Source organism: Nonomuraea sp. NPDC050022 (genome assembly GCF_044460705.1).
Taxonomy (GTDB): Bacteria; Actinomycetota; Actinomycetes; order Streptosporangiales; family Streptosporangiaceae; genus Nonomuraea.
Map to the genome: position 1 here is coordinate 455,017 of NZ_JBITKE010000002.1, position 56,254 is coordinate 511,270.

Genomic DNA, 56,254 nt, shown 5'->3' on the forward strand with positions numbered 1-56,254 from the left:
CGAAGGGGGAACATTCGCGCTGAGCCTACGCGACCAATCCTTGGGCACACAGATCCTGTACGAAATGGGATTCGACGTGTTCAGGACGGTCAGCCGAGGATCGATATTGGTCGTCGATGAGCTCGATTCGAGCCTTCACCCGTATTTGACGGCACAGCTCATCAAGCTCTTCAGCGATCCGGCGCTCAACACCCGTGGGGCGCAACTCATCTTCAGCAGCCACGATGCGACCCTCCTCGGCCGGATCCAGGGTGAAGAAGTGCTACGCCGTGACGCCATCTGGTTCACGGAGAAGAATGATCATGGTGTCACCGAGCTTTTCCCTCTGACCGACTTCAAGCCCCGACTCGACGAAAACCGGGAGCGACGCTACCTGGCCGGTCGCTACGGCGCCGTGCCGATTGTCAGCGACAACCTGTTCGCCGCCGCTCTGGCGACCCGTGGAGAGGCGGACGATGTCTCCTCGGAATCTTAGAGGCGAGAGAAACAGAAAGAAGATTAATACGGAAACTCGCCTCGACCGCACGAGGAGTGGAACGCGGCAGGAACGATCGTCTTTCTTGATTCTTTGTGAAGGCAAAACCGAGAGAGACTACTTCATCGGCATGCGGTCGCGTCGCGGGCCACAGATCGACGTCGACATGCCAGAGGTCGACCACCTATCCATAGTGCGCGAGGCACGCACTCGCAAGTCCGATGAATACAGCGCAGTTTGGTGCGTTCTGGACACGGAACTCGATCAATCACTAGCTGATGATCTTGCCAGAGAAGCCACCCGAGCCCCCGTCGAGCTTTGCCTGTCCACTCCTTGTTTCGAAGTATGGCTGATCATGCATCACGTCGACTGCACACGACCGTTCCAATCCGCCGAAGAAGCCAAGAAGAAGCTCAAGTCCCTCATCCCTTCATGGAGCGAAGGTACGACACGGTTCTCGGACTTTTCACATGGCCTGGAAGACGCATGCCATCGGGCACGCAAGATCGACCCAACCGGACGCGAAGTCTCCAAAAATCCCTCGACGAACGCTTGGCGACTCGTTATCGAGCTAAAAGCCGGACTCGATTAGCTCGCTATGAACCGCGAGACGCCATGCGCGTCCAGGCAAGTTCGTACGGGCGGCTGGGTCTCCACGAAAAATCGCGGACCGGGTCCTCGGATGCGGCATTGGCGAGGTCGAGTTGCCGCTCCCTGCGGTCGCCGGTGATCAGGTCCACGTCCAGATGGTCCTGCTTCTGTCGGACCCGACCACACCAGACACACCGTCGAGGCTGATCACGGCGAGGTCGGCCATCGCGTGGATGGTGTGGCCGGAGAAGCAGTGGAACATCCGAAGATCATTCATGCGCGAGACCGTATCCCGCCCGTGACACTTTCCACAGATTCCCGGCAGCTCGGGGGTCGCCTGGGGTTCAACCACCGTAGAAGGACCTGCAGGCTGCCGATGCCGCGAGTGGGTGGTGTGGCGCGGGAGTGCCGGTACACCGCCCAGGTGTTCAGGTCCCGCTAGTTATGGATCGGAGGGCGTCGGTGACGTGCCCGCGGGCGAGCCTGACGCCGCGCGGATGGTTCCAGCCGATCGCCGCGGTGGGGACACCGTCCACCTCGGCCAGAGCGGCGAATCGGCCGCTGCCCGGCTCTCCGTCGAGTGGGCGCAGGCGGGCGCCGGGTGGGATGTGGCCGTGGATCTGGAGCTTGACGTCGTACTGGTCGGTCCAGAAGTACGGGATCGGGCTGTACGGCGCGCCGTCTCCCATGATGTCGGCGGCCACGGCCATGGCTTGCTGGGTGGCGTTGGTGCGGTTCTCCAGGCGGATGCTCGTTCCCAGGAGTTCGTGGTGCCAGCGGGCCACGTCGCCGACGGCGTACACGCCCGGTGCGGCCCGGCAGTGGGAGTCGCACTCGACGCCGTCGGTGAGCGACAGGCCGCTACCGGCCAGCCAGCCGGTGGCCGGAACGGACCCGACGGCGATCACCACCACGTCGGCGGGGACACTCTCTCCGCTGGTCAACTCGACCGCACCGACCCGCCCGGCCGGACCGACTCGCTCGGCCGGGCCATCCCCGGAAGCCGCTCCCGTCAGGCCGGACACGCCCACCCCGGTGCATACCCGGACTCCGTGGCTTTCGTGGAGTGCCCCCACCAGGCTGCCGAGCTCGTCGCCCAGCTGGCGGACCATCACGGTCGGCAGGGGGTCGACGAGCGTGACCTCAGCCTCCAGGGTGCGAGCGGTGGCGGCGATCTCGCAGCCGAGTACGCCCGCACCGATGACCGCGACCCGCCGCGCCCCGCGCAACTGTTCGCGCAGGGCCAGGGCGTCGTCGAGAGTGCGCAACGTATGCACGCCGGCAAGGTCCCGAGTGGGCAACGTGTGCACCCCGGCAAGGTCCTGAGCGGGCGACGTGGGCGCCCCGGCAAGGTCCCCCAGGAACGGCGGCCGGCGCGGGCTCAGGCCGGTGGCGATGACGAGCGTGTCGTAGGACAGCGTCCGCCCGTCGTCGAGATCCACCGTACGGGCGGCGGTGTCGAGCCGTTCGGCGCGGCGGCCGAGGATGAACTCGGCGCCGAGGGCGTCGAGCCGGGCGGGGTCGCGCAGGAAGACGCGTTCGGCGGGCCAGGCTCCGGCCAGCACCTCCTTCGACAGCGGTGGCCGGTCGTAGGGCAAATGCGGCTCCTGACCGACCAGCCGGATCTGCCCGGCGTACCCCTTGGCCCGCAACACCTCCGCCACGGTGAGCCCCCCGGCCGAGGCGCCGACGATGAGCACGCCGCTCACGGCTCCTCCGTCAAAGCGATGGCCGTGGCCGGGCACAGCAGCGCGGCCTCGCGGACGGCCGCGTGGAGTTCGGGCGGCGGCGCGGGGTCGAGCAGGACCACTACGCCGTCGTCGGGGTGCTGGTCGAACACTTCAGGGGCGCTGAGCACGCACATGCCCGCGGCGCAGCAGCGTTCCGGGTCCACATCGATGCGCATCACACCACGTCCCAGGTGACCGGGAGCCGGTGCACGCCGTAGATCATCATGTCGGTGCGCAGCGGCACCTCCTCGGCCGGCACGTCCAGGCGCAGCGTCGGGAACCGCTCGAACAGCGCGGGCAGGCCGACCTGCAGCTCGACGCGGGCCAACTGCTGGCCCAGGCACTGGTGGACGCCATGGCCGAAGGCCACGTGCCCGGTGGCCGGGCTGCCCAGGTCGAGTACGTCGGGGTCGGCGAACTGGTGCGGGTCGTGGTTGGCCGCCGGGATCGACACGGTGACGGTCTGACCGGCCTTGATCAGCTGCCCGCCGAGCTCGACGTCCTCCAATGCGGCCCGGTGCAGGCCGGGGACGATGCTCAGGCGACGCAGCAGTTCCTCGACGGCCTTGCCGGCGTCGGCGCGCAGGAGCGCGAGCTGGTCGGGGTGGCTCATCAGGGCGAAGGCGCTCAGGGCGAGCATGTTCGCGGTGGTGTCGAACCCGGCGCCCATGAGGATGCCGCCGATGACGGACAGCTCGTCGTCGGTCAGGTCGCTGTCGTTGGCCAGGCCGCTGAACAGGTCGTCGGTGGGCTGGGCGCGCTTGGCCGCCGCCAGGTCGCGCATGAACCCCTGCACCGCGGCGAAGGCGGCGACCTTGTCCTCCGGAGAGATGCCCATGCCCCCGAGCACGGCCATGTGGTGCTGGAAATCGGCCCGGTCGGCGGTCGGCACGCCCAGCAGTTCGCAGATCATCAGGGCCGGGAGCGGCAGCGCGAACGCCTCCACCAGGTCCACCGGCGGGCCGTGCCGCTCCATCGCGTCCAGGTGTTCGGCGGTGATCTGCTCGATCCGTCCCGTGAGCTGGCGCATCCGGCGGACGGTGAACTGGCCGGTGAGCAGCTGGCGGTAGCGGGTGTGCTCGGGCGGGTCCATGGAGGGGAAGGCGCCGGGCGGTGCGGGCCGGGGCTTCGCGCTGAGAGTCGCCCCGGGGAACGGGCTGTGGGTGAGCTCGGCCCGGTGGCTGAATCGCTTGTCGGCCAGGACCGAGCGGACCAGGTCGTGCCTGGTCACCAGCCAGCCGATATGGCCGTCGGGGTAGGCCATCGGGGCAACGGGGTGTTCGGCGCGCAGGTGCCCGAGCTCTTCGGGCGGGTCGAAGGGACAGCCTGGGCGACGCGTCATCGGGATCGGGCTCGGGTACGCGGGTGCGGACATCTCATTCCTCTCTGGTCTGGAGGTGACGCGGCTCCACTTAACACCACTAAGAGTAAAAATACAACTAGTGTAAAAACAGTCGTGATGTAAGCTCATCCCCGTGGAGGAGACACGGCGCGAGCGCAAGAAGCGCCAGACCAAGCAGCTGCTCGTCAGCACCGCGTACCGGCTGTTCAGTGAGCAGGGCTACGAGCGGACCACCGTCGCGCAGATCACCTCCGAAGCGGATGTGGCGACGAAGACGTTCTTCAACTACTTCCCGAGCAAGGAGGACGTGCTGTTCTCCGACGCCGAGCACTATTACGAGGTGGCGCTGGAGGTCCTCGCCGAGCGGGCGCCGGATGAAGGGGTCCCGGAGCTGCTGCTGCGGACCTACGACCAGGTCATCGCCCGCTATCTCGCCGACGATCCGCTGACCGGCGACCGCGAGCGGATGGAGATCTACGGCAACCTGATCATGACCGTCCCGGCCGTACAGGCGAAGGCCCTGCATGTGCTGTTCGACCTGCAGAGCAAGATCGCGGGCGCGTTCGTGAAGGCCTTCCCGGACGAGCTGGACCCGATCAGCGCGGCGGCCGCGCTCGGCTCCCTGCTGGGCGCCGTCCAGGCGGCGACGCGCGCCTGCGGGGAACTGCACGGCCATTCGGAGGAGGAGTACTTGAAGGCGGGCCGACGGGCCGTCGAGATCGCCATGCGCGGGCTGGGCGCATTGTGAAGTGACAGCCCTGCCGTACCTGGATCGCTTCGGCCCGCCCGAGCGCACCCACCGGAATCAGGCGTCCACGGCCTCCTCCCACACGGGATGATCCCGGGCGCCGGGCCGGCACCAGATCAACGCCCGCGATGACGCCTGCTGCGCGCTGCCCACCGTCTCCCACAAGGCCAGTTAACCGGCGCCTGCACCGGCGCCTTCAGACGTCACGGACGTCGCCGGAGCAGCGAAGATCGGCGACGAGGTGCTAGCAATATGATATCATCCAGATATCAGGCAGCACTGAGGCTCGTTGACTGCTGGACTCATCATGAGCGCGAACACGGGCAAGGACATGTCCGCACGTCGAATTGGTCGATGGCGGCGGTCGCAGGCGCCAATCGCACGGCGGCCGAGCGCGAGATCTTCGGCCCGCGCGGCGAACGGCCCTCGCCGACCGGATCCGTCGAGCGGGGTCGATCCGGCCGCCACCTCTTCCGGCTGGTCCTGCGCCACGGCGATCGCGAACGCCCTACCGATACGACCGGTGGTGATCACGACCGATGGTTGACGGCGTGGATGTGACGAGATCGCCAACGGGTTCCCGATCGTGGGCGGTGCCGTGGCCGGTGTGGCTGGTGGCCGGGCTGATGGTCGCCGGGTTGCTCAGCCTGTCGGGGGCGTACGGCTTTCATGGTGATGAGATGTACTTCGCGGTGGCGGGGCGGCATCCGGCGTTCGGGTACGTGGATCAGCCGCCGCTGACGCCGTTGCTGTCGGCGGCGGCGGTCGCGATCCTGGGGGCCTCGCCGACGGCGGTGCGGATCCTGCCGGCGCTGGAGATGGCCTCGGTCGTGATGATCGTGGGGTTCATCGTCCGCGATCTGGGTGGCTCGCGCCGGGCGCAGGTACTGGCCGCGGTGACGGCCGGCATCTCGGGGTATCTCGGCGCGGGGCACCTGGACACCACCACCGAGCCGGACCTGCTGGTCTGGGCGGTGGTGATGTGGTTACTGGTGCGACTGCTCGCCGGCCGGGATCGGCGGCTGTGGGTGGCGGTGGGGCTGAGCGCGGGCATCGGGCTGGAGAACAAGGACACGCTGCTGTTCCTCGCCGTGGGGCTCGTCATCGGGGTGCTGCTGTGCCGGCGCTGGGAAGTCGTCCGCTCACCGTGGGCATGGGCCGCGGCCGTGATCGCGGTCGTGATGTGGGCACCGAACCTGGCATGGCAGGCCGTGAACGGCTGGCCGCAGCTGACGATGGCCTCGCGGATCGCCGGGTACGCGGCGACGAACCGCGCCCAGGCCCTGCCGTTCCTGTGGCTGTTCACCGGCCCCTTGCTGTTCCCGGTCTGCGTCATGGGCCTGGTCTGGGTGCTGGGGTCGCGGGCGGCCGCGCCTTGGCGACCGCTCGGGGTCGCCGCCCTCGTGGCCATGACCTTGGTCCTGCTCAGCGGCGGCAAGGCGTACTACGCGATCGGCAGCGCCGCGCTGTTCATGGCGGCCGGCGGGATCGTCCTGGACAAGTGGATCACCCGGGGCCATCGACGGCTCAAGATCGCGGGGTTCGGCGCGGCGGGCGTCGCCTCCGGTGGGCTGATCGCGCTACTGACCCTGCCGGTCCTGCCGGTCGCTGCTTACGCCAAGACCACCCTGCCGGCCACAGTGCCCGACGTGGCCAACCAGATCGGCTGGCCACAGTTCGTGGCGAGCGTGGAACAGGTCGTGGCCGGGCTGTCCCCGGCGCAACGCGCCCACGCGGTGATCCTTGCCAACAGCTACAGCGAGGCCAGCCCCCTCATCCTCCTCGGCAAGGGCCTGCCGCCGGTCCACTCCGGCCACAATTCCTACTGGACCTGGGGACCTCCGCCCGCCGAGCGCACCGTCGTCGTCCACGTCGGGGACTGGCGACCGGCTAACTGGACTCAGTACTTCACCGGCTGCCGGGACGTGGCCCGTATCGACAATCGGCTCGGGATCGACAACGGCGAACAGGGCAAGCCGGTCACAGTGTGCACCGGCATCCGCGCCCCGTGGACAACGATATGGCCCGCCCTCCGCACCATCAGCTGACCCGGCAAGCCCGCCTTGACCAGCAGCACCGCAGCACCCTCAGGCGAAGAGCAGGGTCAGGCCCCCGATCGTGTAGCAGAGCATCAGGATGAACAGCGGGATCTGTCCCGCCACCGCCCTGTCGGGCCGCAGCAGGCGGACGGAGCGGTCATGCGCGGCGACCACCCCCACCACGTGCCCGATCACGATGGCCAGCACCTGGACCGTGGCGATCGTGGCCGGGCTGACCACGTTCTGGTCCACCGAGGCGTCGAGGCCGAGTGACAGGATGATGGCGCGCTGGCCCTCTATGACCAGCAGCGAGAAATAGTGCGCGATCAAGTAACCGATCGCGATCGGCACCAGCGAATGGGCGAAGCGGGGCGCCAGTCCCCTGGTCCCGCCGATCAGTCCGGCCAGCCCGAGACAGGCGCCGTACAGCACCGCCACCCCGGCGATGGCCGCCAGCAGGCCGAGCGTGCCGAGCCCCGCCCTACCCAGGGAGCCGGACTGCAGGGCGTTCACCCAGACGGGCGACGAGGAGAAGCCGTCGTAGCCGGTGCCGCCGAGCAGTACGCAGACGGTGGCCACCAGGCCGGGAGCCGGTTCGAGGGCGTCGAGGCCGTCGAACGGATTCCGCAGCACCGGCTTGCCGTCGGCCCGCCTGCCGAAGGGTGACAGATGGCCGATCAGGGTCGAGTACCCCTCGAACGGGTCGCCCCTGGACAGCCACACGTGGCCGTACACCAGGGTCCCGGCCAGCTGCGCCGTGCCGTACAGGCCGCAGAAGACCAGCAGCGTCGCGGGCGCGGCGGGCTCGGGCGCGACCAGCTCCATCCAGGTGTACGCCAGCAGGCCGACGGCGGCGGGCCAGTAGCCGAGCCGCGGCGGCAGTGGCGCGCGCGGCCGGTCGGGCAGCAGCCGGAACGGGTTCAGCACCCGCCACACCGGCCCGAACAGCAGCGAAGCGGGCACGAGCCCGACCCAGAAGAGCACATACACCAGGTACGGGCCGGCGTTGCCGTCCGCGGGGCCGACCACGAGCCAGACCAGCGTGTACGCGACGGCCAGGAGGGTGAGCACCCGCAACGGCCGGGCAGGCGGCCGCAACGGGAGCACCCACCCCGCCCGATCGCCACGGAAGCGGGAGTCCGCCCAGAGCAGCCCGAGCGCCAGGAAGGACACCACGAGCGCGGCGAATGCCCCGGCATAGGCGTAGAAAAGCGGAATCGGCAGATCGCTGCGACTACCCACCCCATGCGCCAGCACGCCAGTCACCTATCTGCCCACCGTCTCGACCGCGCGCCCGGCTACTTGGGCGCCCGCCGTCTCGACCGCGCCCGTCATCGAACGGCCACCTGGGTGAGTACGAGCTTGCTCCGGTGTGCCTCCACCTGGAACACGCCGGTCAGGTCCGCCGTGAACCGCAGCGTCACCGGCTCGCCGGGTCGCAGCTCGGCCTTGAGGTCGTAGCCGTGCACATGTACCTCGTCCGCGACGTCACTGGTCACCGTGATGCTGACCGGCTGCCCTTTGGCCATCTCCAGCCACCCCGACGGCGGGCTCACCTTGCCCCCGGCGATGACGATCGCCGCGTTCGACCGCGCGCTGGGCTCTCCAGTGGAGACCTCGTGGCTGTTGCCGGGATTGTGGTGGGTCTGTGACAGCGGCCCGCACCCCGCAACCAGCACACACGCCAGAGCCAACAGCAGCGCAGGCGCCAGGGCGACGACGGCTCGCCTCACGCCGGCACCCCGGCCTCAGCCGACGCCGTCTCCGCCGTACCGCCGCGCCGCCTGGGCGCCAGGACGACCACCGCGCAGAGCACCCAGAACCCGGTGAGCAGCCCACGAACCCAACCAGGCCCCAGCGGAATCATCGGGATCAGATAAACCACCCGGTCGAACGCGTCCAGGGCAGCCAGCAGCCCCAGCACGATCGTGAACCAGCCGAACACCGGCCGCCCCCGCCGCACCGCCGCGCCCAGGCAAAGCCACCAGCCCGCCATGAGCAGCAGCGCGAGCGCCGCCACCAGCGTCCCGCCCGTGGCGGCGGCCACCACGTCGAACGCCAGCGCCAGGAACCCGCACAGGCTCCCGGCCACGACCAGCCGGTGCCGGTACTCGCTGCGCGCGGCCATCGCCGGGGGCACCCCGTTGGCCGCCGGGTCGCCCTTGCGCCGCCGTACGGCCTGGCCGGTCCGCCGCCAGAACAGGGCCGCGATCAGCGCGAGCACGGCCGAGCCGCCCAACGCGAGCTGGGCCTCCACCTTGCCGAGGCCGGCGGCGCCGAACCAGTCGCAGCCCGCGGGCAGCCGCGCCTGCGCGGCGCTGAAGTCGGCGCACAGGTAGAGCTTGATGAGCTTCACCGGCTCGGCCAGCCAGCGGCTGGAGCCACCGGACAACGCGGGCGCCTCGGCCGCGCAGACCGGCAGCACCGCGGGCGAGGACCGGCCCACGTCGGCCTGCCAGCAGTTGCCGGTCCCCTGGCCGTCCCACCAGACGTCCAGAGCGTTGGGGCGCCGCTCGCCGGTGGGGCTCACGCCGAAGACGTTGCCCTCGTAACGGTTGTAGTTGGAGGTGTCGGCCTGCTTGGCGAGGTCGTTCTCGCCCCTGATGAACGCGGGGACGCCGAAGAGCCCGAAGGCCGCGCGGTTGTGGCCCCAGATCTGGTTGTTCTTGAAGACGTTGTAGTTGCCGCCCGCGACCAGCACGCCGGTGCCCGGCGGGGCGCCCGTCTGGGAGCAGACCACGCCCTGCTCATAGCCGCGCTGGGCGGGCGGCTTGGCGCAGGTGCCGTTGCGCGTGTACTCGTAGTAGTCCTTGTTGTTGTCGTGGATCTTGTTGTTCTCGAACTTGGCGTGGTTCTGCGGCAGGCCGGGGTGGCTGGGCCAGAGGCTGTCCATCGTGGCGCCGACCATGTTGTCGTAGAACTCGTTGTCGTGGACCCACATGGAGTCGCCCGCGGTGCCGGAGTATCCGAGCGCGTTGTCGTGGCTCTTGCAGCGGCGGATCTCGATGGCGTAGCGCGGGACCTCGTGGCCGCGGCCGTTGTTGAGGTTGGAGGCACTGCCGGGATAAAGGCCGCCGTCGCCGTTGCCGTACGCCTCGCAGTCGGTGTAGAGGCCGTGGTCGCTGGCGAAGGTCAGGAAGCCGTACTCGTCGTTCCAGCGGGTGAGCACCTGGTCGATGACGAAGCCGTCGGTCTCCAGGATGTACAGGGAGTTGAAGGTGGTGCGCTGGGCGGTGAAATTCCTGAAGTAGACGCCGTCGGTACGGTCGGCGCGGATGGCGTTCAGCTTGCGGTATTGAGCGTCGACGATCACGTCGAGAGGGGACGCGCCGGTGCCCTCGATCTGGAGGTCCTTCTTGCCGAGGATGGCGACGAGGTTCTGGTTGTGCGGGCAGCGCTGCTGCTGTTCGAAGGAGAGGATCTGGTAGCCCCAGGTGGACCAGCGGGCCGGGAGGTGGGCGCAGTCGCCGGTGGGGGCGGCCTGGCTGGGCTCTTCCTGGTAGAGGCCGGGGAGTACGGCGATGGTCATGCCCGGCCGGTCGACCTTGTCGACGGCCTCCTGCAAATCCCTCACCCCCTTTTCCCGACATTTCGCGAAGAGGTGGAGGTTGCGTTGTTTCAGGACCTCCGGGAAGGTGGCGATTCTTCGGGCGAAGTCGTCCGCGTCTGTTTTACAGACCAGCAGATCGGGCTCCGCCCCGCGTAAGCCGGGTCGTAAGACGGGTAAGGTGCCCGAACCGTCGGGCAGCGTGACCGGGCGCTCTTCGTGGGCCAGCGCCGGGGCGGCGAGCATGAGCAGCAGGGACGAGCTCAGGGCGACAACGGTGGCGAACCTGCGCATGGGGGGCATGGCCGCGAGGCTAGAACAGGACTCATGTTCTGCCTAGAGCCAAGATCAAAACGGCCGGGAGAATCTCCCGGCCGTCCGAATCTCCATCCTGAGAGCTGATCTCAGCCCTGGGGCCCGATCCCCGCTATGACCGCGTCGACGATCCGCTCGGGCAAGTCTGCGGGCAGGTCGCCGGCGGGCGCCCACTTGGTGTGGTGCATCATGGTCCCGGACAGCATGGCCATGGCGAGATCGACGTCGAGGTCCGGCCTCAGCTCACCAGAGGCGACGCCACGCTCCAGCGTGCCGCGCATGGCCAGCTTGCGCGGCTCGACGGCGCGCTTCATGAAGCGCTCCATCAGCCGCGGGTAGCGATCCGCCTCGCTCATCGCGATGTTCATCACGCACCGGCCCCGGGCCTCGCCCGCTTCCTTGCGGATCACTTCCAGCAGGACGATCAGGTCGTCGCGCACCGACTCTTGGAGTAGCGGCGGCAGCGGTGCCCTGAGCGTGGCGAGCGCGTCGACCACCAGGTCTTCCTTGTTGGACCAGCGCCGGTAGATGGTCGTCTTGCCGACGCCCGCCCTCGACGCGATCGCCTCGATGGACAGCTCCGACACGCCCATGCCCTCGGCGATCAGATCGAGGGTCGCCTCGATGATCGCCTTCTCGGCCTTTTCGCTGCGCGGACGGCCCGCCGGACGGGCCGTCGTGGATTCCTGGATCGTCATCGCGGCCTCACACTACCGCTGGTTCTTTCTTTTCCACCTGCTGGACCGGGCGCGCCTTGCCCGGCATCCACTTCAGCACCACCAGCACACCCAGCAGCGCGATGACCGCGGAGACCAGGGCCGTGGTGTGCATCCCGTGGAGGAAGGCGTTGAAGGCGGGCTGGATGAGGGCCTGCCCGTGCTGGCCGAGGGCGTGCGCGGCACCGACCGTCGCCATGATCGACTCGCCGGCTGCGTGCTGGGCGTCGGCCGGGAGGCCGAGGCCGGACAGGGCGGGCGCGATCTCGCCCCGGTAGCTGGAGGACAGCACCGAGCCGAGCACGGCCACGCCGAGCGCGCCGGAGATCTGGCGGACGGTGTTGCTCATGGCCGAGCCGACACCGGCCTTCTCCCTGGGCAGCGCCTCCATGATGGCGGTGGTCGCCGGGGGCATGATGTTGGCCATCGCGGCACCCTGCACGAAGAAGATGATCTCGATGATCACGATCGGCGTGCTCTGGTCGAGGAACGCGTAGCTGGTGAGCGCCGCGGTGACCACCAGCATGCTGACCACGGAGGAGAGCTTGGCACCGAAGCGCTGGTTAACCCGCTGGCTGAGCGGCGCGAAGATGAGCTGCGCCGCGGCGAACGGGATCATCAGCGCGCCCGCCTGCACCGGGGTGAAGCCCAGCACGATCTGCATGTAGAAGGTCAGGAAGAACATCCCGCCCATCATCGCGAAGAAGACGATGCCCATCATGCCGATGGCGGAGGAGAACCGGACGTTGCCGAAGTTGCGCACGTCGAAGGCGGGGTGGTCGGTACGCCGCTCCCACCAGACGAACGCCGCCAGCACCGCCACACCGATCAGCGTCGGGGTGAGCACCTCGGCGGAGGCCACGGTGGCCAGCTCGCCGCCGCGAATGATGCCGTAGACGATGGCGACCAGGCCGATGATGGACAGCACCACGCCGATCGGGTCGAGCTTCGACGGCTTGGGGTCACGCGACTCCGGCACGATCGTGCCGATGAGGATCATGCTGATGATCACGATTGGCACGTTGACCAGGAAGACCGAGCCCCACCAGAAGTGCTCGATCAGCACCCCGCCGGTGATCGGGCCGATCGCCACCGCCAAGCCGACGCCACCGGCCCAGACGCCAATGGCCTTGCCGCGCTCGCTCGGCGGGAAGACGTTGGAGATGATGGCCAGGGTCGCGGGCATGATGGCCGCGCCGCCGATGCCCATCGCCGCCCGAGCCAGGATCAGCTGCATCGGATCTTGTGCGTAGGCACTGGCCAGCGAGGCCAGGCCGAACATCAACATGCCGATGAACAGCATCCGCTTGCGTCCGGTGCGGTCACCGATCACCCCGAAGGTGAACAGCAATCCGGCGAACACCAGCGTGTAGGAGTTGATCGCCCACTCCAGCTCGCTCTGGGTCGCGCCCAGACCGACGGTGGGGTCCGCGATGGTCTTCATCGCCACGTTGAGGATCGTGTTGTCGAGCACGACCGCCAGCAGGCTGAACACCAGCACGCCGAGGATGGGCCAGCGGCGTGGATGTCCTGTGTTCGCATCCATGGAAGCACCTTAATTTCGATACGCTTGAGTTTCGCAACGCTACCGTATCGCAAAGATATTCCGATACGCAACGGACTCGTTTCGTAAGGGTTAACTCGTGGCGACGACTGGCTCGGCCGGCTCCGTGACCACGGTCGGTGGCGCCTCGACCGACTGGGGCCGCCGCCGCCAGAACGGCAGCGCGACCAGCACCATCGCCACCCCGATGAGCCCGGCCACCACGAACGCCCAGGCGGGGCCGTGCGCGTCGATGATCGCCCCGGCGACCGGCGCGGAGAGCGCGCCCCCGATCAGCAGGGCGGTGCCGTGGAAGCCCATCGCCTCTCCCCTGGCGCCCGCGGGCACCCAGCGGCTGACGGTGTCGACCGTGGAGGACAGCGAGGGGGCGCAGAGCACACCGGCGGGCAGCAGGGCCAGCATGAGCCACCACCAGTCGCCACCGGCCAGCGAGGCCAGAACGGTCAGCAGGCCCATGCCCGCAATGAGGGCCAGGGGCGAGACGCCGCGCGACAGCCCACCGTACACGAAGCCGCCCGCGAGTGAGTAAAGGCACCAGATGGCGACCGCGAGCCCGATCCACGGGGTCTGCCCGGCATGCTCCATGGTGCCGACCAGGGCGAGCTCGGTCGCGGTGAGCACGAACGTGGCCGCGGCCACCGTGCCCAGCAGCGCGACGAAGGCGGGCGTGAGCCACTGCCGCCGGGGCACCTTCATCGCGGGCGCCTTCAACTCCTCGGCCGACCGGGTCGGCGGGTTGAGCGCGATCAGCGCCACGCCCGAGCCGGTCAGCCCGACCGCGATGGCCGCCAGCGTCGGCCCGCTGCCGAGAGTGGTCATCCCGGCCACGGCCAGCGCCGGGCCGACCATGTAGGCGAGCTCGACCAGCATCGAGTCGAGCGAGAAGCCGGCCCTGCGATGCTCGACCGGCACCATGGCCGCCAGGCACTGCCTGATCACGCTGAACACCGGCTGCCCCAGCAGCCCTGCCACCGCCGCCGCCACGACCAGCCCGGCGTACGGCAGCGCCCACGCGCCCGCCCAGAACGCCGCCTGCGCGGCGGTGGTGACGGTGAGGATCGGCCGCAGACCGTATTTGTCGACGAACCTGCCCGTCAGCGGCGACCCGACGGCCATGCCGACCGTGCTGGCCATGGTGACCAGCCCCGCCTGCCCGAAGCCGAGCCCCAGGCCGTTGACGACATAGAGCGTCAACGCCATGCCCGTCGCGGTGGTGGGGATGCGGGCGATCAGGCCCACCAGGAGTAACGTCCGCACGCCGGGCAGCCGGAACAGCCGCTTGTAAGGGTCGAGAGCCATGTTGATTGCTTACCTCCAGGTCCATTGTGGCAAGGGGCACCGACAATTCCGCCACTGGTTATCGCCGTACGCGGTCAGCCTCGTGCCATCATCGGAAGGGTCCGGGTACGCCACAGGGGCGCCTCGAGACTTCACCGGAGGGTTTGTCATGTCCTCTTCCACCACTCTGTACGGCGGCGCCACGGGCCGCCGCGTCACCGTCCGAGACCTGATCGCGGCCAAGGAGCGCGGAGAGAGGTGGCCCATGGTCACCTCCTACGACGCGATGACGGCCCGCGTGTTCGACCAGGCGGGCATCCCCGTCCTGCTGGTCGGCGACTCGGCGGCCATGGTCGTCTACGGCTACGACTCCACCCTGCCCGTCACGGTCGACGACCTGCTGCCGCTGACGGCCGCCGTCGTCCGCGGCTCCACGCGCGCCCTCGTGGTCGCCGACCTGCCGTTCGGCTCGTACCAGGGCTCGGCCCAGCAGGCGCTGGAGACGGCGGCGCGCTTCATGAAGGAGGCCGGCGCGCACGCGATCAAGCTGGAAGGCGGCCGGCGCGTCCTGCCGCAGGTCGAGCTGCTGGTCTCGGCGGGCATCCCGGTCATGGGGCACCTCGGCCTGACCCCGCAGTCGGTCAACGTCCTCGGCGGGTACCGCGTCCAGGGGCGCGGCCAGTCGGGCGATGAGCTCATGTCGGACGCCAAGGACCTCGAACGGGCGGGCGCCTTCTCGGTGGTGCTCGAATGCGTGCCCACCGAGCTGGCCGAACGGGTCACCGCCTCGATCGCCATCCCGACGATCGGCATCGGCGCGGGACCGGCCACGGACGCGCAGGTGCTGGTGTGGCAGGACCTCATGGGGCTCACGCCGCGCCCGGCCAAGTTCGTCAAGCAGTACTCGGGGCTGGCCACGGAGATGGACCGCGCCGTGCGCGCCTTCGCGGCCGACGTGACCTCGGGCGCCTTCCCTGAGGCCGGCCACTCGTACGAATGACGCGAGTGACCGGCCACGGCCAGACCCCTGGACACATCCCGACAAATGGGAAAAAGTTTATTGACAGCTTATAGTCCGGCCGGTTGGGGTGCGCGTCATGCCTTTCGTGGGACGAGAGCACGAACTCCGCCAACTGGCCGACGCACTGAGCCGTCCCCCGCTCGTCCTCCTGATCGAGGGCGAGGCGGGGGTCGGCAAGACCCGGCTGCTGCATGAGCTCACCGGCCAGCCGATGCTCATCGGGAGCTGCCACCCCATGCGGTTCCCGTACGGGCCGGTCGTGGAGGCGTTGCGGGAGGTACGCCCGCTGCGCGACCTCAACCCGATCACCGGGGCGTTACGCCCGTTCCTCCCGGAGTGCGGCCATCTGCTGCCGCCCACCCCGCCCCCGATCCAGGACGCGATGGTGGAACGGCATCGGCTGTTCAGGGCGGTGCTGTCGCTGCTGGGTTCGCTGCGGCCGATCACGCTGGTGGTCGAGGACGTGCACTGGGTCGATCCGGGGACCAGGGAACTGCTGGCGTTCCTGGCCCGCTGCCTGCCCGACGGGGTCAACCTGGTGGTCACGTACCGCACGGAGGACCTGAGCCATCCCGTGACCGAACTGCTCGCGCATCTGCCACCGCGGATCGACCACGCCGAGATCGCCCTCGCCCCGCTCTCCACCGCCGAGACAGCCCTCCTGGTCAAGCATCTGCTGCCGGGCGCGGCCGACCTGTGGCCGCTCACCGGCGGCGTACCCCGCGCCATCGAGGAGCTGACCCGCATGCTGGCCGACGGCCAGGAGCCGGGCACGCCGCCCGCGCTGCGCGACGCCGTGCTGGTGAAGCTGGCCGCGCTGCCGCGCGCGGCGCGCCACATCGTGCAGGCGGCCTCCCAGGTCGAGCATCCGGTGTGCGAGGACGTGCTGACGGGCGTCGCGGGCGTGCCGCCGGAGCAGGGCGAGCGCGGCCTCACCGAGGCGGTACGGTGCGGCCTGCTGCGCGAGTGGGCACCCGGCAGGTACGGCCTGCGCCAGCCGCTGGTCAGGCAGGCCGTCTCGGAGACGATCACCCCGGCGGCGAGCCGGCGGCTCCGGCGCAGGCTGGCCGGCCCGGCCGTACCTCAGGGCACGCTGTCGCCGCGTGAGGAGGAGGTGGCCAGGCTGGCCGCGGACGGTCTGACCAACAAGGAGATCGCCGAGAGCCTGTTCCTGTCGCCGCGCACGGTGGAGGTGCACATCGCCAACGCGCTGCGCAAGCTCGGCCTCACCTCACGCAGGCAGCTCAACGTCGGCACTACGTAGTCGCGCAATACGTGTCCTCCACGTATGGCCGCGAGCGCGCTTCTGACTCATGTTTTCTGTGATCCCCATCCAATCCCCCAGGAAGGGTTCACACCTGTCATGCGACCACGCACCCTGATGCTCGCATCGCTCGTCGGCGCGCTGGCTCTGTCCGCGGCGCCGCTCCCCGTCTCGGCCGCCGCGCCGGAGACCAGCACGTACATTGTCCAGCTCAACCCCAACGTCCGCGCCGGCACGCAGGCCGCCGCCCAGGACCAGGTCAGCAGGTATGGCGGGCACCTGATCGGCGTCTATGAGGACGCCTTCAAGGGTTACACCGCCACTCTGACCGCGGAAGCCGCCGAGAAGCTGCGGCAGACCCCGAACGTGCTCACCGTCGAGAAGGACGCCGTCGTCACGGCGTTCGCGCAGACCGTCCCGACGGGCGTCCGGCGGATCTTCGCCCCCTCCAACCCGAACCTGGACATCGACGGCGTCGACGACGTCCAGATCAACACGGACGTGGCCGTCGTGGACACCGGGGTGGACTACACCCATCCCGACCTGAACGTGGTGGCCCGGACCAACTGCGTGACCGGCGTCTGCGTGAACAACACGGGCACCGACGACAACGGCCACGGTTCGCACGTCGCGGGCATCATCGGCGCGCGCGACAACACCATCGGCTCCGTCGGCGTGGCCCCGGCCGCCCGCATCCACGCGGTGAAGGTGCTCAACGCGGCCGGCTCAGGCACCCTGTCGGCCATCGCCGCCGGGCTCAACTGGGTCGTGGCCCGCGCCTCCACCATCGAGGTCATCAACCTGAGCCTCGGCTGCAATGGATGCACGAGCAGCGCGATCAGCACCGCGATCACGAACGCCACCAACGCCGGCATCGTGGTCGTCGTGGCGGCGGGCAACAACCACGCGAACGCCTCGTCGTTCTTCCCGGCCAACCACCCCGACGTGGTCACTGTCTCGGCGCTGACCGACAACGACGGGCTGGCGGGCGGCCTCGGCGGCAGCACGCTGTCGTGCCGCAGCGAGACCGACCAGGACGACACCTCGGCGTTCTACTCCAACTTCGGCGCCACGATCGAGATCACCGCACCCGGCACCTGCATCTACTCGACGTGGATGAACGGCGGCTACAACACGATCAGCGGCACCTCGATGGCCAGTCCGCACGTCGCGGGCGCGGCCGGCATCCTCACCTCGGGCGCCCGCAAGCCCACCACCCGGGCAGGGGCGCTGGCCGTGCGGAGCAAGCTGATCTCCACCGGCAACTCCAACTGGACCGACGACTCGGGCGACGGCGTCAAGGAGCCGCTGCTCGACGTACACGACGCGACGCAGTACTGACCCCTCCACCTCACTGACCGCTCCCCCTCACTGACCGCTCCCCCTCCAGGTGCCCGGCACGCCGGGCGCCTGGAACGGCGGTGTCAGGCCGGCGTGGCGCCTGAACGGCGGGTCAGGCGAGCGTGGCGGGGTCGGTGTTAGCGCCGCACACCACGACCGCGACCCGCTCGCCGTCGGCGGGCACGTACGCCCCGGACAGCAGCGCGGCGTACGCGGCCGCTCCCGCGTGTTCGGTGGCCAGCCGGTGCTCCTGCCAGAGGGCATGGCGGGCGGCCACGATCGCGTCGTCGGACACGAGCACGCTCTGGACGTCCGCCCGGGAGAGGACATCGTAGGCCACGCCGCCGACCTGGCTCGCGCCCAGCGCGTCCGCTCCTACACCGCTGACCTGCACCGGCACCGGATGGCCCGCCCGCAGCGCCTCGTGCAGGGTCGGGCACAGCACCGGCTCGACGGCGACGATCCGCGGCCCGCTCCCGACACCGACCGTGATGCCCGCGGCGAAACCGCCGCCTCCCACGGCCACCACCACCGTGTCCACCCCGCCCGTCTGCGCCATCAACTCCAGACCCGTGGTCCCCTGCCCCGCCACGACCTCCGGCTGGTCATAGGCGTGCACCGTGAGCGCCCCGGTCTCCGCCGCCCGCTTGGCCGCCGCCTCCGCGGCCTCCGAGTAGATGGCCCCGATCTGGTTGATCTCCGCGCCCAGCCGCCGCAGCCCGGCCACCTTCACCGGGCTGGTCACCTCCGGTACGAAGATCTCCGCCCGGACGCCCAGCGCCCTGGCGGCGTAGGCGACGGCGAGCCCGTGGTTGCCGCCGCTGGCCGCGATCACCCCGCTCGGCGGCAGCTCACCGGCCGACAGGATGCGGTTGAACGCCCCCCGCACCTTGAACGACCCCGAGTGCTGCAGCTGCTCCAGCTTGAAGAACAGCCCGGGAGAGATCTCGAGCACCGGCGTACGCAGCACATATCCGCCGATCCGCGCGGCCGCGCTCGTCACGTCCTCGTACGTCACCGTCATCGAGATCTCCCTCCGAAGCATTTAGGCATTTTCCTAAGTCCCTAAGCGCTATGTCAACGCCTGCGAGATGTCCGCCCACAGATCCTCGGGGTGCTCGATGCCCACGGCGATGCGTACGGTGCCCTCGCTGACCCCGTGCCTGGCCAGCTCCTCGGCGCTGAGCCCGAGGTGCGACGTGGTCGCCGGGTGCATGACGAGCGTCTCGACACCGCCCAGCGAGGGGGCCAGCAGCGCCAGCTTGATCGAGGCCATGAACTTCTCCCCCGCGGCCCGGCCGCCGACGAGATCGAAGGAGAACACGCCGCCGAAGTCGGGCAGGAGCTTGGCCGCCAGCTCGTACGACGGGTGCGACGGCAGTCCCGGCCAGTGCACGGCGGCGACCGCCGGATGCTCGGCGAGCCGGGTGGCGAGCAGGCGGGTGTTGGCGCAGTGGCGTTCCATGCGCAGCGCCAGCGTCTGGATCCCGCGCAGCGTCAGCCAAGCGGCGAACGGGTCCGCCGAGGCGCCCAGCTTCGTCGCGAAGCGCCACACCTTCTCGTACAACTCCTCGTCGGCGAACACCGCGATGCCGCCCACCACGTCCGTGTGCCCGGACAGGTACTTGGTCGTGGAGTGGACGACGATGTCGGCGCCGTGTTCGATGGGACGGCACAGTATGGGCGTGGCGAAGGTGTTGTCCACGACGGACACGATGCCGAGCTCGCGCGCGACGGCGAACATCCCAGGCAGGTCGGCGACCTGGGCGATCGGGTTGGCGATGGTCTCCAGGTAGACGAGCCTGGTCTCGGGGCGCACGGCGGCGCGCAGGGCGGCGGGGTCGTCCTCGGGCACGTAGGTGACCTCGACGCCGAACCTGGCGACCAGGTCGTTGATCATCCCGGCCGTCCCGCCGTACAGGGCCTTCTGGGCGATCAGGTGGTCGCCCGGCTTGAGCAGGCCCAGCAGCACGGTGTTGATCGCGCCCATGCCGGAGCCGGTGGCCATGGCGGCGACTCCCCCTTCCAGGCCGGAGACGGCCAGCTCCAGGGCTCGGACGGTGGGGTTGCTGTAGCGCCCGTACACGAACGGGCCGTCGGGGCGGCCCATAGCGTCGGCCATGATCGCCGGATCGTCGAAGACGAAGCCGGAGGTCTGGTAGATGGGCATCGTGATCGGACGGCTGCCCTCGATGGGTGGCTGGGGCAGATGCACGGCTCGGGTCTCGGGGTGCAGTTCGCTCATACAGCGAGAATGTCCCAAGATGTGGCCTTTTGTCAGATCCAATGATAGAGAATTGGTCCATGAATGGGGCCAATCTCGATGACCTCGTCGACCTGCTGGGCCGCTGGGCGTCCGGGCGCGGGCCTCTCTACCTGCTGCTCACCGGCCGCCTGCGGGCGCTCATCGACGACGGCGTACTGCCGCCCGGCGAGCAGTTGCCGCCCGACCGGGCGCTGGCCAGGCGCCTGGCGGTCGGCCGGGGCACCGTCGTGGCCGCCTACGACCTGCTCCAGCAGGAGGGGCGTGTGGTGCGCCGCCAGGGCAGCGGCACCCGCGTCGCGGCCTGCGACCTGCCCTCGACCCGCGCCACGGACAGCGTCGTCGCCAACCCGCTGCTCCTGCACATCCTCCATCCCCCGGACGGCGTACAGCTGCTGACCTGCGCCGCCCCCGACGACCCGCCGCCCGAGCTGATCGAGGCGTACCAGGAGGCGGCCGCCCGCCTCGCCGGCGTGCGCGACCTGGGTTACCAGCCCGCCGGGAACCCCGCCCTGCGCGAGGCCGTCGCCGCCTACTACCGCGAGCGCGGCGTGCCCACCACCGCCGGGGAGATCCTCATCACGAACGGCGCGCAGCAGGCGCTGACGCTGCTCGCGGGCCTGCTGATCTCGCCGGGGGACATCGTGCTGACCGGGTCGCCGACGTATCCGGGCGCGCTGGAGGTGTTCAGGCACGCCGCCGCGGCCGTCCGGCCGGTGACGCTGTCCCCGGTCCCCGCCGAGGCGATGCGCGAACGGCCCGCCCTGGTGTACGCCGTGCCGACCGCCAGCAACCCCGCCGGTTCCATCATGGAATCGGCCGACCGCAGGCGCCTGGCCGCCCTCGCCGCCGAGTACGACGTGCCGGTGATCGACGACGAGGTCTGCGCGGAGCTCTGCTTCTCCGGTGAGATCCCGCCGCCGCTGGCCGCGTACGGGTCCGGCGAGCAGGTGATCACGATCGCCTCGCTGAGCAAGCTGGTCTGGGGCGGGCTGCGGGTGGGCTGGATCCGGGCGTCCGCGCCGCTGGTCTCGCGGCTGGCCCGGCTGCGGGCCGTACACGATCTGGGGGGCGAGATCCTCGGCCAGCTCGCCGCCGCCACGCTGCTGGGACGACTGGACGAGATCAGGCGGGCGCGCGTACGGACGTTGCGGGCGCGCCACGAGCACCTCTGCGCCGAACTGCGCGAACACCTGCCCTCGTGGGAGTTCGAGCCCGCGCGCGGCGGCCAGACGATCTGGGTACGGCTGCCGCGCGGCGAGGCCGACTCGTTCGCGCAGGTGGCGCTCAGGCACGGGGTGGCGGTGCCGCCGGGGCGCTCGTTCGACCCGCTCGGCGGGCATGCCGAGTACACGCGGCTGCACTTCCTGTTCCCCGAGGAGGAGCTGTCGCGGGCGGTCGCCGGGCTGGCGCGGGCCTGGCGCTCGTACGACGGCGCCCACGAGCCCGCCGCCCGCCACACGCTCATCGTCTGATCCGCTGTCCGCTAAGTCCGCCGACAGCTGACATCGGCGTCGCCGGATCACCGCGTGCGAGAAAGTGGAAGCATGAACGTGACGTTCGTGCTCGTGCACAGCCCGTCAGTGGGGCCTTCGACCTGGACGCCGGTGGCCGAGGCCCTGGGGCGCAGGGGTTATGCCGCCGTGGTGCCCGACCTGACCGGGGTGGCGCGGAGCGGCTCGCCGTACTGGCCGAAGGTGGTCGAGGCGGTGCGCGCGGCCGCGCCCGAGACGCCGCTCGTGCTGGTCCCGCACAGCAACGCGGGGCTCTTCCTGCCGGTGATCAAGGAGGGGCTGGGCGAGCGGGTGGTGTCGTGCGTGTTCGCCGACGCGCACATCCCGCCCCGTGACGGGCTGGTGCGGGCGGCGCAGGAGGCGTTCCTGCCGTTCCTGCGCGATCTGGCCGACGACGACGGCGTGCTGCCGCGCTGGTCCGACTGGTGGAGCGACGACGACGTGGCCGCCATGCTGCCCGACCCGCGCGTCCGCGCCACGGTGGTCGAGGAGCAGCCGCGCCTGCCGCTCGGCTACTACACCGAGCCCATTCCCGTCCCCGCCGGGTGGGACGCGGTCAGGTGCGCCTGCCTCTGGTACGGCCCGCCCTACGACAAAGTGGCCGAGGAGGCGCACGAGCGGGGCTGGCCGGTGCTGCGCACGCCCGGCGAGCACCTGCAGCAGGTCGTCGATCCCGAGGGGGTGACCGACGCGCTGCTCAAGCTCTCGCGGAAGTCGTGAATTCTTCACGGGCGCCGCACCGCACCTCCCGAAATAGTCGTACATATGACAGCGATTCATGTGGAAGACGTCAGGAAGCGCTACGGGGACTTCACGGCGGTCAACGGCATCTCGTTCGAGGTGGCCGAGGGGGAGATCTTCGCCCTCCTGGGCCACAACGGCGCGGGCAAGACCACGGTGATCGAGCTGCTGGCCGGGTTCCAGCAGCCGGACGGGGGCGCCTGCCGGGTGCTCGGCCTCGACCCCGCAAGGGACCGGGCGGCCGTCAGACGGCGCACCGGCATCATGCTGCAGGACGCCGGGTTCTTCCCGGATCTGACCGTCGCGCAGACCGTCGACATCTGGCGTGACCTCATCGTCACGCCGAGGCCCCGCGAGGAGGCGCTGGAGCTGGCGGGCCTGCTGCCGAAGGCGGGCACCCGGGTGCGCCAGCTCTCCGGCGGCGAGAAGCGGCGGCTCGACCTGGCGCTGGCCCTGCTGGGCCGGCCCGAGGTCCTGTTCCTGGACGAGCCGACCACCGGCATGGATCCCGAGGCGCGCCGCAACACCTGGGAGGTCATCCGCGACCTGGCCGGGCAGGGCACCACGGTCCTGCTGACCACTCACTACCTGGACGAGGCGCAGCGGCTGGCCGCCTCGATGGCCATCATGGACGGGGGCGAGATCGTCGCGTCCGGCGGGATGGCGGAGACGCTCGCCGCGCGGAGCGGGCGGGTGGCGTTCCGGCTGCCGCCGGGGACCGCACCGGACGACCTGCCGCTCCCGGTCACCCTGGAGGGCGAGACGGCCGTGTGCCGGGCGGCCGACCCCGACCTGGCCGCGCAGACGCTGCTGAGCTGGGCAGCCGAACGCGGCCTGCGCCTGGCGGGCCTGGAGGTCCGCACCGCCACCCTCGAAGACCTCTTCCTCGACCTGTCCAGGAGCGCCCGATGAGCTACGCCGCGACCTACCGGCTCGGCACCAGACTGTTCTGGCAGGACCGGGCCATGCTGTTCGCCTCGGTGATCACGCCCGTGGGGCTGAGCGTCGGCCTGCCGGTGCTCATGCGGCATGTGACGGCCGACGGGGTGGCCAACGCCACTCAGCTCTCCCATGGCATGACCTCGATCCTGCTGTCGCTCACCGCGTTCATGAACGTCGCCGTGGCGCTGACCACGCGCCGCGACCAGCTCGTGCTCAAGCGGCTGCGTGCCACCGGGCTGACCGACGGGCAGATCCTCTCCGGCCAGATCGCCAGCACCGCCACGCAGACCGTGGTCGTGACCGCCCTGTGCGCCGTGGCGGTGCGCCTGCTCGCCGACGTGCCGGTCCCCGCGAACCCGCTGGTGTACGCCGGGGCGGTCGTCGTGGGTGCGGTCGTCATGGCCACGCTCGGCGTCGCCTACACCGCCGTGATCCCGCGCACCGAGCTGGCCGCCCCCATCACGATGCCCATCTTCCTGGTGTCCGGGATCGCCTCCGGCGCGATGGGCCCGATCCGCGAGGTCCTGCCCGCCTGGGTGGGGTCCGTACTCGACCTGCTGCCCACCTCCGCCGTCGTGCACGCCCTCAGGACCGGCGAGGTGGCGCTGCCCGCGCTGAACCTGGCCGTCTGGGCGGTCATCGGCGTCGTGGCGATCCGGCTCTGGTTCCGGTGGGAGCCCCGGCGGTCATAATAAGTCCGGACATGAACTCCTCCTCCGCGCAGCGGCTCGCCCGTGTCCTGATCACGGCCGTATCTGTCGCGTACTCGTTCATCGGGCTGCTCTACTTCGCCAGCGGCCCGCGCAACGGATTCGTGGCGAGCGCGGCCGTGATCGGCGTCGTCATGACCCATTACCTGAACATGCGGGCCGGGCTGCGCGGCGAGCGGCCGCCGCTCTTCCCGCTGACGCTGGTGCTGCAGGTGCTCGCCACGTACGTGCCCGACTACCTGCTGCCCTCGGGCTGGTCGGCCGTGACGGCGCCGATGCTGGCCGGAAGCCTGCTGGTCTTCCTGCCGCTGCGCTGGAGCGGTCCGCTGGTGGGCGCGATGACGCTGTGGGACGGCGGCTCGATCTTCGCCTGGTCCGCCAACCCGGTTTTAGCCCTCTTCTACGGTCTCTCCGTATCCACCACCGGCGCGATGATCTACGCCATGGTCCGGTTCGTCCGCGTGACCGTAGACCTCTCACACGCCAGGGCGGAGCTCGCCGAGGCCGCCGTACTCAAGGAACGGCTGCGCATCTCCCGTGACTTGCACGACGGGCTCGGCCGCAGCCTGACGGCGATCGCCCTCAAGGGCGACCTGGCCGCCCGCCTGATGGACCGCGACCCCACCGCGGCGCGCGGCGAGGTGGGTGAGCTGGTGCAGGTGGCGAGGGAGGCGGCGCAGGATGTACGGCAGGTGGCGCGGGGATACCGGGAGCTGTCACTGGTGAGCGAGGTGGATCGGGCGGTGGCGCTGCTGGAGTCGTCGGGGGTCGGCTGCCAGGTGCATCTGGTGGACGCCGCGCTGCCGGAGCGGTCGGAGGCGGCGCTGGCGTGGGGCGTGCGGGAGGCGGTCACCAACGTGCTGCGCCACAGCCGCGCCACCACCTGCACGATCAGCACATCCCTGACAGAGGATCGGCTGCGGCTCGAAGTGGTCAACGACGGCGCCGATCACGATGGCCACGAGTCCGGCGGGGGGTTGACCGGGCTGGCGGAGCGGGCCGCCCAGGCGGGCGGGACGGCCGGTGCCGCCGCGACGGGCAGCGGCGGATTCCGCCTGACCGTGGAGGTGCCCGCGTGATCCGAGTACTGCTGGCCGAGGACATGCACATGATCAGGGCGGCCCTCACGGCCCTACTCCGCCTGGAACCCGACATCGAGGTGGCCGCGGAGGTGACCCGGGGCGACGAGATCGTACCCGCCGCCCTGAAGACCCGGCCCGACGTGGCGATCGTGGACATCGACCTGCCGGTGATCGACGGCATCACCGCCGCCGCCGAGCTCCGCGAACGGCTTCCGTCGTGCCGTATCCTGGTGCTCACGGCGATGGGCCAGCCCGGCCAGGTGCGCCGCGCGCTCGGGGCGGGCATCGAGGCGTTCCTGGTCAAGGACGCGCCCGGCCACCGCCTGGCCGACGCCATCAGGCGCACCGCCGCCGGGCTCCGCGTACTCGACGCCGAACTGGTGGCATCGGCGATGGAGTACGGCGAGAGCCCCCTCACCCCACGGGAGACCACCGTGCTGCGGGAGGCCGCCCGTGGCGCGTCGGCGGAGGAGATCGCCGCCCGCCTCCACCTGTCGGCGGGCACGGTGCGCAACCACCTGACGGGAGCGATCACGAAGACGGGCGCCCGCAACAAGATCGACGCCATCCGCATCGCCGAGGACGCGGGCTGGCTTCCTTAAAGGCTTAAAGGTCGTCACACGTCGGTGACGCGGACTCCGGCGTGGGCCTTGTAGCGGCGGTTGATGGAGATCAGGTTCGCCGTCAGGGCCTCGACCTGGAAGGCGTTACGGAGCCGCCCGCCGTAGACGCCGCGCACGCCGGGAATGACCGACGCGAGCGCCTGCACCATGTCGGTCGCCTCGCGGTCGTCACCGAGCACCAGCACGTCCAGATCGACCTTCTCCACGGCCGGATCCATCAGCACCACCGCCGACACGTGGTGGAAGGCCGCCACCACCCGGCTGTCCGGCAGCACCGCGGCGGCCTGCTGGGCGGCGCTCCCCTCCTCGACGGGCAGCGCGTAGGCGCCCTGCTTGTCGAAGCCCAGCGGATTGACGCAGTCGACCACGATCTTCCCGGCCAGCTCAGTGCGCAGCGACTCCAGCAGCGCCTTGTGCCCGTCGTACGGCACCGCCACGATCACCAGGTCGGCCTCGGTGGCGACCACCGCGTTCTCAGCCCCTCGGGCACCGGACCCGATCGAATTGGCCGCCTCCTGGGCACGAGCCTCGCTCCGCGAACCGATCAGCACCGGGTGCCCGGCCAACGCGAACCGCCGCGCCAGCCCCTTCCCCTGGTCTCCGGTCCCACCCAGAATCCCAATCGAAATGCCGTTCACAGTCATTCCGCATTCCTATCAGCCCGCATCACCTCCGAGCACGCCGGGCCCCAAGGGCGCAAGGCATGGTCCCTCATGAGGGCGCGCTTCGCGCGTGGTGATTTCGGGGCTGTTCTTCCCAGGGACCTGCCGGCCCCTTCGACCCCGGCTTCGCCGACCACGGCGCCGACGGCTCCGGCGAACCGCTGGCCATCGTGCTGCGACCGGGCAACGCCGGCTCCAACACCGCCGCCGACCACATCGAAGCCACCCGGCTGGCCCTGGCCCAGCTGCCCCAGCACCGCCGCCGCCAGATGCTGATCCGCACCGACTCCGGCGGCGGCACCCACGAGTTCCTGACCTGGCTCACCAAGCCCGGCCGCCGGCTGTCGTACTCGATCGGGTTCACCCTCACCGAGCAGATTCGGCAGGCCGTGCTGCGCCTGCCCAAGAGCGCCTGGACGCCCGCCTACAACGCCGACCGGGAGGTCCGGCCCGGCGCCTGGGTCGCCGAGCTGACCGGCGTGCTAGACCTGACCGGCCGGCCCAAAGGCATGCGCGTCATCGCCCGCAAGGAGCGCCCGCACCCCGGCGCCCAGCTGCGCTTCACCGACGTCGACGGCTGCCGCGTCACCTGCTTCGTCACCAACACCACACGCGGGCAGCTCGCCGACCTGGAACTACGTCACCGCCGCCGAGCCCGCGCCGAAGACCGCATCCGCTGCGCCAAGGACACCGGCCTGGCCAACCTGCCCCTGCACCACTTCGCCCGCAACCAGATCTGGTGCGAACTCGTCGCCCTGGCCTGCGAACTGCTCACCTGGATGCAGATGCTCGCCCTGCCCGGCACCGCCGCCCGCGGCTACGAACCCAAACGCCTGCGCCTGCGGCTGTTCGCGGTGACCGGACGGCTGGTGCGCGGCGGCCGCCGGCTGCGCCTGCGCATCGCGGGGCGATGGCCCTGGGCCCGTGACATCCTCACCGCGCTGGACCGCCTACAAGCGCTGCCCGCACCACCCTGACCAGCCACCCACCGCCCCTACGACCAGGAAAGGACACCCGCGGGCCCGTGGAACCCCGCCCACCCGGCGCGACAGCCGGGCCGATGCGCTGACCACCGCCCGGATTCAACCCTCAGCCGGACCGCTCAGCCGACCAAACCTTGGTCATGAAAGATCGAGGCTAACGAATGGCGATTACGCTAGTGATCATGAATCGCCTGAACTTCGATTTCGAGTACGCCAACGGCATCACCCATGCCCGGCTGATCGCCGAGTTCGGGCAGGACGTTATCGAACGCCACTGGGCTGGCCTCTACGAGCTCGACTATCCTGACGACCCGCAATACAACCCCTTGCTCCGCTACGGCGTTAACAACAACAACCGGGAGGAAGTTGCGGTCTATCTCGGTCTGGCCTGGGCGTTCACAGCCGGACAACATCGGTTCGCTGTCCCGACCTGGGCACGCGACGAGGCGATCCGTTACCTGGGGCGGCACGACTACGACTTCATAACCTGGGAATACGAGATCGATGCCGAGCGGGCGGACTGGCCGACCCGCGACCATGGATTCGTCGTCCCCCGCGTCATGCTGCCCACTCGACCGGCTCCCACCGACTGGCAACGTGCACATCGACACGAGGCCGGACTTTTCGCTGCCCGCGACCTGCGTGAACTGACGGCCCTTACCACCAGCACGCTGATGGACGTCGACGGCAACGTGAACCTTTTCGGCCTCGCTGACGCTGACCGCAAGAAGGGGCTGCTTGAGTCACTGCGCGGACAGTCGCAACCCGAACTGGCGACCCTGCTCGCCCCAGGTGACGTCTTCGTCGACATCACCATCGGCTGCGACCTGGGAACCTACGACTCCCTCCTCGTCGTTGCCACCGGCGACCATCGGCATACCTGGCAAGCGATCATCGACGAGTACCGACGTCGCATCCACGCCTACGAGAAGGCCATCGACTCCTTGCATACCTTCAACGACCTCTGCTTGGCGTTAGCCGCGCTGCAGAGCTCAGTCAACGACAACACCGAATAGCACCCAAGCAATCTCCGCTGAACTACGTCGCTGGGGTGATCCGCCGGCATCGCAAGACGATCGGGTCGGCCTGGCGGCTGCTCAACGCGGGTCAGCAGGCATTGCTGGTGCTGGTCTACCTGCGCAAGGGCGAGACGTTCACCGAGCGCGGAGCCGGTTTTGGGCTGTCGACCGCGACCGCGTGGCGGTATGTGGAGGAGACGATCGCGCTGCTGTCGGCCCGGTCGCCCAAGCTCGGCCAGGCGCTGCGCAAGGCCAAGCGGGACGGGCTGCACTACCTGGTGCTGGACGGCACGCTGATCCACACTGACCGGATCAAGGCCGACCGGCCGTACTTCTCCGGCAAGCACCGCGTGCATGGCATGAACGTGCAGGTCCTCGCCTCACCGAACGGGACGATCCTGTGAACCTCCGGAGCGTTACCGGGCAAGGCCCACGACCTGAGCGCCGCCCGCATCTGGGGCATCCTGCGCGCCCTCGAGGAAGCGGGCTTGGCCACCCGCTCACGCAGCGCGCAATACACCCCGCGCATGACGTGATCTCGCGTATACCTTCTCGTCTCGCTCACCGCGCCCGACCCATCCGGTAGTACTGAACCGGCGCTACTTTGTCGAGGCTACTCCCACCCTCCTTGGTGATCCCCGGGTCAGGCTGCCTCCAGCTTTACCCCGCCGCTACGACGGCGAAGAAACGGATGGTCTTCCACCTCCATCCGGAAATAACCGCGCCTCGTGGCGCACTTGTACTCGTCACACAGTCTTGATCACGAGCGGCTGCTCTCGTTGTTCCCGCTTCCGGTCACAAGATCGCATCGGCCTATCGCGCATTCATGCTGGTCACGCCGTGAATAGCGACTGCCGTATTAGCGGGGCTCACCTATCCGTACAGCTTCTCAGCGCCCAGGTTCAGGTCAGGACCTCAAGCGAAACCGTTGCGATTGCAGCGATCACGTCGAACTGTACCGGTCCCTCTACCCTAAGCCAGAGCAACGGCGGCAAGGAAGTTGAGCGTACGAGGTCAAGAGAGATACCGTCGGGCCAAGGCGCATTCTCAGGTCCCAGCACCGTTGCCATCACCTGATCCAGCGGCCCGGCTCCGGGCCCGGGAGTCCTACCAATGGAGAAGAAATACAAATCTCGAAAGGCGAGCATAATATCCGGCTTCTCGGGCCCCCAGCGGAGACCGATCTCAAGAGCATCAACGTCATCGACTTGCGCCAAAGAGAGTCGATCCACGACGTACCCCTCGCAGCGCGGCGCAACCTTGAGGAACTGATCAAATGCGCTCATCGTACTACGAACTCCCCCGTTGAATGCCCAGTTGCGACCTTTCCGTCCGGGCCGTATCTGACACTGTAGTTCTTTTGGTTCGGACCAGGATCAATCTTCGGTCCGATCCTTTGAACTTCTCCGTTCGGCCGGATCCAAAGCACACTCCCGTCTGAATGGTCGTACCTCCGGTATCCACCCTTGGTCTCCGACTTAAAGGTAAAGCCACGGCTGTAGATCTCCTGCTCGGCTTCAGCGAGAGATTTCCCGTGAAGGTTTGGCAGGGTTGCAACGCTACAGGGCCCATTGCTGTTGTGGACGAGGACCGGGGTGGCAGCTGCGAGCACATAGTACGCGTGGATGTCGTCGATTGTCAGGTTGTACATGTACTGCGCGCCGGCGAAGGCTCGCACCTTGACGATTGTGACGCGGCCACCACGGGGTGTCCGGAGGGTATCCGCGGGATGCAAGTCAGCGGCATCGACCCAGGTCTTTTTGGTGGCGTTCCAGAAGGGGTGGTGCTGGGTCGTGTGGATGGTGGCGTGGCCATCGGCGGTCGGGATGGTGATGTCGGCCAGGTCGGTGTCGCGGTTGCGGTGGAGTGCTGCGACCTTCTTGGCGCCGCTTTTGCCCGTCTCGGGGTCGTCGGCGAGCACTTTGTCGCCGACCTTGATCTCTTCTATTCGTTTTTTGGTGCCGTTGGCCATGAGGACGTAGGTGCCAGCCGCGAAGCTATCGAGACACTTGCGAAGTGCCTTGACGCCCTTAGTGCCGACCGCGACTTCAGCCTCTTTAACGGCTGTCTTTGCTCCAGCGCGCGCTGCGGCACGAACCAACGCCGCGCCGATGCCTTTAACGACTCCGCCTATGCCGGTTACAGCCCCGATGATGTTCGATACGTCATCGTTTTCTTCGACCCGACCCTCGTCGCATTTGTTGTGATCCTTGCATGGAACCTGCGACTTCATGGCGTCGTCTTCCCGCTGCTGCCGAATCTTGTCTGCAGCCAGAGCGTCGCGGGTTCGATTGCGCTCGTTTGCGGTTGCCTGCTTGTGCAGCCGCTTTCTTTCTTTCCTTTCGAGCTTGATCTCCCATGTCTTCTTTTTCTGGCCGCTGGGCTTGTGTGTTTTGGAGAAGGTTTTGTCGGATTTGGCGTTTCCGGTGTCGACCCGGCGACCGTCGGGGTCGGATTGGGTGATGGGGTCGTTGGCGGCGTAGCTGTAGGGGTTGGCCCATTCGGGGGTGCGTAGGTCGAGTTCGGGGTCGGTGGAGATAAATTTGGCGATGGCGGGGTCGTAGTAGCGGGCGCCGAGATAGTCCAGGCCGGTGGCGGCGTCTTCGATCTTGCCGAGGAAGCCTCGGTCGGTGAAGGGCAGGTCGTCGCCGCCGCGGCGCTGGCCGTACGGCAGGTAGCGTTCGCGGTTGATGGTGCCGGTGGTGGCGTTGATGGCCAGTTGGGTGCTGCCGTGCTGGCCGGCCAGGAGCCAGGTGACGCCGGTGGCGTCGCGCATGGCGATCGGGGAGCCGTCGCTGGCGCTGTAGTAGCGCTTGCCCGCGACTAGGCCGCCAGACAGGCGCAGTTCCATCGGGCCGAGGTAGAGGGTGGTGCTGCCGTCGGGGTCGCGGCGGATCAGCCGCTGCCCAGCGGCGTCGTAGACCATCGAGGTCTGCTTGCCGTCGACGGTTGCCTGTGCCAGCTGGCCGAGTTGGTCGAAGTCGAAGGTGGCCTGCTTGCCGGCCACGGTGCGAGCTGACAACTGCCCGGCGTTGTCGTAGGCGTAGGTGTCGGTGCCGGTGGGACGGGTGATGGAGGTGACGGCATTGGGCCGGACCGCGGTGGCGCCGGGGGCGGGATAGGAGTAGGTGGCGGTCTGGCCGTTGTCGGTCAGGCTGGTGAGGTTGCCGACCTTGTCGTAGGAATACGCCTGGCTGTAGGGGTCCAAGCCCTTGGCGTCGCCTGTCCCGGTGCACGAGGAAGCGGTGGTGGTGTAGGCGGTCTTCAGCCGGAGTAGGCCGTCGTAGGTGAAGCATTCGGACTGACCGTCGGTGGTACCGGGGATGGCCGAGGCGGCGTCCAGGACGCGGGTGATGGTGCCGGCGACGTTGTAGCTGTAGCGGTCGTCCTGGACGGTGTCGGGGGTGCTGGTGTCGGCCTTGGTCTGGGTGGAGACCCGCGAGAGCCAGTCGGTGGTGGTGTCGCGTTCGAGGGTGCGTTTGATCTGACCGGCGGCGCCCAGCGAGCGGGTGGCGAGTTTGCCGGTGGGGGTGAAGGCGGTGTCCTTGACGTAGGTGAAGCCGCCCAGGTCGGAGGTCATTCCCTTGGCGAAGCCGAGGTCGGTGTAGGCGTAGGTGAGCTTCTCGGCGGCTAACCCGCCGGCGTCGGGCAGGCTCTGCTCACGCAGGTTGCCTGCGGCGTCGTAGGCGGAGGTGAAGGTGTAGTCGCGGCCGAGGTTGCCTTCGCTGGCCGGGATGGTCAGTTTGGTGGCGGTGGGCCGGTAGTCGCTGTCGTAGGCGGTGACGGTCTGGGTGTAGGCCTGACCACCGGTGTAGCGGGTGGCAGCGCCGGGCTGGCCCTTGGCGACGGTGTCGTAGCTGAACTCAGCAAGCTTGGTGCCGGTGGACACTTCCCCGGCCCATTGTGAAGTTCCCCCCGAGGTGAGGACACCCCTGACAATGGATCTTGTCCATAGAGGGGAGCCTTCGGGTGGCACGACCGTCGAAGTTCGGCGAGGAGTTCAAGCGAGACGCGGTGAGGCTGGTCCGTACAACGGGCCGGACCTGCGCTGATGTGGCGCGAGAGCTCGGGATGAACCGCGAGACCTTGCGTACCTGGGTGCGGGAGGCCGAGACCAGCGACAGCGAGTCGGGAGTGGGCCTGGCCAAGGCCGAACGCGACGAACTCGCCCGGCTGCGCAAGCGGGTCGCCGAGCTGGAGACCGAGAAGGAGATCCTCCGCAAGGCGGCCGCCTATTTTGCGAAGGAGATGGATCGTTGACCAGCCGCTTCAGGTTCATCTCCGCCCACGCCGGCTACGGCATCGCGCGGCTGTGCAGGGTGTTGAATGTCGGACGCAGCGCCTTCTACGCCTGGCGGGCGCGCGAACCCGCCCGCCAGGCCAGGGCGGCCGAGGACGAGCGGATCGTGGCGAAGATCCGAGCCTTCCACACCGACTCGGGTGGGACCAACGGTTCCCCGCGGATCACCGCCGACCTGCGCGATGACGGAGAGATCGTCAACGAGAAGCGAGTAGCCCGGCTGATGCGTGCCGCGGGCGTCGTCGGCCTGCACCTGCGTAAGGGCAGGCGGACCACCATCCCTGATCAGGCGGCCGCTGCCGTGTCCGACCTGCTCGGTCGCGACTTCAGCACGGGCGCGGTGGACGAGCGGTGGTGCGGCGATATCACCTATCTGCCGGTCGGTGACTCGTGGCTGTACCTGGCCACGGTCATCGACATCGGATCACGCCGGCTGATCGGCTGGTCGATCGCCGGCCACCTGCGCACGGAACTGATCAGTGACGCGCTGACCGCGGCGGTCGCCACACGGGGCGGCGACGTGAAAGATGTGATCTTCCACTCCGACCGCGGTTGTCAGTACACCTCGGCCGAGTTCGCCAGGCTGTGCTCGGCCAACGGCATCCGCCGATCGAGCGGAAGAACGGGAACGTGCCTGGACAACGCGCTCGCCGAGGCGTTCAACGCCACCCTCAAGCGTGAACTGCTCCACGGACCCGGCAAACGCCGCTGGAGCGACGAGGCCGAGGCCCGCACGGACATCTTCCGCTGGATCGCCCGCTATAACCACCGCCGAAGGCACTCCGCGATCGGAAACCTGCCCCGACCGTCTATGAAGATCGGCTCGCTAGACTGACCGCACTGGCTGCATGAAACCGGGTGTCCACGCCCCGGGGGGAACGCCAATTGGATGGTGCGCCGGCCCAGGTCGTCGTAGCTGTTGGAGATCTTCTGGTTCTTGCCGTCGATGCTGAAGGCCAGCCGACCCGCCAGGTCGTAGCCGTAGCTGGAGGCACCCGCGTCCGGGTCGGTGGCGGCGGTGCGCCGGTTCAGCCAGTCGAAGGTGTAGGTGCGGACGTTGCCGTTGGCGTCCGTCATCTTCGTGAGGTTGTCGTGCAGGTCGTAGCTGTAGCTGGTGTCCTGGTGGGTGGTGGCGTCGGCCCACTCCTCGACCTTGACGGCACGGTCGAAGGCGTCGGTGACGGTGGCGGTCTTGCCGCCGACGGGCGGGGTGACCTCGGTGCGGTCGGCGCCGGGATAGGCGGTGCTGGTGCGGCGCAGCTCGGTGTCGAGGTGGTAGGCGATCGAGGCGACCGGGCGTTCCTGGTCGTCGTAGACGGTCTTGGTCCACTGCGGCAGGCTGGTCAGCGCGGGGTTGAGCAGCCCGCTGCCCGGCTGGCCGGTGTTGTGCACCGGCTCGGAGACCGCGCTGGTCAGGCCGCGTGGGTCGTAGGTGGTGGCGGTGACGATCCGGCCGCCGGATGGGGAGTCTGTCTGCGCCTCGCGAGCCCGGCCCAAGCCATCCTCGTAGCTGATGCTACTGGTGTACTTCGTGCCGGTCAGAAGTTGCTTGACGGTCGTCTTGATCGGCGCGGTCGGCTGACCTAACCAGCCATTCCAGGCGATGTCATAGGCCACCGTCGCACTTGGGATACCGCCGCTGCGCGGCTGGCCCGGCTTCCACAACGCGGTGGTACGGCCGAGCGCGTCGTAGTCCATCTCGGTGGTCTTGCCGTTGGCGTCGGTGACCGCGACCGCGTCGCCCAGGCGAAGCGAGAGCCGGGCGGTGATGGTGTGGCCGAGCGGGTTGGTGGTAGTAATGCCGGTACTGGGCCAACCGACGGGCGGGGTGTACGTAGTCGTAGTGGTCTTACCGAGCGGGTCCACGCTGGTCAGCTGCCGGCCGTACTCGTCGAAGGTGGCCTTGGCGGTGGAGATGGTGGACGCGTTGGCGTAGGTGCGGACCTCGGTGGGGTTGCCGTCGCTGGGCTTGTTGGTCGCTGGGTCGGTGCCCAGGTCGTACAGGCTGACGGTCTTGCCGATCAACGCCCCGGCGGCGCAGTCGTCGCCCGAGCGCTCCTCCACCACTGACGGGAAGTCCAGCAGCCACTGACCGGCGTCGGCGTTGCGTGCGTACGTGGTCGTGGTGCACGTGTTGTCGGTGGTGACGCCGTCCTGGCCGTAGTCGTTGACCTTGTTCGGCAGGCCGTCGGCGTTGTAGCCGGTCTTGGAATCGATATAGCGCCAGGCGCCGCCGGTTATCTTGTCGCGGGAGCGCTCGCGGGTCTGCAGCACCAACGCCGGATCCATGGCGCCGGGCCCGTTGCCGGTGGTCTGGATCGTGTACTCCCACCGGGTGGAATCCACCTCGGTATAGGCGCGCGGGCTGAGCGCGGTCATCTTCCACGACTGCTCCTGCAGCACGTTGCCCTGCAGGATTGGCTTGTCCACCACGGTGCCGCCGTCGAAGTCGGTGAGCGTCTCGCCGGTACCGCCCAGGAAGGTGCGGGTGGTGGCGGTGTACCCGGCCGGGTCGGTGCCCGTCCCGTCGATGGTGCGGACTTGGCTGTAACCGCGCCAGTCCGAGCTCGGCGGCGCCTGCGCAGGCTCGGCGAACTGCACCGGCTTGGCCCAGCGAGGCTTGCCGACGAACTCGTACTGATGCACCATGTCCGGCGAGGCGCCGACCATGTCCCGTTCGACGACCTTGACCGCGAGCTGCTTGAAGAAGCGCGACCAGCTCTCATAACCGGAGTCAGGATCGCTGCCCATGTCGACGTCGTAGCAATCGCCGACCTTGTCGGTGAAATAGTTGGAGCCGTCACGGCCCTTGCCGCCGCCACACGCATCGGCCTGCCCGTAAGTGACCTCCGTGCGGCCGCCCATGCCGTTGCCGATCGCGGCGATGCGCGGCACCATCCGCCATGACAGCAGGTCGGTCCAGTCCGACATGGAGTCGTAGTCCATCTTGCCGGCCAGCATCACCGCGTCGAAGTCCAGCGGTGGCAACGCCACCTCCTGGGCGGCGGCCAGCCCGATCTGCTGCACGGTGTCCAGCCACAGCGCCGGATCGTCGGCCGGCCCGAAGTCGGTGCGCTGGTAGATCCAGGTCTGTGCCAGGTCCAGGCGGTCCACCGGATCCCAGCCGTTCGAGGTGGGGTTGAGCGACTCGGTCAGGACCGAGGTGAGTTTGCGGGTGGAGAAGAAGCCGATCGCGCTGTTGGCGCAGCCGGCGGCCTGCGTGCACTGCAGGTCGGTCGGCACGTCGACGCCGCCGCGATCGGTGGTGGTGAAGGTGGTACGCGCGGTCGGCACGCTGCCGGGCACCTGGGTGTTGTGGCCCCACTGCACCTTGGCCAGCGTGCCGCCCCGGTCATAGGGCAGCACCCGGTACAGCTCGTGCGTGCACGAGGGCAGGCAGAAGTAGTTGCTCTCCCGGTTGTAGGAGTAGTCGATCACGTTCTCGTTGGAGTCGAGCTCCTGGTCCAGGTTCCACCGCCACACCGTGCCGTTCTGGCTGGTGACCTTCCAATACGGCTGGCTGTCGGCTCCCCCGGCGACCTGCTCGATCTTCCAGCCGAAATCCGGAACCGTCTTCCAGCCACCGCCCGCATTGCGGTCCTTGACGATCTGCGCCGACCGGCCACCCGCCGACAGCACCAACTCCGACTGCGACCTGTCATTGGTGGAGCTGTCTTCGTCGGTGTCATCCGGCGATTCCCAGCACAACGCCTCCCCGCCGATCCCGAGCTCCTTGGCTTCCCAAATGAGCTCCGCGGTGTTTTCGTCGTAGGCGTTGTCGACGTAGCAGCGGCGATAGCGCCGCTCGATGAATCCGGCGCTCAGATCCCAGCCCGCCCCCACCACGCTGGACTGGTTGTTGGACCACTGGCCCTGCCCGTCCACCGACGACGCGTCGTACTGAAGCGACAGGTCCGGCCCGTCACTGCCCACCGATGGCGCCTCCGGCAATGGCACGTCATAGTCGAACCCGCCACCCGACGTGCCCGCCTGCCATGTCCCCGACGGCTTCAGATCGGTCGCACCCCAGTTGCCGTTCGGCCCCGTCATGCCGACCGACAGCATATACACCGACCCGGCGGCCAGCTGCGCCGCCAGCCGATCGCGCGTCACCTGGGCAGCCCACGCCTTACGATCCTTGCCCGGAGTCGTCGGCTTGACCGCCGCCGCACTCGCGCCGGCCGGCGCCGCCTCGACCTCCGCGGTCAGCGTCCCGGTCTTCGCGTCGTTCGTGGACGGCACCACCACTGGGCGCACCACGCACGTCTTCGGCCGCGGCACCTCCACCGCACACGCCGGCACCCGTACCAGCCGCAACCGGCTGACGAAGTCCCCACCGAACGCGTCCCGGAAGCCCGCGTACGAAAACTCCGCCCGTACCTTGCCCGGCGCCGCCCCGTCATCGGCCCGCACCATTCGAGCGGCGATCCCCACCCCGCCCAGAGCGCGGGCAACCTCCGGCGACAAGGTCTCCACCTTGACCTTGTCCAGCCCGCCGCCCTTGACCTGGCCCACCTTGACCGGCAACGTCCCGGCCTCGGCCACCTTGTCGACGGCCGACACCTCCACCTCGGCCGTGCCTGCCTTCGGCCACACCGGCTTACGCCGTTCCACCTTCGGTGCTGACTCCTCCGCGCCCCTGGGGACCTCGCGTTTCGGTACAGGGCGGCCGTCCACGGACTGTTCAGGGTCCGGCGCGGCAGCGGCAGCCCGCTCCACCAGCTGATCCGGCACCCCGACACTCGAAATCAGCACCATCGCGCAAAGCCCGACGATCAATGCCGCCAACCACATCCGTACACGCCGAGCCCGCATACCGCATCCCTTCAAGGCACGCTGACGCAGACCCCGGGAAACGGGGCCTGTGGGTGCCGTTTGCCGCCTGCCCAGCTGTTGCCGCTGACCGCTGTGATCTGATGCGAGCTCCATGTCAACCGGTTCGACACGCGCGGGGAATGGCGATCACCACGGTCTGCCAGTCAAACCTTTCGGTCCCATTGAACACAAAACGGATATCGAACCGCCATTCCCTTGCTTTCCAGCCAAAAACCGCATCGAGCGAATGCATGCCACCGCAATCACTGAATCTAGGGATCCCCCTCGTATGCCGCCGCGATGCACAGTCAGAGCAAGCATCCAGCCGAGGATGAATCCTTTCTCATGGAGGTAGACATGAAGAACTCAGTACGACTGCCAATGATGCTGGCAGCCTCTGCCATCATCGCCAGTGGCGTGTTCGCCGTCTCAAGCGCGACTGCGGACACCAATTCCGCAGCACTGTCCGCCAATCGGGCTGCCCCGGGAACCCTCTGGGCCAAAGTCAGCGCAAACGGAACCCTGCTCGCCGCATCGGGCATCAGGAACGTCAACAAATTCGGCGGGGGGCGCTACAACCTGACGACGGACTCCGACATCAGCAGATGCGCACTGACCGGAACGATCAACACGTCGGGTGGCAATGATCCCGGGCCGGGCAGTGCGTCGATCCTGGTCGGCGCGGTCAATGGAAGGACGCTTTTCGTTCGCACAGCGACGCCATCGGCTCAGCACCCGATGAACGTCGACGACGACCGACCGTTCTCCCTGGTGATCTCCTGTTGAGGCCCGCCGGCTTCTGAGCTGAGCAGATCAAACGCAAATCATCTTCACGCCCACGCCAGAAACGGCAACACATCGAGAAAGGAGTTTGTCGTGAGTTACCGAACTCGCCTGCTGGCCGGCGTGGCCACCGCTGCCGCCGCGACCAGTCTGCTGCTGGGAGCCGGCACCACTGCGATGGCCGCCATCGAAAGGACCGCCGTCAAGGCCCAGACCGTCCTCGGCCCTTACGCCAGCTTCGAAGTCTGCGCGGTATCCGGGCTGCAGGGCCAGCAGGCCGGTCAATGGGTTTCGTGGTTCTGCTCGCAGAACGGCACCACCCAATGGTGGTTGTTCACCACTCCCTGAAATACCCATAGCTCGATGACCCGACCTTCGCCCTCTCCGCGATCTTGGAGATGGCCAAGGTCGGGTTCATTTGGGCGGCTCGTCCAGGACCAGCCCCAACGCGGCCGCCAGGTCGATCGTTCTGCGTGGTGTCGGGCACTGCCTGGCCAGGTCCGCCTGGTCGAGGCGGCCGTTTCGGGCCTGGAAGAGAACCTTCGCAGCAGGATGTCGGCGCAGTCCCTCCTCGGTGAGCTCATCGGCGACTCGATGCGCCGTGGCGACCATGGTGGGGAATGCCGACTGCAGATTCGCGGCCCACTCTTGGAGCTCCTCCAACCACCCCCGTGTGGCGGTGTCAGGCGCCGAAGCGACCCGCTCTATCGCCTGAGCCAGCTCCAGCCAGGTGGAGTCATGCCAAGGCTTCGACTTCAGGACCGGCAACTGCCACTGGCGCTTGGTGGTCGACCAATGATCCGCGTGCGCCCTTACCGAGTGGACCGTGAATCCTGGGAGACACAGTGCGGTCAGATTCCAGCCGTGGCAGGCACCGGTGTCGAGGCCGAAGATCCGGCCGTTGAGGATCATCGGTTCCCTGCCGGTTACGTGATGGCCGAACACCACCGGCTTGGCATCGGTGTAGTGGTCGTACCAGCTGCTGTCCGGGAACAGCATCGTGAGCTCTCGTTCGCCCCTCGTCGAGCCACAGAGGATTTCCTCCCTCTGGTCGGCCAGCGGAATGCCGGACTGCATCGCGGCGTGGACGACACGGACGTGCTCGTTCTCGAAGTAGTACGGCAGTGTCCGCATCCAGTCGACCGTTTCGGCGTAGTGGTCGCCGAGCTGCAAGCGGGTGATCTCTTGTGCGTAGGAGAAGATCCCGCGTACGTGTTTCCGTTCGTGGTTACCCATGACCGCGACCGAATTCGGACGCTCGCGGAAGAGCCTGACCACGTCACCGGGCGCTTGACCGCGATCGACCAGATCACCGACGCTGACCAGCAGGTCGTCCGGTCGGATGTCGACTTTCTCCAGCAGTTCGAGCAACTCGTCGAAGCAGCCGTGGATGTCGCCGATGATGATCGTGCGCCGCATGCCGGCGATCCTAGGGAGGCGTCGGTTCGGCGGACAAAGGATTTGCGCGATGACCGATGCTGGAGACCCTACGATGCCGCGTGTGGATCGTGATCATATTCTCCTGACCCATCCCGGGACCTCGAAGCGCAAGTACCTGGAACTCCGGGTCGACGGCGTTGAGCTGCACCGGAATTGGTGGGCTGGTACCGGGAAACCGCAGGGGCGCTCGAAGGCGTTCGACGACGGGCCCGCGGCACGCGAGGCCCTGGAGAAGGTCGTCACTGAGAAGATGCGGGACGGGTACGCCCTGCTCCGCGACATCTCCGCAACCGAACCGGGTGACGTCGTCGTCCAGTGCGCGACGCGGGCAGAGAATGGCGCCGTGGAGATCGCCCTGCACCCGGACGGCCACACCGTCGCGGTCGCCCGCGGCATCCCCGACCGGGTCGGCAATGCCGGCTCCGATGTGCAGACAATCGATCTACGGACTGGCGTCCGGCAGGTGATTTACACCGATGCGTACCAGTACTCACTGATCCATACCATGGCCTTCGAGCCGGACGGATCGCACCTGACGTTCACTGTCCGCGACAGGATCACCATGGTGGAGGTGAGCTGCACGGTGGCGCTCGCCACCGGTCATGTCCAGCGCCTGCCCCAGACCCGACCGGAGTGGGACTCGGCCCGCCAGCGGATGCTGGTCGTCGACAACGATTACGCGCTGCGAGTGCTGGGCCCGGACGGCGGTTCGTGCCTCGATTTTCCGCCGGGCAAGCGCTTCCAGACCACCGCCGCACTGTCGCCGTCGGGTCGGCTCGTCGGCCTCACCCACGATCCGGACAACCGCGATACGGAGTACGACCTCGAGATCTGGGATGTTGACGCTGGTCAGCGAGTGCTCGCTGCCCCATTCCCCTTTCCCCCGGGATTCCAGGGGATCGGGCGCCAGTTCGACAAGCTGGCGTTCGATGGGAGCGAGCAAATCCTCGTCGCGAGCGGCGCGACCTCAGGATGCTTCGGCCTCTCGGTGGAGTCCGGTGCTCTGTGCTGGGCGATCGAGGGCGAGCGGGACGGGCACGAGCGATTCGCCGACTTCGCGCTGTCACCCGACGGCACCCTGCTCGCCGGCGCCCCCTCTCGTGGCCCGGTCATTGTCTACGACGTCGCGACCGGACAGCCGCTGAAGCCGCGCTTCGCGGTACCCGGCGAGTGGCCGAACTGGTACCAGGGGGTTGGTTTCTCCGCCGACGGCCGGCTTCTGGCGGTCGGCGACTACCCCGGCCGCGTTACGGTGTTCCGGTTCGACGGCGTGGAGTTCACCAAGCCCGGCGGTTGACGGCCGGCACCCGCTCGACTGCGGTAGTAGGCGCCTCCCGCGACTCGTCAGCATGGTCGAGGATGGCGAAGGAGTGGCCTTCTAAAGGGGCTGGTCAGCCGTGAGGTCGGCCTCCGCCAGGATTCGTTGGACGATCTCCAAAAGGGAACTGTCCTCCCCGATGACGCTCTCACAGCCATCGGGCAGCAGGTCACGCTCGATGTACCACTGACGCATCTCGCCTGCGCCGAACTGGGAACGCTGGGGCCGAGTCTCATGCCGACGGAGCGTCTCTTCCCAGGAGATGTCGAGGTAATAGAACAACGTCTTGCCAAGATGATCGCGGCCAAGCTCCTGCAGCATCTCCCCGTACCGGCTCGCGGTCAGAATGCCCTCCACGATCACGTGGTAGCCGACATCCAGGGCATGGCGGCACATGCTGTCGATGAGCCCGATATTCACCGCACCCGGTTTGTCCAGCTCACGAAGGATTTCGCGGCGCACCACGTCCTGGCTGATCAGCGCCATACCACGGCGGCCGTAAGTCTCCCGGAGAGCTCGCGCCACGCTCGACTTGCCCGAGCCGGAATTACCACGAATGACGATGAGCGCCGTACCCGGTGAGCCTGTTCGCACGTGGCCAACGTACCGACTCACGACAAACGATGAGGGCGCAGCGCCCGCCCTTGAGCGTGTCGGCAGCACGGCACCTCGGCCGAAGTCCCCGTGCAGGTCACTGAGCGCCACCACCACTACGTCGGCGCCTCTAATTCGCTACCCCATCGAGGGTCGCTGTGCCAGGGTTCTGCAGAAGATCAGGCGAACCGGGGGCTTCGATGTGGAATGGGCGCAGAGCGGCCGGAGGAATGGGATGAGCGAGAAATGACCGAGCTGGACCTGGCCTCGGCCGACCACCCCGCGCGCCTTGAGCAGGGGCACCCGTTCAGGCAGTGGAAGACCTGGCGGATGCCCGGCAGCGAGTTGACCCTCACCGGCTACTCTCGCGCGAACGACAAGACGTTCTTTCACATCCCCGAGCTGCGGTGCAGCCTCGACGCGGGGCTGTGCGAGGGGCGGCAGGTGGACACGGTCTTCCTGACCCACACCCATCATGACCATGCCAAGGACCTTGATTTCCTGGCCGCCAATCCCGCCGGCACGGACATCTACCTGCCCGCCGAGGCGGTGCCGTACGTGGAGTCCTACTTGCGCGCGTCCGCGGAGCTCAATCACGGAGCGGGGTTCGATCCCGCCCTGGCGACAGGACACCGCTTGCATGGGGTGCGGCGCGGCGACGAGTTCAGCTTCGGGCGCCGGGGGCACCTCGTGCGGGTGGTGGAGTGTGAGCACAAGGTGCCCTGTGTGGGGTACGCCTTCTCCGAGCGGAGCAAGGCGCTACGGCCGGAGTTCGAGCAGTTGCGTCAGGACCTGATTGAGCAGGGCAAGGGCGGCGAGTTCGGCCGGATCATGGCGCGGAAACGCAAAGAGGGGGTCCAAGTCGACCACGAGGTTCGGCGACCGCTGTTCGCCTTTCTTGGCGACACTCATGTGAATGTGTTCGCCCGCAACCCGTGGCTGTTTGAATACCCGGTCATCATCACCGAATGCACGTTTCTGGATGACACCGAGTTGGAGCGCGCGGATCGGATCGGGCACACGGTCTGGAGCCTGCTGCGGCCCGTGGTCGAGGCCCATCCGCAGACGTTGTTCGTTCTGACCCACTTCAGTCTGCGTCACTCCGATCAGCAGGTCCTCGCGTTCTTCCGGCAGCAGTGGGAGCAGGCGTCGCGGCCGGACAACAACGTTTTCCTGTGGGTTCACCCGGACAGCCACCTGCCTGAGCAGCACCAGCACTGCACTCCCTGACCATCGGCCGAGGGTCCGCCCCCCGGGGGAAAGGGAGACGGACCCGTTCGTATCAGTGCGTATTAGTAGGGGAAGACCGGATAGCCGTGGTAACCGCCGCCGACGCACGTGCGCCCGGTCGGGCTCAGCCAGTCAGGGACGACCACACCGCCCGCGAACACGCACTGGGTGACGGTGATGTACTCGCGGGCGGCGGCCTGAGCCGTCGCGGCAGGGGCGAGTGTCAGCGCACTCGCGGCGACCGCGGAGACGATGGTGAGGGTGAGGGTCAGGCGACGCATAGGACTCCCATCACGGAGAGTTATTTATCCACTACCTATGGTTACCTTTGCGATCGCCCGCCAAACTGCTACCGCCCCGCCAACCTGCGACAAGGCCGCTAACAGTTACCGAAGGCCGGGATGCCGAGGATGCGGAGTGCGAGCCATTCGATGGCCAGCGGCCCGCCCTCAATGGCCCCCGTCACGTGATTCGGAGCCGGGAGGGACGTCCAGCGGAGGTTGACCCCCGTCCGGCAGTACTCCGAGCGCAGCGTGGCCGAGATCGCCTGCGGGATGATCTCGTCGCCCTGGGCGTGGTAGATGAACATCGGGACACGCGGCGCGGTCGCCCCGAGGCGGTTCTCGGCGAGCCGGGCCAGCCACTTGGGCTGGTTCATCAGGTCAACGGGGCTCAGGTCGGAGAAGCGCAGGCCGGCGAGCTTGCTGCCCAGGTCGCCCACGCAGTCGTCGGCCGCGTCCGCGAGCAGGGCGCGACCGCGGTCGTTGAGGTCGGCGTTGAGATCGAGTTCCGGGTAGGCGGCGTCGAAGCCGACCCCGGCCGCGGCGGCCAGGCCGAAGTTGGCCCCGCCGTCGAGGTGGTCCGCCACCGCGTGCAGGTCGGCCGGGACTCCGCCCGCGGCCACGCCCTTGAGCCGCAGCTCCGACGCGTACGACGGCTGGAGTTGAGCAGCCCACGCGGCCGACGCGCCGCCCTGCGAGTAGCCCATGATCGCGACCGGCCCGCCCGTGGACAGGCCCGAGCCCGACACGCGCGTGGCGGCCCTGATCGAGTCCAGTACGGCGTGACCCTGCGAGATCCCCGCCATGTAGGTGTGCACTCCCGGCGTGCCGAGGCCCTCGTAGTCGGTGATGGCCACCGCGAACCCCTTGAGCAGGAACAGGCTCACCAGCGCGAGCTCCGCCTCGCCGCCCCGGCTCATGCTGGCCGAGGGCGCGCACTGGTCGCCGAGTCCGTGGGTGCCGACGGCGTACCCGATGATCGGGCGCTTGCCCAGCGGGTAGCTCGCCTTGGGTACGAGCAGGGTGCCGGACACGGCGTTCAGCGAGCCGGTGGCGGAGGTCGAGCGGTAGAGCAGGTGCCAGGCGTTCACCGGGACTTCGAGCAGCTTGCCCGGCAGCAGGTAGACGGTGGTGGGCTGGGCGGTGACCACGTCCCCCGCCGCGGCCGCGCGGGCAGGCGGCGCCGCGACGAAGGACGCGATCAGTAAGAGGATCATGGTCATGCTGACGCGGACACGTAACCTCATGTGCCACCCCTCTCCGTGGGGTTCGCTCAGGGGAAGGCGGCGCCGCGAGCCGATCGTTACCCGGCAGTAACCTCGTGTCAAGGCCCGAAACGACGGCGAATCCGAGCCGTTGTCAGACTGCCTGCCGCGCCACATAACACTGGCCACGACCGCATCACCGGGCCGCCCCGAAACGGTGAACTCCAGTGCGACGGTCGGGCACCATGGACGGATGGATGCTGGTTCGGTGACCTTTCTGCGCGAACTGCTCGCCGAGACCGGCTGGGTGGAGCGCACCCGCGAGCTCGGCCTGGCGCTGCGGACCACCCGCTCGCCCGGCGGCCTGATGCTGGTGGGCACGCCCGACGACGAACCGTGGCATCTCACCGCGCACCTCGCCGACGAGGCCCGGCTCTCCGAGCTGCCGCAGCTCGCCCCCACCCTGGTCCGCTGGAAGCCGCCCGCCGACGCCCCGGCCCACCTGCGCGTCGGGCTCGACCGGATTCAGCGGGCGGGGCGCGGCGAGACGCTGTTCGTGGTGGCCGAGCAGGACGCGCCCGTGCCGCTGCTCGAACGGGTCAACGACGCCCGCCGTACGGGGGCGACGATCCTGGCGCTGGAAGGCGGCGACACGGCGCTGGAGGGGCTGGCGCACGACGCGATCGCCGTGCCACGGCTGGGACCGGTCACCTTCGACGGCGCCCAGCACCTGGTCAGCATGGCCGCGGGCGAGCTGCCTGCGCGCCCGGGGCTGCGCGAGCGTCTGGCCCGCCTGCTGGAGAAGGTCAACGGTCCCCAGGTCGCCGACTGACGCTCATGACCCGGCGTTGGTGAGCCTGCCGGCGAGTGCCCGGACATGGTCCTTGAGCTCGGGCGGGTCAAGGACCTGGAAGTCGAAGCCTTTGAGCGCGACGTAGAGGGCGATTTTGTCGAGGGAGTCGCCGCCGGCGTAGAAGAGGCAACTGTCCGCGTCGCGGTGTTCGAGGCGGCCCGCGGTAGGTGAGGTGTGTTCGGCGACGACGTCGAGCGGCGCGTGGAACAGGATGGTCGCCCGATACCGGTACGGGGAACTCGTGAGGGCGTTGGAGACATAGGTCCGTACCCCCTCGGCGGGTTCGGGCCGGGGCGTGAAACGCGGCCCAGGCTGCGGAGCCGAGTCCATACGGTCGACGCGGAAGGTGCGCCAGTCGTCGCGGTCGAGGTCGAAGGCGAGCAGGTACCACCGCCGGCCGGTGTGGACGAGGCGGTACGGCTCGACGCGGCGGGCGCGCTGCTGGTACCCGAAGCGGATGCCCTCGTGGGCGCGGCAGGCGGCGGCCAAGGCGGTGAGCAGATCGGGATCCACCATCGGGCCGGGGCCGGTCAGCGGCAGGATGGCCGACTGCATCGCGCCCACGCGGTGGCGCAGCCGGGAGGGCAGAACCTGTTCGAGCTTGGCGAGCGCGCGTAGCGAGGTCTCCTCCATCCCGGTGACCGTGCCCGTAGCGGCGGCGCGCAGGCCGACCGCGATGGCGACGGCTTCGTCGTCATCGAGCAGCAGCGGCGGCAGGGCGGCGCCGACCCCCAGCCGATAGCCGCCGGTGATGCCGGTGGCGGACTCCACCGGGTAGCCGAGCTCGCGGAGCCGGTCGACGTCGCGGCGGACGGTACGGGTGGTGACACCGAGGCGCTCGGCCAGCTCGCCGCCGGGCCAGTCGGGGCGGGACTGGAGCAGGGACAGCAGCCGCAGCAGCCGCGCCGAGGTTTCCAACATCCGCGCGCAATTCCCTTCGATCCGAAGACTTGAGGACCGGACCTGTCCTCAATGGTTTCTAGTGTTCCTCGTACCGGGGTCGCCCGGGAACCCTCGAAATCAAGGAGAGCTTCATGATCCTCGTCACCGGCGCCACCGGAAACGTCGGCCGCCACGTGCTCGACCTGCTGGTCGCCAGCGGTCACGCCGTGCGTGCCCTGACCCGGTCCCCGCAGCAGACGGTGTGGCCGGCCGAGGTCGACGTCGTCGCCGGCGACCTGGCCGACCCGGCGTCGCTGGACGCGGCCCTGACCGGCGTGGAGTCGGTCTTCCTGTTCGCCGTGCCGGGCAGCGGGCCCGCGTTCGCCGCCGCCGCCCAGCGGGCCGGCGTGCGCCGGGTCGTGCTGCTGTCCTCCGGCGGGGTGGACGACGACGCGGAGGTCCAGGACGGGCCGATCGCCACCTACCACGCCGAGATCGAGCAGGCCCTGCGCGGCTCCGGCCTGGCGTGGACCTTCCTGCGCCCGGACGTGTTCGCCGCCAACAGCCTCATGTGGGCCGGGCAGACCAGGTCCGGCGACGTGATCCGCGGCGCCTACGCCGGCGCGGCATCCGCCCCGGTGCACGAAGCCGACATCGCCGCGGTCGCCGTGGCCGCCCTCACCGAGGACGGGCACGCCGGTCAGACCTATCGGCTGACCGGCCCGCAGTCGCTCAGCCACGCAGACCAGGCCGCCATCCTCGGCCAGGCGCTCGGCCGGCCCATCAGCTACGCCGAACTACCCGCCGAGACCGTGCGCGAGGCGATGAGCGCCCACGTGCCGGGCCCCATCCTGGACAGCATTTTCGCCACCTGGGCCGCCTCCGTCGGCCGCACCGCACCCACCACCACCGACATCGAGAAGGTCACCGGTCGGCCCGCGCGCGGCTACCACGACTGGGTCCTCGACCACGCCGCCGCGTTCTAGCCACGAGACATCATTCAAGGAGACCTTGCGTGTCAGACATGAGCGAAACGATCATGCCGTTCCGGATCGATGTCCCCCAGAGCGATCTCGATGACCTGCACCGCCGGCTGTCCGCCGTGCGGTGGCCGAGCGAACTGCCCGATGTCGGCTGGAGCCGCGGCGTTCCCCTGGCCTACCTCAAGGAGCTGGCCGAGTACTGGCGCACCTCCTACGACTGGCGCAAGCATGAGGCCGCGTTGAACGACATCCCGCAGTTCACCACCGAGATCGACGGGCAACGGGTGCACTTCATGCACATACGTTCCCCGCACCCGGACGCCCTGCCCCTGATCCTCACCCACGGCTGGCCCGGATCGGTGGTCGAGTTTCTCAAGGTCATCGGCCCGCTGACCGATCCGGCCGCGCACGGCGGGGACCCGGCCGACGCCTTCCACCTGGTCATCCCGTCGCTGCCCGGCTTCGGATTCTCCGGCCCCACCCAAGAGACCGGATGGAACAGCGGCCGGATCGCGCGGACGTGGGCGCGGCTGATGAGCCGGCTCGGCTACGACCGGTACGGCGCGCAGGGCGGCGACCTCGGCGCCCTGGTCACCCCGGAACTCGGCCGTGCCGCCACCGGGCAGGTCGTCGGTGTACACGTCAACGCGGCCTCCTTCGGGTTCATCCCGTTCGGGGAGGTCTCGGACGAGGAGCGGGCCACGCTGACCGACGCCGAGCGGGCCCGGCTGGGACGGGCGAAGGAGTTCATGGACGACCAGAGCGGCTACTTCAAGATCTCGGCCACCCGGCCGCAGACGGTGGCGTACGCCCTCACCGACTCACCGGTCGGCCAGCTCGCCTGGCTCGTCGAGAAGTTCAAGGAGTGGAGCTTCCCCGCCGCCGACCTGCCCGAGGCCGCCATCGACCGGGACCTGCTGCTGACGGACGTGATGCTCTACTGGCTCACCGGCACCGCCGGGTCCGTCGCCAACCTGTACTACGAGAACATGCACGCCAACACCTGGCACACCGAGCCGGCCACCACACCCACCGGTGTCGCCGTGTTCGCCCACGACCTGCCCATCCGCCGCTACGCCGAATACGGCAACAACATCACCCACTGGTCGGAATTCGACCGCGGCGGCCACTTCGCCGCCCTGGAAGCACCCGACCTGCTCACCGCCGACATCCGGGCCTTCTTCCGCCCGCTCCGCTAGCGGCGCCCTGCCGGGCCGCGGCGGCCGCGGCCCGGCTACCCCACCCCTTGAGGACCCTTCGTGCCACGACTCACCACCCGCGCGCTCAACCGAGCCACCCTCGACCGGCAACTGCTGCTGCACCGCGCGGACCTGACCGTGCCGCAGGCGCTGGAACGGCTGGCCGGCCTGCAAGCCCAGACGCCGCACACCTGGTACGTCGGGCTGTGGACCCGCCTGGTCGACTACGCTCCCGAACCCACCGCCCGGCTGCTCACTGACGGCGCCATCGTACGAATGGCGTTGATGCGCTCGACCATCCACCTGGTGACCGCCGCCGACTGCCTCTGGCTACGGCCGCTGGTGGAGCCGGTCATCGAGCGCAGCACGCTGGGTGCCTTCGGCCGCCACCTCACCGGCCTGGACCAGGCCGAACTCGTGTCCACCGCCCGCGAACTGCTGGCATCCGAACCACTGACGTTCAGCGCCCTGGGCCGAAAGCTGGCCCAGCGGTGGCCGGAACGCGACCCGGCCGCGCTGGCCCAGGCGGCCCGTGCCTGGGTGCCGCTGGTGCAGGTCCCGCCGCGCGGGCTGTGGGGCCGCAGCGGCCCGGCCGCCCACACCACGGTCGAGACCTGGCTCGGCCGGACAGTGGACCAGGCCGCGTCGGTGGACACCCTGGTACTGCGCTACCTGGCGGCCTTCGGCCCGGCGACCGTCCTCGACGCCCAGCGATGGTGCGGGCTGACTCGGTTGTCCGAGGTCATCGACCGGCTCCGGCCACGCCTGGTCACCTTCCGGGACGAGCAGGGCCGTGAACTGTTCGACCTTCCCGACGCGCCACGGCCGGATCCGGACACCCCGGCCCCGGTACGTTTTCTCTACGACTTCGACAACCTGCTGCTCTCCCACAACGACCGCAACCGCGTGGTCACCGTCAACTACGCCGACCAGGGCTTCGGCAGGACCAACGAACAGCCCCGCTCCGTACTGGTCGACGGCTACGTAGCCGCCACCTGGAAACTCGCCACCAACCACGACACCGCGACCTTGACCGTGCGCCCATTCCGGAAACTGACCGCGGCCGAACGCGAACAACTCGACGCCGAAGGCGCCCGGCTACTCGCCTTCCTCACGCCCAGCACCACAGTCCACGACATCGCGGTCCATCGGCATTAAACCCGACAAATCGGACGAGAAACCGTATTGCCGAACGCAGTGATTTCCTCACTCATAGTTGACTAACCTAGCCAAACGGGAATACTGGATTTCCCGTTTGGCCGTCGTTCCACTGAGACCGAGGATGCCCATGTCGCTTGGCACCGCCATGCCTCCGGCAGAACCGCACCAGGCACGTAGCGGTGCCGGCGTCGCGGAAGGGCTCGTACCACGCCGACCCGGCCCCCGTCGGCCGCCGCGTGAGACCGACACGCGCCGCTAACGGGCCCTTCGGCGGTCGACACCCTCCCCGCCGGCTCTCCCCGACCCCAGGACTGTCATGCCGCCAGACTCCTTCAGTGTCCCGATAATGATCGGCGCCGCCGTTCTCGCCCTCGCCCTCGCGGGCGTCGTCATCTTCCACATACGCCTACGCCGCGACCTCGCCAAGGTCCGTGGGGAGCTCGTCCAGGCCCGTCAGGCTCACGAGCACCTGACACGCGAGACCAGTGCCAGGAACCAGTGGCAGGCGCAGGTGGAGCGCCAAGCTCAGGAGAGCGTGGAGCAGATCCGCGAGGCGCGCGCCCAACAGGACCTCCTGCGCGCCGAGACCGAGCACCTGATCTCGAAGCGGATACCCGCCCTGCTGTCCCACCTGCGCGCCCCGCACGTGATCGTGCCCGGCGTGCAGAATCCGGCGCTGGCCGGCACGGACATCGACAGACAGCACCGCGCCATCCTCGAGGCGCTCACCCGCGGCGTCCGCGAGGAAGGCGAGCGCATCGACGAGGCGGCCCAGGCCGTCGTCAGGGGCGCGATGTCCCGCGTGCAGACCCAGGCGCTGCGCGCCCAGGACCTGCTGGCCGGCGTGCAACAGCGCTACAGCGGCGACGAGCACACGGCGCTGCTGCGCGAGGTGCTGGGGCTCGACATGTTCAACGAACTGATGATCCGTCGCGTGCAGGTCACCGGCATCGCCTGCGGCGCCACGCCCGGCCTGTCACGTGATGACACCTACCTGGTGGACCTGATGGTCGGCGCCATCTCCCGGGTGGAGAACTTCGAGCAACGCGTCGAGGGCCCGGCCAACCACCTGCGACGCCGGATCGGGGTCGCCGCCCGCGCCGCGGAGTCGATCCTGCTCATCACGGCAGAGCTGCTGGCCAACGCGGTCCACCACTCCCACGGCACGCTCAAGGTGACCATCGCCGTGCACGAGACCAACACCGGCGCCGCCATCGTCATCGACGACGCCGGTGTCGGCCTCAACGAGGACCAGTACGCTCGCGCGACCCGCTTGCTGAGCGGCACCCACCCGGTCCGCCTGATCGACCTGGGCAATCCGCCCCACACCGGCTGGGCCGCGATCGGCCGCCAGGCCGCGCATTACGGCATGCAGGTCACGGTCAAGAAGAGCGCCTTCGGCGGCGTCCAGGCCGTGCTGAACATCCCCACCGCCCTGCTGGTGGAGATGCCGGAGGACAGCCGTCCGTCGGTGCTGGCGCCCGAGCCGATCCGCGCCGCAATCCCGGCCTCCGCCACCGCCCTCCGGTCGGCGCACGTGGCAGCCGTCCCGGCCCCAGCACCGGCCCCAGCACCGGCACCGGCCATCCGGCTGGAGCCCGTCGCCTCCTCCGTACGACCCGAGCCCGCGGCGACGCTCCGTACAGAACCCGCGACGACCCCCGAGCAGCGACAGGCCCCTGCGGGGGATCTCGCGCCACTGCCACAGCGCCGCCGCCAATCGCCGACCGGGCCGAGGCCCAGCAGAGGCCGGGGCGGCTCGGACGACAGGGTGCTCACCACCCCGGAGGAGGCCCAGAAGCGGTGGGGCGACTTCCAGGTCGGAGCCGAAGCGGGCCGCCGCGAAGCGCTGCCGCCGGAGCAGCAGCATGACATCACCGAAGGGATTTGACCGCTCCATGGATGCTCACAGCGCTTCCAGCCGTGTTCAGACCAAGGGTCGCCCGTTGTCCCTCGATGTGTCCTGGGTCCTGTCGCCTCTGCTGGCAGTGCCCGGTGTCGCCCGCGGCGTGGTGCTGAGCCGTGACGGGCTCATCCTCGGCGGCTCCGCTGACGTGACCGCCGAGACCGGCGAGCGCGCCGCCGCCATGACGAGCTCCGTACTGGGGGCGGCCCGCGCCCTGTGCGACGGCCTCAGCAACGGCGCCGACGGCGAAGTGGTGGACATCGTCATCTCCGCCGGCAGCGGCGGCTACTACTACATCGCCCCGGCCGGCGACCGCGCCGCCATCGTCGTCGCCGCCACCGGCACGGTCAACATCGGCGCGCTGGCCTTCGAGGTGCAGTTGCAGGTGCAGAAGCTGGTCAAGGCTCTCGACGAGGCCAGCGCGGCCAGGGTGCCGGGCGTCCGGACATGACCTCCGGACGGCGGCGGCGTGTCGTCCCGGACTACATGGCCGCCGCGAGGCTGACCGTGCCCGAGCACATCAATGTCGAGCGCACGACCCTGGTCTACATCGCGCCCGACGCCGCCACCATCGGGCTGGACCCTCCGGGCTCGCATCTGCTCGCCCTGCTGCGGGATGGGCCGCTGTCGGTGTACGAGTGCGCCGCGCATCTGGGACTGCCGTACTGCGTGGTGCGGTTGCTGGTCGCCGGGCTGGTCGGGGGCGGAACGCTGCTGACCCGCGATCCGCCGACCGCCGACCTGCCCGACATCGAGATCTTGGAGTTGGTGCTCAGTGGCCTCCGCGCTCTTTGACAGCGGCATCAGTACCGAACACATCCCGGTCAAGCTGGTCATCGCCGGGCCGTTCGGCGTGGGCAAGACGACCATCGTGAGCGCCCTCTCGGAGATCAGGCCCCTCAACACCGAGGAGGTGCTCACCCAGGCGGGCACGCTGGTCGACGACCTCACCGGCGTGAACGAGAAGACGACCACGACCACCGCGATCGACTTCGGCCGCCTCACCTTGCCGGGTGTGGTGCTCTACCTGTTCGGAGCACCGGGACAGACCCGGTTCCAGGTCCTGTGGAACGAGCTGGTCCGCGGCGCGCTGGGGGTGCTGGTGCTGGCCGACACCCGCCGCATCGACGACAGCTTCGCCGTCCTCGACCTGGTGGAGAAGGCGGGCATCCGCTACGCGGTGGCCGTCAACCACTTCCCCGACTCGCCGGACTACCCGCCGGAGGCCTTGCGCGAGGCGCTCGACCTGGGCCCGCGCACGCCGCTGGTGGTGTGCGACGCCCGCGACCCCGCCTCCGCCCGCGCCTCGCTGATCGCGCTGGTGGAGCACATCAGAGAGCTGGTGCTGTCATGACCATGCGCTATATGCCCGACGCCGGGCGCCTGTACGGATCTGAGTACGCCGGCGACCCGCAGGCGGTCTACGCGGATCTTCGCCGGCGGCACGGCGCGGTCGCCCCCGTGGAGATCGCCCCGGGCGTCGAGGCCCACCTGGTGATCGACTACAAGGCCGCCCTGGACGTCCTCACCAACGTCGGCGGCGTCTGGAGCAAGAACCCCAGCGCCTGGCAGACGCGGCTCCCCGACACCCCCGAGGCCGCGGGCATGATAGCCATGCTCGGCCACCGGCCCAACGCGCTGTTCTCCGACGGGGCCGAGCATGCCCGCTACCGCAAGGTGATCTCCGACTGCTTCCAGCTGGTCCAGCCGCACAAGCTGCGCCAGATGGTGATCGAGGTGTCGGACTCGCTCATCAGCCAGTTCGCCGCGAAGGGCGAGGCCGACCTGGTCGCCGACTTCGCCCGGCTCATCCCGGCCCGCATCTTCAACCTGCTCTTCGGGCGGCCCGACGCCGACAGCGCCGACTTGATCCAGGCCCTGGCGGACATGATGGAAGCTGACGGCGAGACAGGCGCACGGGGCAGCGAAGCGTTCGGCCGCTACATCGGCGAGCTGATCCAGGCCAAGTACGCCCAGCGGGGCGACGACCTGACCTCCTGGTTCATCGACCATCCTGCCGCGCTGCAGACCGACGAGCTGGCGCAGAACATCGTGCTCGTGATGGCCGCCAGCTACGAGCCCACGGCCAATCTGATCTCCAACACGATCTCCCGGATGGTCAGCGACGACCGCTACTACAGCTCGCTCACCAACGGCGCGCTCAGCACGTACGACGCCCTCATGGAGGCCCTGCGCGCCGAGCCCGCCATGTCGAACTACGGCCCGTACTTCGTGCGCCAGCCCGTGCACTTCCACGGCACCTGGATCCAGCCGGCCGAGCTGGTCCTCGTCTCCTACGCCGCGGCCAACACCGAGCCCACCAACATTCCCGAAGAGCTGCGCTCCGACGGCGGCGCGTACCTGGGCTTCGGCGCGGGACCGCACCGCTGCCCGGCCAGCGACCCGGCCGTGCTCATCGCCATGACCGCGATCGAACGCCTGACCTCTCACCTGTGCGACCTGGAACTGACCGTGCCACGCGAGGAGCTCCCGTGGCGGCCCGGCCCGTTCCACCGTGCGCTGGCACATCTGCCGGTGCGCTTCACCCCCATCCGCCCAGATCAGCCAGGAGAATCCCCTTGGGTAGTGCAGCCCCCGTCGTCCTTGACCCCTTCGGAGCAGACCTCCCCGGTGAGGTCCGTCGGCTACGTGACCTCGGCCCCCTGGTCCTCGTAGAGCTCGCGGGAGGCATCCCGGCCTGGGCCGTAACCCGGCACGACCTGCTCAAGCAGTTGATCCTCGATCCGCGGGTGAGCAAGGACAAGCGGCACTGGCGGCTGCTGCCTCAGGCGCTCACCGAGCCGGGCTGGACCTGGATCATGACCTGGATCGGCGTGTCGAACATGCTCAGCGCCTATGGCGAGGAGCACCGGCGGTTGCGCAAGCTCATCGCCCCGAGCTTCACCGCGCGCCGTACCAAGGCCATGCAGCCGGTCGTCGAGGGGATCGTCGCGGAGCTGCTGGACGCCATGGCCGCGGTGCCGCCGGGCCAGGTCGTCGACCTGCGCGGCGCCTACGCCCACCCGCTGCCGATGCGGGTGATCTGCGAGCTGTTCGGTGTCCCGGCGGACATGCGGGTGGCGATGGCCCAGGTGATGGAGGCCATCATGGACACCACCGCCACCCCGGAGCAGGCGGCGGCCACGGCGGCCCAGATCGGCACCGTGCTGCCCGCCCTCGTCTCCTACAAGCGCGAGCACCCGGGCGACGACCTGACCACGGAGCTGATCAATGTCCGCGACAGCGGCGACTCGCTCAGCGACGACGAGCTGCGCGACACCCTGCTGCTCCTCATCGCGGCCGGGCACGAGACCACCGTCAACCTGATCGGCAACGCCGTACACGCCCTGCTCACCCATCCCGACCACCTCCGGCGGGTCCTGGCGGAAGAGATCTCCTGGGAGGCGGTGATCGAGGAGACACTGCGCTGGGCGCCGTCGATCGCCAACCTGCCGCTGCGGTTCGCGATCGAACCGATCGAGATCGGTGGTGTACGGATCGAGGCGGGCGACGCGATCATCACCAGCTATCTGGCGGCCGGGCACGACCCCGACCAGCACGGCCCGGACGCCGACCGGTTCGACCCGACCCAGGACCGCGACGAAAACCTGGCCTTCGGCATCGGCGTGCACCGCTGCATCGGCGCTCCGCTCGCCCGTCAGGAGGCGCTCACCGCCCTGCCCGGATTGTTCGCCCGGTTCCCGGACCTCCGGCTGGCCGTGGACGAGAGCGAGTTGCCGCACGTCCCGTCCTTCATCGCGCACGGCTGGAGCAGGCTACCGCTGCTGCGCCGCTGACCCATGTCGGCGACGCCCGGCCGGGACCGATTCACCGGCCGGGCACAGTTGATCGATCAGCGCTACGAGTCAAGTGGCTCGGGGGTGTGGAGGTGGCCGACGAGGGTGGCGTCCAGCGCGGCGGTGGCGTCCTCGATCGCGCTGATCACCACCGACTGCACCGGGTCCGGCTCCCCCGATCTCGTACGGCTGACCCGCGTGACGGCGTCCAGCCGCCGCGCCCCCACATCCCGGATCTCACTGACCCGCACCTCCCCCTCCGGCACGTCCAGCAGGGCGAGCGACGGCACGATCGCCACCCCGTACCCGGCCGCCACCAGCGCCAGCGTGGGATCGAACTCGGTGATGACGTGCACCTTGCGCGGCTCGAACCCGTGCAGCCCGGCCAGCCGATCGAGCGCCTGCCCGCACGCCTGGTCGGGCTCGCTGGCCACCCACGGCAGTTCCGCCAGGTCGGCGACCGTGTGCGGGTCGGGCCCGTCCGGCGGCACCACGATGCGGTACTCGTCCACGTACAGGGGGCGGACGGCCAGCGACGGCTGAGCCGGCACCGGCAGGCTCATGTCCTGCTCGGTGATCAGCACGTCCACGGCCCCCAGCCGCAGCTCCTGGAGCGCGGGCTGGCCGTACACCTCGTGAATGACCGGCACGATCTTGGGGTGGCGGACGGCGAGGTCGCGCATGGCGGGCACCAGAACGTGCTTGATCACCGTCGGGAAGGCGGCGATCCGCACCGGCCCGGCCAGCCGTTCGGTGAAGCGGGTGAGCTCGCGCCTGGCCTCGGCCAGCTCCTCCTCCACACGCTCGGCGTATCCGGCGAGCACCCGGCCCGCCGGAGTGAGCGAGACGCGGCGCTGTGAGCGGTCGATGAGGGCGAGGCCCACCTCACGTTCGAGCTGGGCGAGTTGCTGGGACACCGCCGACGGTGTCAGGAACAGGGCCTCGGCCGCGCGCATGACGCCGCCGCGGCGGGCGACCTCGTGCAGGACACGCAGCC

Annotated in this window: 50 protein-coding genes and 4 pseudogenes (2 of these 54 running past the window's edge); 32 read left to right on the top strand and 22 right to left on the bottom strand. The window is 69.0% G+C overall.

All coding sequences use genetic code 11. The features are described 5' to 3' along the window. Both ACIBO2_RS08610 and ACIBO2_RS08615 read left to right on the top strand, forming a co-directional pair. Nucleotides 1-475 carry the 3' end of an ATP-binding protein gene (locus ACIBO2_RS08610; RefSeq protein WP_358551212.1) on the top strand. The gene continues 797 nt to the left of window position 1, outside the view, so the window shows 475 of its 1,272 coding nt (coding positions 798-1,272); its start codon lies off the left edge, out of view; it ends in the stop codon at nucleotides 473-475. After that, a complete protein-coding gene (locus ACIBO2_RS08615) occupies nucleotides 456-1,067 on the top strand; it encodes an RloB family protein (protein WP_397296043.1) in 612 nt (203 codons plus the stop codon). Before ACIBO2_RS08610 ends, ACIBO2_RS08615 begins: the two co-directional genes overlap by 20 nt. A 138-nt stretch (nucleotides 1,068-1,205) precedes the next feature. On the opposite strand, the gene ACIBO2_RS08620 is transcribed toward ACIBO2_RS08615, so the two are convergent. The 4 genes from ACIBO2_RS08620 to ACIBO2_RS08635 form a co-directional block, all read right to left on the bottom strand. Beyond that, nucleotides 1,206-1,343 (bottom strand): hypothetical protein, encoded by a 138-nt coding sequence (locus tag ACIBO2_RS08620; RefSeq protein ID WP_358551210.1) that lies wholly within the window; start codon nucleotides 1,341-1,343, stop codon nucleotides 1,206-1,208. A 151-nt stretch (nucleotides 1,344-1,494) separates the two neighbouring features. Continuing rightward, nucleotides 1,495-2,775, bottom strand: coding sequence for an NAD(P)/FAD-dependent oxidoreductase (locus tag ACIBO2_RS08625; RefSeq protein WP_397296045.1), 1,281 nt, complete (start codon nucleotides 2,773-2,775; stop codon nucleotides 1,495-1,497). Continuing rightward, the gene (locus ACIBO2_RS08630; RefSeq protein ID WP_357944715.1) at nucleotides 2,772-2,972 is read right to left on the bottom strand and encodes a ferredoxin; all 201 of its coding nucleotides are present in this window, start codon (nucleotides 2,970-2,972) and stop codon (nucleotides 2,772-2,774) included. The genes ACIBO2_RS08625 and ACIBO2_RS08630 overlap by 4 nt, the downstream gene beginning before the upstream one ends. After that, complete coding sequence (locus ACIBO2_RS08635) at nucleotides 2,972-4,171, bottom strand: cytochrome P450 (RefSeq protein ID WP_358551206.1); 1,200 nt, start codon at nucleotides 4,169-4,171, stop codon at nucleotides 2,972-2,974. Before ACIBO2_RS08635 ends, ACIBO2_RS08630 begins: the two co-directional genes overlap by 1 nt. A 100-nt stretch (nucleotides 4,172-4,271) precedes the next feature. Between ACIBO2_RS08635 and ACIBO2_RS08640 the strand changes: the two genes are divergently transcribed. From ACIBO2_RS08640 to ACIBO2_RS08650, 3 genes are all read left to right on the top strand, one after another. After that, nucleotides 4,272-4,886, top strand: coding sequence for a TetR family transcriptional regulator (locus ACIBO2_RS08640; protein ID WP_358551204.1), 615 nt, complete (start codon nucleotides 4,272-4,274; stop codon nucleotides 4,884-4,886). Between the two features lie 354 nt (nucleotides 4,887-5,240). Next, entirely contained in the window at nucleotides 5,241-5,447 is a 207-nt protein-coding gene (locus ACIBO2_RS08645; RefSeq protein ID WP_358551202.1) for a hypothetical protein, read from the top strand. After that, nucleotides 5,438-6,934, top strand: a complete 1,497-nt coding sequence (locus tag ACIBO2_RS08650; RefSeq protein WP_358551200.1) for a glycosyltransferase family 39 protein — start codon at nucleotides 5,438-5,440, stop codon at nucleotides 6,932-6,934. Before ACIBO2_RS08645 ends, ACIBO2_RS08650 begins: the two co-directional genes overlap by 10 nt. A 39-nt stretch (nucleotides 6,935-6,973) precedes the next feature. Here ACIBO2_RS08650 and ACIBO2_RS08655 read toward each other — a convergent pair whose 3' ends face one another. From ACIBO2_RS08655 to ACIBO2_RS08680, 6 genes are all read right to left on the bottom strand, one after another. After that, the gene (locus tag ACIBO2_RS08655; protein ID WP_358551198.1) at nucleotides 6,974-8,191 is read right to left on the bottom strand and encodes a hypothetical protein; all 1,218 of its coding nucleotides are present in this window, start codon (nucleotides 8,189-8,191) and stop codon (nucleotides 6,974-6,976) included. 65 nt (nucleotides 8,192-8,256) lie between these two features. Continuing rightward, on the bottom strand, nucleotides 8,257-8,658 hold the full coding sequence (locus ACIBO2_RS08660; RefSeq protein ID WP_397296049.1) for a hypothetical protein: 402 nt from the start codon (nucleotides 8,656-8,658) through the stop codon (nucleotides 8,257-8,259). Further along, nucleotides 8,655-10,775 carry a right-handed parallel beta-helix repeat-containing protein gene (locus ACIBO2_RS08665; protein ID WP_397296051.1) on the bottom strand — a complete coding sequence of 707 codons (2,121 nt, stop codon included), beginning with the start codon at nucleotides 10,773-10,775 and terminating at the stop codon, nucleotides 8,655-8,657. Before ACIBO2_RS08665 ends, ACIBO2_RS08660 begins: the two co-directional genes overlap by 4 nt. Nucleotides 10,776-10,876: 101 nt before the next feature. Beyond that, complete coding sequence (locus tag ACIBO2_RS08670; RefSeq protein ID WP_358551192.1) at nucleotides 10,877-11,485, bottom strand: TetR/AcrR family transcriptional regulator; 609 nt, start codon at nucleotides 11,483-11,485, stop codon at nucleotides 10,877-10,879. 7 nt (nucleotides 11,486-11,492) lie between these two features. Further along, entirely contained in the window at nucleotides 11,493-13,049 is a 1,557-nt protein-coding gene (locus ACIBO2_RS08675) for an MFS transporter (RefSeq protein WP_358551190.1), read from the bottom strand. Nucleotides 13,050-13,139: 90 nt separating this feature from the next. Continuing rightward, nucleotides 13,140-14,366 carry an MFS transporter gene (locus ACIBO2_RS08680; protein ID WP_397296054.1) on the bottom strand — a complete coding sequence of 409 codons (1,227 nt, stop codon included), beginning with the start codon at nucleotides 14,364-14,366 and terminating at the stop codon, nucleotides 13,140-13,142. A gap of 148 nt (nucleotides 14,367-14,514) precedes the next feature. On the opposite strand from ACIBO2_RS08680, the gene panB reads away from it, so the two are divergent. The 3 genes from panB to ACIBO2_RS08695 all read left to right on the top strand — a co-directional run bounded on the left by panB (nucleotide 14,515) and on the right by ACIBO2_RS08695 (nucleotide 17,971). Then, entirely contained in the window at nucleotides 14,515-15,345 is an 831-nt protein-coding gene (panB, locus tag ACIBO2_RS08685; protein WP_397296056.1) for a 3-methyl-2-oxobutanoate hydroxymethyltransferase, read from the top strand. 97 nt (nucleotides 15,346-15,442) lie between these two features. After that, entirely contained in the window at nucleotides 15,443-16,630 is a 1,188-nt protein-coding gene (locus ACIBO2_RS08690) for an AAA family ATPase (protein ID WP_358551184.1), read from the top strand. Nucleotides 16,631-16,729: 99 nt separating this feature from the next. Beyond that, entirely contained in the window at nucleotides 16,730-17,971 is a 1,242-nt protein-coding gene (locus ACIBO2_RS08695; RefSeq protein WP_358551182.1) for a S8 family peptidase, read from the top strand. Nucleotides 17,972-18,083: 112 nt separating this feature from the next. Here ACIBO2_RS08695 and ACIBO2_RS08700 read toward each other — a convergent pair whose 3' ends face one another. Together ACIBO2_RS08700 and ACIBO2_RS08705 are read right to left on the bottom strand one after the other, a co-directional pair. After that, complete coding sequence (locus ACIBO2_RS08700; protein WP_397296058.1) at nucleotides 18,084-18,995, bottom strand: serine/threonine dehydratase; 912 nt, start codon at nucleotides 18,993-18,995, stop codon at nucleotides 18,084-18,086. Between the two features lie 48 nt (nucleotides 18,996-19,043). Continuing rightward, nucleotides 19,044-20,216 (bottom strand): aminotransferase class I/II-fold pyridoxal phosphate-dependent enzyme, encoded by a 1,173-nt coding sequence (locus ACIBO2_RS08705; protein WP_358551178.1) that lies wholly within the window; start codon nucleotides 20,214-20,216, stop codon nucleotides 19,044-19,046. Between the two features lie 59 nt (nucleotides 20,217-20,275). Here ACIBO2_RS08705 and ACIBO2_RS08710 point away from each other — a divergent pair, with 59 nt between their 5' ends. The 6 genes from ACIBO2_RS08710 to ACIBO2_RS08735 all read left to right on the top strand — a co-directional run bounded on the left by ACIBO2_RS08710 (nucleotide 20,276) and on the right by ACIBO2_RS08735 (nucleotide 25,825). After that, nucleotides 20,276-21,709 (top strand): PLP-dependent aminotransferase family protein, encoded by a 1,434-nt coding sequence (locus tag ACIBO2_RS08710; RefSeq protein ID WP_397296060.1) that lies wholly within the window; start codon nucleotides 20,276-20,278, stop codon nucleotides 21,707-21,709. Between the two features lie 72 nt (nucleotides 21,710-21,781). After that, nucleotides 21,782-22,468: an alpha/beta hydrolase gene (locus ACIBO2_RS08715; RefSeq protein ID WP_397296062.1), complete on the top strand. Its 687-nt coding sequence runs from the start codon at nucleotides 21,782-21,784 to the stop codon at nucleotides 22,466-22,468. 45 nt (nucleotides 22,469-22,513) lie between these two features. Next, complete coding sequence (locus ACIBO2_RS08720; protein ID WP_358551172.1) at nucleotides 22,514-23,401, top strand: ABC transporter ATP-binding protein; 888 nt, start codon at nucleotides 22,514-22,516, stop codon at nucleotides 23,399-23,401. After that, complete coding sequence (locus ACIBO2_RS08725; RefSeq protein ID WP_358551170.1) at nucleotides 23,398-24,123, top strand: ABC transporter permease; 726 nt, start codon at nucleotides 23,398-23,400, stop codon at nucleotides 24,121-24,123. Before ACIBO2_RS08720 ends, ACIBO2_RS08725 begins: the two co-directional genes overlap by 4 nt. An 11-nt stretch (nucleotides 24,124-24,134) precedes the next feature. Continuing rightward, on the top strand, nucleotides 24,135-25,220 hold the full coding sequence (locus ACIBO2_RS08730; protein WP_358551168.1) for a histidine kinase: 1,086 nt from the start codon (nucleotides 24,135-24,137) through the stop codon (nucleotides 25,218-25,220). Further along, nucleotides 25,217-25,825 carry a response regulator transcription factor gene (locus ACIBO2_RS08735; protein WP_358205012.1) on the top strand — a complete coding sequence of 203 codons (609 nt, stop codon included), beginning with the start codon at nucleotides 25,217-25,219 and terminating at the stop codon, nucleotides 25,823-25,825. Before ACIBO2_RS08730 ends, ACIBO2_RS08735 begins: the two co-directional genes overlap by 4 nt. Nucleotides 25,826-25,839: 14 nt before the next feature. Here the strand turns inward: ACIBO2_RS08735 and npdG are convergent, their stop codons facing one another. Further along, entirely contained in the window at nucleotides 25,840-26,490 is a 651-nt protein-coding gene (gene npdG / locus ACIBO2_RS08740; RefSeq protein WP_397296066.1) for an NADPH-dependent F420 reductase, read from the bottom strand. A gap of 143 nt (nucleotides 26,491-26,633) precedes the next feature. Between npdG and ACIBO2_RS08745 the strand changes: the two are divergent. The 3 genes and pseudogenes from ACIBO2_RS08745 to ACIBO2_RS08755 all read left to right on the top strand — a co-directional run. Further along, a pseudogene (locus ACIBO2_RS08745) lies at nucleotides 26,634-27,485 on the top strand (IS1380 family transposase); the annotation flags it as partial. A 188-nt stretch (nucleotides 27,486-27,673) separates the two neighbouring features. Further along, nucleotides 27,674-28,507, top strand: coding sequence for a hypothetical protein (locus ACIBO2_RS08750; RefSeq protein ID WP_397296068.1), 834 nt, complete (start codon nucleotides 27,674-27,676; stop codon nucleotides 28,505-28,507). Then, a pseudogene (locus ACIBO2_RS08755) lies at nucleotides 28,504-29,001 on the top strand (transposase family protein); the annotation flags it as partial. The gene ACIBO2_RS08750 and the pseudogene ACIBO2_RS08755, both read left to right, overlap by 4 nt. Nucleotides 29,002-29,412: 411 nt before the next feature. On the opposite strand, the gene ACIBO2_RS08760 reads toward ACIBO2_RS08755, so the two are convergent. Together ACIBO2_RS08760 and ACIBO2_RS08765 are read right to left on the bottom strand one after the other, a co-directional pair. After that, a complete protein-coding gene (locus ACIBO2_RS08760; protein WP_357961394.1) occupies nucleotides 29,413-29,796 on the bottom strand; it encodes a hypothetical protein in 384 nt (127 codons plus the stop codon). After that, complete coding sequence (locus tag ACIBO2_RS08765) at nucleotides 29,793-32,399, bottom strand: polymorphic toxin-type HINT domain-containing protein (protein ID WP_397296070.1); 2,607 nt, start codon at nucleotides 32,397-32,399, stop codon at nucleotides 29,793-29,795. Before ACIBO2_RS08765 ends, ACIBO2_RS08760 begins: the two co-directional genes overlap by 4 nt. A gap of 80 nt (nucleotides 32,400-32,479) precedes the next feature. Here ACIBO2_RS08765 and ACIBO2_RS08770 point away from each other — a divergent pair. Beyond that, a pseudogene (locus tag ACIBO2_RS08770) lies at nucleotides 32,480-33,662 on the top strand (IS3 family transposase). A 141-nt stretch (nucleotides 33,663-33,803) separates the two neighbouring features. On the opposite strand, the pseudogene ACIBO2_RS08775 reads toward ACIBO2_RS08770, so the two are convergent. Then, nucleotides 33,804-37,739: pseudogene (locus ACIBO2_RS08775) on the bottom strand (RHS repeat domain-containing protein); the annotation flags it as partial. A gap of 243 nt (nucleotides 37,740-37,982) precedes the next feature. Here ACIBO2_RS08775 and ACIBO2_RS08780 point away from each other — a divergent pair. Continuing rightward, complete coding sequence (locus ACIBO2_RS08780) at nucleotides 37,983-38,411, top strand: hypothetical protein (RefSeq protein ID WP_358551150.1); 429 nt, start codon at nucleotides 37,983-37,985, stop codon at nucleotides 38,409-38,411. Between the two features lie 90 nt (nucleotides 38,412-38,501). Further along, entirely contained in the window at nucleotides 38,502-38,756 is a 255-nt protein-coding gene (locus ACIBO2_RS08785) for a hypothetical protein (protein ID WP_397296072.1), read from the top strand. A gap of 66 nt (nucleotides 38,757-38,822) precedes the next feature. Here the strand turns inward: ACIBO2_RS08785 and ACIBO2_RS08790 are convergent, their stop codons facing one another. After that, on the bottom strand, nucleotides 38,823-39,827 hold the full coding sequence (locus ACIBO2_RS08790) for a metallophosphoesterase family protein (protein WP_397296074.1): 1,005 nt from the start codon (nucleotides 39,825-39,827) through the stop codon (nucleotides 38,823-38,825). Nucleotides 39,828-39,909: 82 nt separating this feature from the next. Here ACIBO2_RS08790 and ACIBO2_RS08795 point away from each other — a divergent pair, with 82 nt between their 5' ends. Next, nucleotides 39,910-41,145, top strand: a complete 1,236-nt coding sequence (locus ACIBO2_RS08795) for a hypothetical protein (RefSeq protein WP_397296076.1) — start codon at nucleotides 39,910-39,912, stop codon at nucleotides 41,143-41,145. Nucleotides 41,146-41,226: 81 nt separating this feature from the next. On the opposite strand, the gene ACIBO2_RS08800 is transcribed toward ACIBO2_RS08795, so the two are convergent. Beyond that, nucleotides 41,227-41,760, bottom strand: a complete 534-nt coding sequence (locus ACIBO2_RS08800; RefSeq protein ID WP_358551144.1) for an AAA family ATPase — start codon at nucleotides 41,758-41,760, stop codon at nucleotides 41,227-41,229. A gap of 246 nt (nucleotides 41,761-42,006) precedes the next feature. On the opposite strand from ACIBO2_RS08800, the gene ACIBO2_RS08805 reads away from it, so the two are divergent. Continuing rightward, nucleotides 42,007-42,990 (top strand): MBL fold metallo-hydrolase, encoded by a 984-nt coding sequence (locus tag ACIBO2_RS08805; RefSeq protein WP_397296078.1) that lies wholly within the window; start codon nucleotides 42,007-42,009, stop codon nucleotides 42,988-42,990. Between the two features lie 62 nt (nucleotides 42,991-43,052). Here ACIBO2_RS08805 and ACIBO2_RS08810 read toward each other — a convergent pair whose 3' ends face one another. Both ACIBO2_RS08810 and ACIBO2_RS08815 read right to left on the bottom strand, forming a co-directional pair. After that, entirely contained in the window at nucleotides 43,053-43,271 is a 219-nt protein-coding gene (locus ACIBO2_RS08810; protein WP_358551140.1) for a hypothetical protein, read from the bottom strand. Between the two features lie 98 nt (nucleotides 43,272-43,369). Further along, the gene (locus ACIBO2_RS08815) at nucleotides 43,370-44,518 is read right to left on the bottom strand and encodes a lipase family protein (protein WP_358551138.1); all 1,149 of its coding nucleotides are present in this window, start codon (nucleotides 44,516-44,518) and stop codon (nucleotides 43,370-43,372) included. 211 nt (nucleotides 44,519-44,729) lie between these two features. On the opposite strand from ACIBO2_RS08815, the gene ACIBO2_RS08820 reads away from it, so the two are divergent. Further along, complete coding sequence (locus ACIBO2_RS08820; RefSeq protein WP_357961346.1) at nucleotides 44,730-45,308, top strand: hypothetical protein; 579 nt, start codon at nucleotides 44,730-44,732, stop codon at nucleotides 45,306-45,308. A 3-nt stretch (nucleotides 45,309-45,311) separates the two neighbouring features. Here ACIBO2_RS08820 and ACIBO2_RS08825 read toward each other — a convergent pair whose 3' ends face one another. After that, nucleotides 45,312-46,250, bottom strand: a complete 939-nt coding sequence (locus tag ACIBO2_RS08825; protein WP_358551136.1) for a YafY family protein — start codon at nucleotides 46,248-46,250, stop codon at nucleotides 45,312-45,314. Between the two features lie 113 nt (nucleotides 46,251-46,363). Here ACIBO2_RS08825 and ACIBO2_RS08830 point away from each other — a divergent pair, with 113 nt between their 5' ends. The 9 genes from ACIBO2_RS08830 (at nucleotide 46,364) to ACIBO2_RS08870 (ending at nucleotide 55,257) form a co-directional block, all read left to right on the top strand. Then, nucleotides 46,364-47,197, top strand: a complete 834-nt coding sequence (locus ACIBO2_RS08830) for an NAD(P)H-binding protein (RefSeq protein WP_397296081.1) — start codon at nucleotides 46,364-46,366, stop codon at nucleotides 47,195-47,197. A gap of 38 nt (nucleotides 47,198-47,235) precedes the next feature. Next, nucleotides 47,236-48,393, top strand: coding sequence for an epoxide hydrolase family protein (locus tag ACIBO2_RS08835; protein ID WP_397296083.1), 1,158 nt, complete (start codon nucleotides 47,236-47,238; stop codon nucleotides 48,391-48,393). Nucleotides 48,394-48,453: 60 nt separating this feature from the next. Next, the gene (locus tag ACIBO2_RS08840) at nucleotides 48,454-49,551 is read left to right on the top strand and encodes a winged helix DNA-binding domain-containing protein (RefSeq protein ID WP_358551130.1); all 1,098 of its coding nucleotides are present in this window, start codon (nucleotides 48,454-48,456) and stop codon (nucleotides 49,549-49,551) included. Nucleotides 49,552-49,900: 349 nt separating this feature from the next. Next, a complete protein-coding gene (locus tag ACIBO2_RS08845; protein WP_397296085.1) occupies nucleotides 49,901-51,445 on the top strand; it encodes a hypothetical protein in 1,545 nt (514 codons plus the stop codon). A 55-nt stretch (nucleotides 51,446-51,500) separates the two neighbouring features. Beyond that, entirely contained in the window at nucleotides 51,501-51,911 is a 411-nt protein-coding gene (locus ACIBO2_RS08850) for a roadblock/LC7 domain-containing protein (protein ID WP_357961336.1), read from the top strand. After that, nucleotides 51,908-52,255 (top strand): DUF742 domain-containing protein, encoded by a 348-nt coding sequence (locus tag ACIBO2_RS08855; protein WP_358551126.1) that lies wholly within the window; start codon nucleotides 51,908-51,910, stop codon nucleotides 52,253-52,255. The genes ACIBO2_RS08850 and ACIBO2_RS08855 overlap by 4 nt, the downstream gene beginning before the upstream one ends. Further along, the gene (locus ACIBO2_RS08860) at nucleotides 52,236-52,814 is read left to right on the top strand and encodes an ATP/GTP-binding protein (RefSeq protein ID WP_358551124.1); all 579 of its coding nucleotides are present in this window, start codon (nucleotides 52,236-52,238) and stop codon (nucleotides 52,812-52,814) included. The genes ACIBO2_RS08855 and ACIBO2_RS08860 overlap by 20 nt, the downstream gene beginning before the upstream one ends. Continuing rightward, complete coding sequence (locus tag ACIBO2_RS08865; RefSeq protein ID WP_358551122.1) at nucleotides 52,811-54,136, top strand: cytochrome P450; 1,326 nt, start codon at nucleotides 52,811-52,813, stop codon at nucleotides 54,134-54,136. The genes ACIBO2_RS08860 and ACIBO2_RS08865 overlap by 4 nt, the downstream gene beginning before the upstream one ends. Next, complete coding sequence (locus ACIBO2_RS08870) at nucleotides 54,040-55,257, top strand: cytochrome P450 (RefSeq protein WP_358551120.1); 1,218 nt, start codon at nucleotides 54,040-54,042, stop codon at nucleotides 55,255-55,257. The genes ACIBO2_RS08865 and ACIBO2_RS08870 overlap by 97 nt, the downstream gene beginning before the upstream one ends. Nucleotides 55,258-55,319: 62 nt before the next feature. On the opposite strand, the gene ACIBO2_RS08875 is transcribed toward ACIBO2_RS08870, so the two are convergent. Beyond that, nucleotides 55,320-56,254 carry the 3' portion of a LysR family transcriptional regulator gene (locus ACIBO2_RS08875; RefSeq protein WP_397296089.1) on the bottom strand. It continues 19 nt past the right edge of the window, so only the last 935 of its 954 coding nucleotides appear in the window; its start codon lies off the right edge, out of view — the gene reads right to left on this strand; it ends in the stop codon at nucleotides 55,320-55,322.

Excerpts from the sequence above, each read along its gene's own strand:
- ACIBO2_RS08805 (WP_397296078.1), top strand. The coding sequence starts at position 42,007 with ATGACCGAGCTGGACCTGGCCTCGGCCGACCACCCCGCGCGCCTTGAG.
- ACIBO2_RS08645 (WP_358551202.1), top strand. The coding sequence starts at position 5,241 with ATGGCGGCGGTCGCAGGCGCCAATCGCACGGCGGCCGAGCGCGAGATC.
- ACIBO2_RS08835 (WP_397296083.1), top strand. The coding sequence starts at position 47,236 with ATGAGCGAAACGATCATGCCGTTCCGGATCGATGTCCCCCAGAGCGAT.
- ACIBO2_RS08675 (WP_358551190.1), bottom strand. The coding sequence starts at position 13,049 with ATGGATGCGAACACAGGACATCCACGCCGCTGGCCCATCCTCGGCGTG.
- ACIBO2_RS08825 (WP_358551136.1), bottom strand. The coding sequence starts at position 46,250 with ATGTTGGAAACCTCGGCGCGGCTGCTGCGGCTGCTGTCCCTGCTCCAG.
- ACIBO2_RS08720 (WP_358551172.1), top strand. The coding sequence starts at position 22,514 with ATGACAGCGATTCATGTGGAAGACGTCAGGAAGCGCTACGGGGACTTC.
- ACIBO2_RS08725 (WP_358551170.1), top strand. The coding sequence starts at position 23,398 with ATGAGCTACGCCGCGACCTACCGGCTCGGCACCAGACTGTTCTGGCAG.
- ACIBO2_RS08630 (WP_357944715.1), bottom strand. The coding sequence starts at position 2,972 with ATGCGCATCGATGTGGACCCGGAACGCTGCTGCGCCGCGGGCATGTGC.
- ACIBO2_RS08820 (WP_357961346.1), top strand. The coding sequence starts at position 44,730 with ATGGATGCTGGTTCGGTGACCTTTCTGCGCGAACTGCTCGCCGAGACC.
- ACIBO2_RS08635 (WP_358551206.1), bottom strand. The coding sequence starts at position 4,171 with ATGTCCGCACCCGCGTACCCGAGCCCGATCCCGATGACGCGTCGCCCA.
- ACIBO2_RS08615 (WP_397296043.1), top strand. The coding sequence starts at position 456 with ATGTCTCCTCGGAATCTTAGAGGCGAGAGAAACAGAAAGAAGATTAAT.
- ACIBO2_RS08855 (WP_358551126.1), top strand. The coding sequence starts at position 51,908 with ATGACCTCCGGACGGCGGCGGCGTGTCGTCCCGGACTACATGGCCGCC.
- ACIBO2_RS08695 (WP_358551182.1), top strand. The coding sequence starts at position 16,730 with ATGCGACCACGCACCCTGATGCTCGCATCGCTCGTCGGCGCGCTGGCT.
- ACIBO2_RS08730 (WP_358551168.1), top strand. The coding sequence starts at position 24,135 with ATGAACTCCTCCTCCGCGCAGCGGCTCGCCCGTGTCCTGATCACGGCC.
- npdG (WP_397296066.1), bottom strand. The coding sequence starts at position 26,490 with ATGACTGTGAACGGCATTTCGATTGGGATTCTGGGTGGGACCGGAGAC.
- ACIBO2_RS08680 (WP_397296054.1), bottom strand. The coding sequence starts at position 14,366 with ATGGCTCTCGACCCTTACAAGCGGCTGTTCCGGCTGCCCGGCGTGCGG.
- ACIBO2_RS08670 (WP_358551192.1), bottom strand. The coding sequence starts at position 11,485 with ATGACGATCCAGGAATCCACGACGGCCCGTCCGGCGGGCCGTCCGCGC.
- ACIBO2_RS08715 (WP_397296062.1), top strand. The coding sequence starts at position 21,782 with ATGAACGTGACGTTCGTGCTCGTGCACAGCCCGTCAGTGGGGCCTTCG.
- ACIBO2_RS08815 (WP_358551138.1), bottom strand. The coding sequence starts at position 44,518 with ATGAGGTTACGTGTCCGCGTCAGCATGACCATGATCCTCTTACTGATC.
- ACIBO2_RS08700 (WP_397296058.1), bottom strand. The coding sequence starts at position 18,995 with ATGACGGTGACGTACGAGGACGTGACGAGCGCGGCCGCGCGGATCGGC.
- ACIBO2_RS08865 (WP_358551122.1), top strand. The coding sequence starts at position 52,811 with ATGACCATGCGCTATATGCCCGACGCCGGGCGCCTGTACGGATCTGAG.
- ACIBO2_RS08780 (WP_358551150.1), top strand. The coding sequence starts at position 37,983 with ATGAAGAACTCAGTACGACTGCCAATGATGCTGGCAGCCTCTGCCATC.
- ACIBO2_RS08845 (WP_397296085.1), top strand. The coding sequence starts at position 49,901 with ATGATCGGCGCCGCCGTTCTCGCCCTCGCCCTCGCGGGCGTCGTCATC.
- ACIBO2_RS08810 (WP_358551140.1), bottom strand. The coding sequence starts at position 43,271 with ATGCGTCGCCTGACCCTCACCCTCACCATCGTCTCCGCGGTCGCCGCG.
- ACIBO2_RS08665 (WP_397296051.1), bottom strand. The coding sequence starts at position 10,775 with ATGCCCCCCATGCGCAGGTTCGCCACCGTTGTCGCCCTGAGCTCGTCC.
- ACIBO2_RS08790 (WP_397296074.1), bottom strand. The coding sequence starts at position 39,827 with ATGCGGCGCACGATCATCATCGGCGACATCCACGGCTGCTTCGACGAG.
- ACIBO2_RS08750 (WP_397296068.1), top strand. The coding sequence starts at position 27,674 with ATGAATCGCCTGAACTTCGATTTCGAGTACGCCAACGGCATCACCCAT.
- panB (WP_397296056.1), top strand. The coding sequence starts at position 14,515 with ATGTCCTCTTCCACCACTCTGTACGGCGGCGCCACGGGCCGCCGCGTC.
- ACIBO2_RS08690 (WP_358551184.1), top strand. The coding sequence starts at position 15,443 with ATGCCTTTCGTGGGACGAGAGCACGAACTCCGCCAACTGGCCGACGCA.
- ACIBO2_RS08705 (WP_358551178.1), bottom strand. The coding sequence starts at position 20,216 with ATGAGCGAACTGCACCCCGAGACCCGAGCCGTGCATCTGCCCCAGCCA.
- ACIBO2_RS08710 (WP_397296060.1), top strand. The coding sequence starts at position 20,276 with ATGAATGGGGCCAATCTCGATGACCTCGTCGACCTGCTGGGCCGCTGG.
- ACIBO2_RS08760 (WP_357961394.1), bottom strand. The coding sequence starts at position 29,796 with ATGAGCGCATTTGATCAGTTCCTCAAGGTTGCGCCGCGCTGCGAGGGG.
- ACIBO2_RS08830 (WP_397296081.1), top strand. The coding sequence starts at position 46,364 with ATGATCCTCGTCACCGGCGCCACCGGAAACGTCGGCCGCCACGTGCTC.
- ACIBO2_RS08620 (WP_358551210.1), bottom strand. The coding sequence starts at position 1,343 with ATGAATGATCTTCGGATGTTCCACTGCTTCTCCGGCCACACCATCCAC.